Below are 57,221 nucleotides of genomic sequence, written 5' to 3'. Positions count from 1 at the left end.
CCGTACGAAACCGTTCGTGTCGAAGGCGTCCTCGTCGGTCAGCACAGCGGTGTAGTCGACGGTGATCTGCGGCATGAGCACTCCTGTTCTGCGGCGGCTGGGGTTCAGCCTAGTTCGCCAGGCTCAGCGCCAGCAGGGCGACGTCGTCCTCGCGGTCCTGGCCGAAGCTGGCCAGGAGGGTGTCGCACAGGGCCTCCAGGCCGGGCAGGGCGCCGCCGGCGGCTGCGCGGAGGTGTTCCATCGAGACCGAGAGGTCGGTGCCACGGGTCTCGATCAGGCCGTCGGTGACCATGAGGAGCCGGTCGGTGGGGGCGAGGACCAGCTCGGTGGGCGGCGGGTGCGGCAGGCCCACCCCGAGCAGCGGACCGGACGCCTTGACGTACTCGGCGCTGCCGTCGTCGCCGAGTACCAGCGGCGGGATGTGGCCCGCGTTGGCGACGCGGGTGCGTCCGGTCTTCGGGTCGATCAGGGCCAGGCAGACGGTGGCCGTGACATCGGCGTGGTAGTGCTGGAGCAGCCGGTCGAGCCGCTCGGCGAGGGCGGCCGGGTCGCTCTCCGTGAGGCAGTAGGCGCGCAGCGCGTGCCGGAGTTCGACCATGACGGTGGCCGCGTCCAGCGAGTGCCCCACGACGTCCCCGACCGCGGTGAGCACGCCGTCGCCGACCCGCAGCGCGGCATAGAAGTCGCCGCCGATCTCGGTCTCCCGGGAGGCGGGTTCGTAGCGCACCGCTATGTCGACGCCCGGCAGTTCGGGCAGCTGGTGCGGGCGGGGCAGGAAGCTGTGCTGGAGGGTGAGGGCGACATGCCGCTCCACCTGGTACATGAGCAGGGGTTCGGCGGCGAGCGCGGTGGCCTGGGCCAGCTGGGCCAGCAGCGCCTCGCCCTCGGGGCTGACCCGGCGCAGCCCGCGGGTGGGCGTGGCCAGGCAGACCGGTGCCTTGCCGTCCTGGGTGAGGACCAGCGCCAGCCGGGCGTCGTGCTGCACGCCGGGCCGGAAGAACCCGGCGGGCCACAGCGGCGCCGGCACGGTGGTGATCTGCACCCCGGACTGCCCTCGGGTGAGCCGCCGCAGCAGGTCGCGTACGGTCCGGTGGGCGTCCTCGTCGGGCAGCACGAGGGAGGTGCGCTCCCGGTACAGGCCGCGGTACAGCTCGTCGTCCTGGTCGAGGACGAAGACGGCGGCGGGGCAGCCGAGGAGCCGGGCGGCGCCGTCCGCCGCGGCGTCGGCGAGTTCGGGCAGCGAGCGGGCCGCCTGGATGGTGACGATGGTCTCCGACAGCAGCTTCAGCCGCCGTACCAGTGCCTGGTCGTCGGCGCGCAGCCGGGCGGCGCGCACCGCGGACCGGACCGCGGCCTCGATGTCCTCCGGCTCGGCGGGCACCGTCAGATAGGCCTCGGCCCCCGAGTCCAGCCCCGGGCAGCGGTCCTCGGGTACGACGGAGAGCCCGGAGAAGTGCACGACGGGCAGGCCGGCCATGTGCGGCCGCTCCTTGAGCCGGCGGCACAGCTCGAAGCCGCTCATGTCCGGCAGGTGCACGTCGATGAGGGCTACGTCGGGCAGACTGCCCTTGCGCCGCCGTACGTCGAGTTCGCTGAGCGCCTCGCGGCCGCCGGTGACCGCGACGACCTCGTGACCGGCCCGGCGCAGTACGGTGCCGATCGCGTAGCGGCTCGCGGCCGTGGCGTCCACGACGAGCACGGTCGTGTCTGTCAGCTTGCCGTTGACGTCCATTCTCCCAGCCTCTGGACAACACCGGTGGGGCAGAACCCGGTGCCGGGCCTGCCCCACCGTCGTAAGGCCGCGGTCACGTGGTCCGGGAGAACACCGCCACCGTGCGCCCCGGAACCTCGAACGTACCCGTTTCCCGTTCGTACGATGCCGACTTGACGACGGAGTCGGTGCCGGAGGCCTGCACCGGGTGCAGCCGGTAACCGGTTCCGGCCAGTGTGCCCACGCGTTGCTCCTGCCGCTGGGGGCTCGCGTTGAACACGACGACCAGGTTGCCCAGTTCCATGGTGATCACCCCGGGCGTCTCGTCCTTGCCGGACAGCGGGAAGGAGAGCTTCGACTGCACCTGCGCGGCCGTGCCCAGCGAGAACGCCTTCTCGGTCGTCCGGATCTTCAGCAGGTCCTGGTAGGCGGCCGACGCCCCGTCGATCTGCGGGCACCCGACTTTCACCGAGGTCAGCAGCGGCTTGGCGTAGGACCACTTGGACTGGTTGTCGGCGGCGGTCGGCAGTCCGCGGCCGAAGCCGTTGCCGTCGGCGCAGTTCCAGTGGATGGCGTTGAACCAGTCACCGCTGTCGAAGGAGTTGCGGTCCAGGGACTTGGAGCGCAGCAGGTCGGTGCCGGCCTGGGAGAGCGAAGGACCCTGCGAGAGGGCGGCCGTGGCCATCGCCAGGACCTGCATCCGGGCCCGGTCGGACGCGGAGGTGCCGGCCGGCAGTTTGTACGTCAGCGCGTCGAACAACGTCTCGTTGTCGTGCGCGTCGACATAGGCGAGGGCGTCGCCGGGCGCGTCGGCGTATCCGGCGGGCGAGCCGTTGTAGTCGATCCCGGCGCCGGTGACCTCCTTGCCGTCGGTGTCGGTGAACTCGTACTTGGCGAGGTTGCCGGTCAGGCCGACCTTGATCAGGTCCTGGTAGTGCAGGAGACGGGCCTTCTGCTCGGCCTCGGTGCCGTTGGCCGTGGACGAGTTGGGGTCGGTGTACAGGCCGGACGCGAAGCCCTGGATGCCCGGGTCGTCGTCGAAGGGGCTGCCGCCGCGCACGGCGTCCCGGGCCCGGTCGGAGAAGGTCGCGATGCCCGTCCCGGCCATGTTCTGCTGCGTGGCCTGGACGAACCGGGCGTCGTCGGCGACCTCGCCGAAGTTCCAGCCCTCGCCGTACAGGATGATCTTCTTGCCGTCGACGCCGTCCTTCTTCGGGGTCAGCGCGTCGAGCGCCTTGCGGACGGCGAGGATGTTGGCCTTCGGATGGTGGCCCATCAGGTCGAAGCGGAAGCCGTCGACCTTGTACTCCTTCGCCCAGGTGACGATCGAGTCCACCACCAGCTTGCCCATCATGGCGTTCTCGGGCGCGGTGTTGGCACAGCAGGTGCTGTTGGCGACGCTGCCGTCGGCGAGCAGCCGCTGGTAGTAGCCGGGCACGATCTGGTCGAGGACGGAGGTGTCCGCCTCTCCGCTCGCCGCCGTGTGGTTGTAGACGACGTCCATGACGACCCGCAGCCCGTCGTCGTTGAGCGACTTGACCATCTTCCGGAACTGGACCGTACGGGCGGTGCCGTCCGGGTCGGTGGCGTAGGAGCCCTCGGGGACCGTGAAGTGGTACGGGTCGTAACCCCAGTTGTAGGCGTCGGTGGCGGCGGTCTTCGCCACGCACGCCTGCTGCTGGTCGGAGTCGGCCGGGTAGGAGGCGAGATCGCAGTCCGGGCTCGACTGGCCGGTCTTCTTCTCGGGGACGGTGGCGAAGTCGAACGCCGGGAGCAGATGGACGTACGAAGTCCCGGACTTCGCAAGGGCCTTGAGGTGCCTGGAGCCGTCGCTGTCCTTGTCGGTGAACGCGAGGTACGTGCCGCGCTCCGCCGCCGGGACGGTGGAGTCCGCCGCCGAGAAGTCCCGGACGTGCAGCTCCTGGATCTGCGCGTCCTTCATCGGGACGGCCTTGGGCTTGGTGTACGTCGACCAGCCGCCCGGGGCGAGGTCCCGGTCGTCCAGGTCGACGACGAGACTGCGCTCCGAGTCGGCGGTGAGGGCGACCGAGTAGGGGTCGGTGACCTTGTTGGTGACGACCTTCTGGACGCTGGGCGCCCAGACCTTCACGACGTACCGGTAGGGCTTGTTCTTCCAGGACCCGGGGCCGGTGACGGACCAGACGCCGGTGGCGGCGTCGCGGTGCATGGCCACGGTGGAACCGTCGAGTTCGAGGGCGACGGACTGCGCGGTCGGGGCCCAGACGGAGAGGGTCGGCTTGCCGTGGTGGAAGACCGGGCCGAGGTCCGCGGTCGTGGCCTTGGCGTACACGTCGTCGAGCACCCCGGCGATCTGCACGCCGGTCGCGGCCAGCACCGCCCCGTTGGCGGCGCGCTGGGAGGCGACGAGCTGCCCGCCGAGCGCCTGGCGCACCCGGCCCCGGTCGCGCGGGTCGACCGACCAGGCCGTGTAGTCCTTCAGATACGGGAACTTGGCCTGCTGCGCGTCGGTGAGGGTGGTCTTCGTCAGCCGCAGCCACCGCTCGTCGTCGCTCGTCAGGGTCCCGTCCTTGACGGCGATCGAACCGTCGCGGGAGTAGACCAGCTGGGTGGAGACCGCGCCGTCGACGCCGTCCCAGGCGACCGTGTTCCGGTCGATCCAGACCGCCTTGGAGGTGGACAGGTCGAGCGCGGCGGCGCTGCCGGCGGGCTGCGGCAGCAGGTACTTCTCCTGGCCGTTCAGCAGCCACACCTCGTAGCCGCTGGACTTGAGGTCGAGGGACTGGTCGGCGGCGAGGTCCTTCTCGTCGCCCTTGTGGATGATGTAGCTGAGGCTGGTGGCACCCTCCGTGAGCGGCACCTCGAAGACCGCGCCGTAGGCATCGGTCCGCACCGGCTTCAGCGGGCTCGACCAGTCGGTGGGGGTGGCGGCACCCGTCCAGACGTGCAGGCCCCAGCCGTCGTAGTCGCCGTCGGCGCGGTGGTAGTGGATGACCGCCTTGGTGGTGTCCTGCGCGGGGTAGTCGGGCCTTGTCGTGAGTACGTCCGCCTTCCCCTGCTCGATCCAGACCTCGCCCGTCTTCGTGACGTCGATGGAGCGGTCGGCGGAGACGTCCTTGTCGCCGTCCTTGTCGACGACGAGGAAGCCGACGTTCGTGGCGCCGGGCTTCAGTTTGACGTAGGCGAAGGCGCCGTACGCGTCGCGGCCGGTGAAGGGGTGACCGGCCGGCCAGGTGGTCGCCTCGCCGTCGGCGAGGTCGCCCCAGGCGTACAGGCCCCAGTCGGCGTAGTCGCCGTCGGTGCGCTTGTAGTGGACGACCACGTAGTCGCGCGAGGAGGCGGTGGGGGTCTCGGCGGCGGGCGGGGTGCCGCTGGTGCTCGCGGCCAGGGCACTGGAGGTGCGCCCGGCGGAGTCGACGACGACCGCCTTGTAGCGCAGGGCGGTGCCGGCCGGGACGTCCCCGGCGAGGGTCTGGGTGACCTTGTAGGGGGCGTGGTCGGCGGAGCCCAGGGTGGTCCACCTGCCGTTGCCGGCCTGGGCGGCGAAGACGACCCGGTTCAGCTGTCCGCCGGTGACGTCGGCGGTGAGGTCGACGGTGCCGGTGGCACCGGCGGCGGGGGCCTGGAGGGTGATCGTCGGTGCGGTGGCCGGCTCGGCGAGGGGGCCGGTGGCCTTGTAGACGACGGCGGACTCGGCGGGGACGGTGACGGTCACCTGGTCGGCGTCGTCCGAGGTGACGGCGGAGTCGGTGCCGTAGACCGCCCGGTAGCGCATGCCGGCGGACCCGGTGGCGAAGCTCGCGGTCTTCGCCGTGGCCGCGTTGTTGAGGGCGACGACGTACTCCTGGCCGGTCCGGGCGTCCGTCCGGGTGAACGCGTAGACGCCGGCGCCGTCGGCCGCGTAGCGCTCGGTCTGGACGCCGTCGGCGAGGGCGGGGTTGGCCGCGCGCAGCTTGGAGAGAGCACTGATCTGCTTGTAGAGCGGCGCACTCGTGTCGTACGAGTCACTGGCGGCGGTCCGGTCGGTCCCGATCTCGTCGTCGTCCAGGTAGTCGGCGACCTTGGACGCGAACATCGTCTGGCGGGCGTCCTTGTCCCCGCCGGACCCGGTGAAGCCCTGCTCGTCGCCGTAGTAGACGACCGGGTTGCCCCGGCTGAGGAACATCACCTCGTTGGCGAGCCTGTCCTTGGCGAGCAGTTCGGCGTCCGTGGCCTTCGGGTTGTCCTGCTCCAGGAAGTACCCGATCCGGCCCATGTCGTGGTTGCCGAGGAAGGTGACCTGTTCGTAGGCGTTCGCCTTGTCGGTCGTGTACTTGTAGTCGTCGCCGAAGACGCTCGCCAGCTTCTGTGCGCTGCCGCCCTGGGAGGCGTAGGACCGGGCCGCGTCCTGGAAGGGGAAGTCGAGGGTCGCGTCGAGGCGGCCCTGGGTGACGTACGGCGAGGTGACGGAGGTGTCGGCGGAGTACGTCTCGCCGAACATGAAGAAGTTCTCACGGCCGTGCTGCGCCGCGTACTTGTCCAGGGCGGTCGCCCACTGGGTCCAGAACTCCATGTTCACGTTCTTGACGGTGTCGATCCGGAAGCCGTCGATGGCGTAGTCCTTCACCCACCGCTCGTAGATCTTCTCCATGCCGCTGACGACCTCGGGCCGTTCGGTCCACAGGTCGTCGAGCCCCGAGAAGTCGCCGTAGGTCGCGGACTCGCCGGCGAACGTCGAGTCGCCCCGGTTGTGGTACATCGTCGGGTCGTTGAGCCACGACGGCACCTTGCTGTCGCTGGTCACGGTCGGCGTGCGCGGGAAGGAGGCGGTGGAGACGGCCGGGAACCTCTTCTTCCCGTCCGCGTAGTCGGCGTCGTCGAAGGGCTGCCCGTCCTTGGTCAGGTAGGGGAAGGCACCTTTGGAGAGGTAGTCGTACGACTTCTCCTCGTAGTCGACGACGTCGGCGGTGTGGTTGGTGATGACGTCGAAGAAGACCTTCATCCCCTTGGCGTGCGCCTTGGAGATCAGGGTCGCCAGGTCCTTGTTGGTCCCGAAGTGCGGGTCGACCTGGGTGAAGTCGGTGATCCAGTAACCGTGGTAGCCGGCCGAGGCGTTGCTCCCCGTCCCCTGCACGGGCCTGTTCTTGAAGATCGGCGCCATCCAGATGGCGGTGGTGCCGAGCCCCTTGATGTAGTCGAGCCGCTTGGTCAGCCCCTTGAGGTCGCCGCCCTGGTAGAAGCCCTTGTCGGTGGGGTCGTAGCCGGTGGAGAGCCGGGAGCCGGTGAGGCCGCCCTTGTCATTCTTCTTGTCCCCGTTGGCGAAACGGTCCGGCATGACGAAGTAGAACTGTTCCCGGGTGTCGTCGTGCCGGGCGGGCTCGGCGGCGAGCTTCGCGTCGGAGGGCGGGGCGGGCGGGGCCGCGGCATGTGCGGCGAGGGGCTGCACGAGCGCGAGGGCGAGGGCGGCGACGGCGACGGCCGCGACCCGTCTGACATGTATCACCGGCATGAACTCCTAGCGATAGCTGCTCTCTTGGGTCCGACCCCGCGCGACCGTATCGCTAACGAAAGGTTTACAGCAAGAGGCTTGAAACTCACAGCAAGAACTTTCACGAGGCGTATTGACGCGATGTCTCAACTGCCGCACTCTCACGGGTTGTTGAAACCTGCCCCTCTCGCTTCGGAGCCGCACATGACCAGACACCGACCCCCGGGCGTCTTCCGACGCACGGCCGGCGCAGTCGCCGCGGGCGCCCTGGCGCTCGCGGGTGTGATCGCCCTGCCGGCCACCTCCGCACAGGCGGACACCACCGCCAAGGGCGATGTGATCGCCAACCTGTGGGAATGGAACTGGAACTCGGTCGCGTCCGAGTGCACCGACATCCTCGGCCCGGCCGGTTACGGCGCGGTACAGGTCGCCCCGCCCTCCGAGTCCCTCAAGCAGTCCAGCTACTACTGGTGGGACGTCTACCAGCCGTACTCGTACACCCTGAACAGCCGCTTCGGGACGGCGACGCAGTTCGCGTCGATGATCTCCGCCTGCCACGCGGCGGGGGTGAAGGTCTACACGGACGCGGTCATCAACCACACGGCCGCGCAGACGGGCACGGGGTACGACGGCACCACCCTCACCAACAAGTACGACACCCCGGACTGGGATCCGAGCGACTACCACACCTCCGCGGACTGCCCGACCTCCGATCTGACCATCCAGGACTACTCGAATCTCACCCAGGTCCAGAACTGCGAGCTGCTGGGCCTGCCCGACCTCAAGACCGGCGCGGACAACGTCCGTTCGGGTCTCGCGGCCTTCCTCAACAAGCAGATCGCCCTGGGCGTCGACGGCTTCCGCGTCGACTCGGCCAAGCACATCCCGGCCACCGACATGGCGGCCATCGTCGCCAAGCTGAACACCACGACGTCCGGTGCGGCGCCGTACGTCTTCGACGAGGTCTACCCGGGCTCGACCCCGCAGCCCAGTGACTACTACGGCTCCGGCGACGTCCTGGACTTCACCTACGCGAGCAAGATGAAGTCGGCCTTCCAGGGCAATGTCTCGGACCTGGAGTCGCTGTCCTCGTCCGGCATCCTGCCCGCCGCCAACTCCGTGTCCTTCGTGACCAACCACGACACCGAGCGCAACGGCCTGGACATGAGCTACAAGGACGGCGACAGCTACCGGCTCGCCAACCTCTTCCAGCTCGCCTACAAGTGGTCGACGCCGACCGTCTACACCAGCTGGCAGTGGACCCAGAGCGACCAGGCACCGCCGAACTCCGCCGGCTTCGTCACCGACACCGACTGCTCCAGCGGCTGGAACTGCCTCGACCGCGACACCGCCGTCGTCGGCATGGTCGCCTGGCACAACGCGACCGGCAGCGCCGCCGTCTCCGACTGGTCGACCAAGTCGTCCTCCGTCATCGGCTTCGGCCGCAGCGGCGCCGGCTTCTTCGCCGTCAACAACGGCTCGTCGTCGGCCACCTACACCTTCGCGACGGGCATGGCCGACGGCACGTACTCGGACGTCATCGACGGCGGCGGCACCAAGGTCACCGTCTCCGGCGGCAACGCGAGCATCACGATCCCCGCGAAGGACGCCGTCGCCTTCTACAACGCGTCCTACACCTGCACGGTCGGCTGCGACGACGGCGGCAGCGGCGGGGGCTCCACCTCCACGGTGACCGCGACCTTCGACGAGTACGCGCCCACCACGACCGGCACCAACATCTACGTCGTCGGCTCCATCGACGCCCTGGGCTCCTGGGACACCTCGAAGGCGATCCAGCTCTCGTCCTCCGGATACCCGGTCTGGTCGGGTGCGGTGAACGTGCCGATCAACACGTCCTTCACGTACAAATACATAAAGAAGGACAGCTCAGGCAATGTGACCTGGGAGTCCAACGCCAACAGGTCGGCCACGAGCGCGACTTCGGCGCTCTCCCTCGACAACTCCTGGAACGTGGCGGACACCGACGCCACCGACGTCACCTTCAACGAGTACGCCACCACCGACTACGGCACCAACGTCTACGTCGTCGGCTCCATCGCCTCCCTCGGCTCCTGGAACACCAGCGACGCGATCCCGCTGTCGTCGGAGTCGTACCCGACGTGGAGCAGGCTGGCGATCGTCCCGAAGAGCACGGCCTTCACCTACAAGTACATCAAGGAGGACAGCTCAGGGAACGTGACGTGGGAGTCCGGCACGAACCGTTCGTACACGACCGGCACCTCCTCCGGCTACACGACGAGCGACAGCTGGAAGTAGGTCCGGAAGCAGGTCCGGAAAGATTTCGCGGCTCGGCGCGAACAAATCAGCGAAGTCGTGCATCGAACCTCGTGTACAGCACCAGAGGACGGCACGGGGCGCACACCGCGCCCCGTGCCTCAGGACACGAGTGGAGCGCCGTCGCCGTGAACGAAGACCTGAGCACCTACAGCACCGACACCTCCGGTACCGCTGGCAGGCACCGCGCCCGCCGCGGCTTCAGCCGCGCCAAGGTCGCCGGGGCCGCGGCCGCCCTCGCCGGTCTGGGCCTCGTCTGGGCGGGCACCGCCAATGCCGCGACCCCGAGCACCGCCAAGGCCACGCCGACCTGCTCCGCCGCCGCCCTCAAGGCCACCTTCGGCAAGCAGCTCGCCGGCGGGATGAACCACCAGGGCGTCGTCATCAACCTGCGCAACCTCAGCGGCAAGACCTGTGCGCTGCGCGGCTACCCCGGCCTGGGGCTGGAGAACTCCAAGCACAAGGCGATCAAGACCCACACGCACTGGGGCAACACCTGGTACGCCAAGGACCCGGGCAAGAAGACCCTCACCCTCAAGGACGGCGAGAGCGCCGAGGCCGTCGTCGCCTGGACCCACGTCAACACGGGCACCTCGGGCGCGGTGCACGCCTCCTTCCTGGAGATCACGCCGCCGGCCTCCACCCAGCACAAGACGCTGGCCTTCCCGAACTGGGTCGACCACGCCGACCTCTCCGTCACCGCCCTGGCCAAGCACATCAACGTCACGCCGTGACCTGAGCGGGTCCGGCAGCGCCCCGAAGGGGCGCGGGGAACTGCGCGACAAGCCACGACGGCGCCGCAGACGGCATAGTGCGGCACTTCGCGGACCGCTCAGGCCCGGGCGCCGCCGTCCACCCTCAGTACCGTGCCCGTCACGTAGGAGGCGCGGTCGCTGAGGAGCCAGGCGGCGGCCTCGGCGATCTCGTGGGGGTCGGCCGTGCGGCCCAAGGGGGTCGTGGACCTCATGCGGTCGATGACGCCGGGGGTGGCCTCGTCCCAGGCGCGGACCATCTCGGTGAGCGTGCCGCCGGGGGCGATGGCGTTGACGCGGATGCCCTCGGGGCCGTAGGTGACGGCGGCCGACTCGGTGAGGCTGTTGACGGCCCGTTTCAGGGCGCCGTAGACCGGCAGGACGGGGTTGGCGCCCAGGCTGCCGACGGACGAGTTGTTGACGATCGCGCCGGTGCCGGCGGTGGCCCGGATGGCGGCGATCTCGGCGGTCATGGCGAGCCAGACGCTCTTGAGGTCGACGTTGGTGATGTGGTCGAAGTCGGCCTCGGGAAGTTCGTCCATGGGGCCGGGGTGCTGGGCGACCGCTCCGTTGTTGAAGGCGAGGTCCAGGCGGCCGTGGACCTCCACCGTGCGGTCCACCGCGGCGCGGACGCTCGCCGGGTCGGCCAGGTCGCAGACCGTGTAGTCCGCGGTGCCACCTGCCGCGCGGATCTCCTCGGTGACCGTCTTGAGCTGGTCCTCCGTGCGGGCCGCCAGCAGTACCCGGGCGCCCTCGCGGGCGAATAGCCGGGCGGCCGCCGCGCCGATCCCGCGCCCGGCTCCGCTGATGAACGCGACCTTGCCGGTCAGCAGACCGGGATTCACTGTGTTCTCCATGCCTTCGAGCCTGCGTCCGGGCGCCCGGCCTCATCCAGGCACCGGCGGTACCTGGATGGGGTCGGGCGCCCGGCACACACTGGAGGGGTGGACAGGCAAGAACTGGCGGCTTTCCTGCGCAGCCGACGTGAGCGGATCTCCCCTGCCGAGGTCGGGCTGCCGCACGGTCCGCGCCGCCGGACGCCGGGGCTGCGGCGCGAGGAGGTGGCGCAGCTGGCGTTCATCTCGGCGGAGTACTACACGCGGCTGGAGCAGGCCCGGGGGCCGCGCCCGTCGCGTGAGGTGCTGGGCGGGCTGGCGCGGGCGCTGCGGCTGTCCGACGCCGAGCGTGGGCATCTCCACCATCTCGCCGGAGCGCCGCCGGGCCCGCCGCCCGGGCCCTCCCGCGAGGTACGGCAGAGCCTGCTCGACCTGCTGCACCGGCTTCCGCAGGCCGCCGCCTTCGTGACCTCCGCGACCTTCGAGGTGCTGGCCTGGAACGATCTGGCGGCCGCCCTCATGGAGGACTTCTCCGCGCTGACCCCGCGCGATCGCAATCTCATGCGCCGCGCCTTCCTCACCCCGCGCCCGGCGGGCACCAGGCTGTACGGGGTGTCGGACGTGGACGCCTTCGCCCGGCTCTCGGCGCAGCGCCTGCGGGCCGCGGCGGGCCGTTACCCCGACTCGCCCGAGGTGACCGGGCTGGTGGCCGAACTCCTCGCCGGGAGCGAGGAGTTCAGGCGGCTGTGGGAGTCGCACGACGTGTCCGCCGAGCCCACCCTGTGCAAGACCTTCCAGCACCCGGTGGTGGGCCCGGTCACCGTCAACTGCGACGCCCTCGACATCACCGACCGGGACCAGCAGGTCGTGATCTACACCGCGACCCCCGGCTCACCGTCCGAGGAGGCGCTGCGGCTGCTGTCGGTGATCGGCACCCAGCGCATGGACCCTCAGCAGGTGGACTTCCCGACGTAGATCGCGAGGGCGGTGTTGCTGCCGAGGGTGGCGGTGAACTGCCCGGAGCCGTTCACGGTCACGCTCGTGTTGTTCTGCACGTTGCAGTACGTCCCCGCCGGCAGTGACGTCTGGTACGTCCGCGACAGCGAACCCGACTCGTGGTTGATGGCGACATAGCCCTTCGCACCCCGCCCGAAGGCGATCGCGTCGGCGCCGTCGTCCCACCAGTTCGTCATCGACTCGCCGTGCACCGCGTTGCGGAAGGCGACCATGCGGATGATCTCCGGCCAGGCGTGCTGGCACTTCCAGCCGTCCTGCCAGCAGGCATTGACGACACCGTTGTCGGGCGGCCCGGCATCGGCGTCCGACCATTCGTAACCGGAGTTGATGTCCGGGGCACCGTACGGGTAGGCGAGCATGAAGACGTTGGCCAGGGTGTAGTTGGCGCCGTCCTTGTAGTTGAGCGTGCTGCCGTTGCGCTCGGTGTCGTGGTTGTCGACGAAGACCCCGGCGACCGAGCTGCTCAGGTACCCCCAGCCCTCCCCGTAGTTCTTCAGGTAGGCGAGGTTCTCGTCGTTGAAGACACGCTTGAGGTCGTAGGCGTAACGGAACTCCTGGACGTCGCCGTTGCCGGTGTACTCGGTGGGCTGGACGGCCTCGCCGGCGCCGTAGATGACCTCCTGCTTCCAGTACACGGACGGGTTGGTCAGCCGGGTCTTGATGTTGGCGAGGTCCTCGGCGGGGATGTGCTTGGCCGCGTCGATGCGGAAACCGTCGACGCCGAGGCTGAGCAGGTCGTTCATATAGCCCGCGATGGTCTTGCGGACGTACTCCTCACCCGTGTCCAGGTCGGCGAGACCGACGAGTTCGCAGTGCTGGACGTTCCAGCGGTCGGCGTAGTTGGAGACGAGGGAGGTGCAGTCGTCGAAGTCGTAGGAGGAGTACAGCCCTGGATAGTCGTACTTCGTGTACGACGAGCCGCCGGTGCCGGTGCCGCTGCCCGCCGACATGTGGTTGATGACGGTGTCGACGACCACCTTCACACCGGCCGAGTGGCAGGTGTTCACCATGTTCTGGAAGGACGTGCGGTCGCCGAGCCGGCCCGCGATCTTGTACGACACCGGTTGGTACGACGTCCACCACTGCGAGCCCTGTATGTGCTCGGCGGGCGGGGAGACCTGGACGTATCCGTAGCCGGCGGGGCCGAGGGTGTTGGTGCACTCCTTGGCGACCGAGCCGTAGTTCCACTCGAAGAGGACGGCGGTGACGTCCTTGGTGCCCGGCGGGGAGGCCGACGCGACGGACGGGGTCATGACAAGGGCGACCGCCGCGAGAGCGACGGCCCCGGAGAGGGCTCTGCGGGCCATGTGGGGGCTCCTTCACCGTTGAAGGCGCTTGCTGAAATATTGCAGCAAACTTGCGGTGACGCAGATGTTAAAGGCCCGCTGCCTGAAATGGCAGCGGGCCGTGTGAAGTTGATGCAAGAACTTTCAGCCGGGCGTCAGGCCGTCGTGAACCACACGGTCGTGTCGGCCGGCACCTTGGTCTCGCCGTCCGCCTCGGTCACCTCACCGCTGCCGAGCAGCACCCGGCCGTACGCCGGCGTGGTGACGGACTCGCCGTTCGTGTTCGCGACGCACACGAACTCCCCGCGCCGGAAGGCGAGTACGCCCTCCGGTGCGCGCAGCCACTCGACCGCGTCCCCGGCGCCCAGGTCGGGCTGCGCCCGGCGGATGCCCAGCGCGGTGCGGTACAGCTCCAGCGTCGAACCGGCCACCCCGGTCTGCGCCTCCACGCTCAACTCGCCCCAGTCCGCGGGCTGCGGCAGCCAACTGTCCCCGCCGCCGAAGCCGTACGACGACCCCTCCCGCGTCCACGGGATCGGCACCCGGCAGCCGTCGCGGAAACCGTCCTGGCCGGCGCCGCGGAAGTACGCGGGGTCCTGGCGGACCTCGTCGGGCAGGTCCACGACGTCCGGGAGGCCCAGCTCCTCGCCCTGGTAGATGTACGCGGAGCCGGGCAGCGCGAGCATGAGGAGGGTGGCCGCCCTGGCCCGGCGCAGGCCGAGCGCCCGGTCCCCCGCCGTGCGGATCTGGGTCCCCAGTCCCGGCGGGTTGGCGAAGCGGGTGGCGTGCCGGGTGACGTCGTGGTTGGACAGCACCCAGGTGGCGGGGGCGCCGACCGGACGCATCGCCTCCAGGGTGCGGTCGATGACCACGCGGAGCTCGGCGGCGTCCCATTCCGTGCTCAGGTACTGGAAGTTGAACGCCTGGTGGAGCTCGTCCGGGCGGACGTAGTTCGCGGTGCGCTCGACCGTCGGGGTCCAGGCCTCGGCGACGAAGATGCGCTCACCGGCGTACTCGTCGAGGACGTGCCGCCACTGCCGGTAGACCTCGTGGACGCCGTCCTGGTCGAAGAACGGCATGACATCGTTGCCCAGCAGCTTCAGCTGGTCGCCGCCGCCCAGGTCCGGCAGCCCCTCCGCCTTCACCAGCCCGTGGGCGACGTCGATACGGAAGCCGTCCACGCCCATGTCCAGCCAGAACCGCAGGATCGAGCGGAACTCGTCGCCCACGGCCGGATGTTCCCAGTTGAAGTCGGGCTGCTCGGGGGCGAAGAGGTGCAGGTACCACTCGCCGTCCGCCACCCGGGTCCAGGCCGGTCCGCCGAAGATGGACTCCCAGTCGTTGGGCGGGAGTTCGCCGTTCTCGCCCTTGCCCGGACGGAAGTGGTAGCGGTCGCGCGACGGCGAGCCGGGGCCCTCGGCCAGCGCCCGCTTGAACCACTCGTGCTGGTCGGAGGAGTGGTTGGGCACCAGGTCGACGATGATCCGCAGCCCCAGCCCGTGCGCGTCACGGATCAGCGCGTCCGCGTCCAGCAGGTTGCCGAACATGGGGTCCACGGCCCGGTAGTCGGCGACGTCGTAGCCGGCGTCGGCCTGCGGCGAGGCGTAGAACGGGCTGAGCCACACGGCGTCGACACCGAGGTCACGCAGGTACGGGAGTCTGGCCCGCACACCCTCCAGATCACCCATCCCGTCGCCGTTGCTGTCGGCGAAGCTGCGCGGATAGACCTGGTAGATCACCGCGTCCCGCCACCAGTCGCGGCGACGGGCGACGGTGGCGATGGCGGGGGCCGGTGCGGCGGATTGCTGCTGGCTCATGGCGTCCTTGATGCGTCGTAACAGGGTCATCGGGTCGGAGGTGGGTGTTGAGGCGGCCGTGGTCACAGCGGGGTCGGATGGGGACCACGGCCGCCAACCCGCGCGTTCGGGCGCACGGGAGTCATAGCGCCCCGTAAGGGGCGCGGGGAACTGCGCGACCAGCCACGACGAAGCCGCAGACGAACGACGGCCCATCGGTTCGGCCTCCCAGCGAAGCGTTACCCCTTGGTCCCACCGGCGGTGAGGCCGGTCACCAGGTTCTTCTGCACGAGGTAGAAGAACACAGCCACCGGTATCGCGATCAGCACCGCCGTCGCGGTCATCAGGTTGCGCTGCGCGTCATGCTCACTGATGAAGCTCTGCAGCCCCACGGCGAACGTGTACTTGTCGTCGCTCAGCATGAACGTGGAGGCGAACGCGACCTCGCCGAAGGCGGTGAGGAAGTTGTAGAACGCGGCGACCGCGAGGCCGGGCTTGGCGAGCGGCAGGATCAGCCGGGCGAACGTGCCGAAGGGCGAGAGCCCGTCGACGCGGCCGGCCTCGTCGATCTCGAAGGGAATCGTGTCGAAGTAGCCCTTGAGCAGCCAGCCCGTGTACGGCACCACCGTCGTGCAGTAGACGAGGATCAGGCCGAGGTAGCTGTCGATGAGGCCGAGCCGCGACAGGATCTGGTACATCGGCACGATCAGCACGGCGATCGGGAACATCTGGGTGAGCAGCAGCAGCCACATGAACTTCCGGTAGCCGGGGAAGCGCATCCGGGAGACCGCGTAGCCGGTGGTGGAGGCGAGGATCAGACCGATGATCGTGGTGCCGCCGACGACGATCATCGTCGTCTCGAACCAGTTCCAGAAGCCGGTGTGCTGGAGGACGAAGGAGTAGTTGTCCAGCGTCATCTTGTGCCAGATGCCGCTCGGGTGCAGGTAGTCGTCCTTGTCCGGGCCGAGGGACAGGAAGATCAGCCAGCCGACCGGGAAGAAGGCGATCAGGCTCGCGATGCCGAGGACACCGTGGATGACGGCGCTGCCGAGCGGGCCGCGCTCGCCCCGGCCGCGGACTCGGGGGGTGGTCGTCACGGGGGCCTCCTCGGCGACCTGGGCGGAGGTCTGGACAGTGGTCGTGCTCATGGGAACTCCTGCCTCAGATCGCGAGCTGCTGGTCGTTGCGGTTGAGCCAGCGGCGGTAGAAGGAGGTGAAGACGATCAGGATGGCCAGCAGCAGCATGCCGTAGGCGGCGGACTGGGCGAAGTCACGCGGCTGCTGTCCGAAGCCGAGGTAGTAGGCCCAGGTGACCAGGATCTGCGCGTCGGGAGCGGTATCGCCGAAGAGCAGGAAGATGACGGCGAACTGGTTGAACGTCCAGATGATGCCGAGGAGTACGACGGTGGAGCTGACGGACCTCAGCCCCGGCACGGTGACGTACCGGAAGCGCTGCCAGGCGCTCGCGCCGTCCACCTCGGCGGCCTCGTACAGCGTGCCGTCGATGGCCTGGAGGCCGCCGAGCAGCGAGAGCATCATGAACGGCACACCGCACCAGGTGTTGACGAGGATCGCGGCGGCCCGCTGCCAGAACGTGTCCTCCAGCCACTGCGGTTGGGGCAGATGGAGGAAGTGCAGGGTCGCGTTGATGATGCCGCCGTCGGCGAGCATGAACCGCCAGCCGAAGACGGTGACGAAGGTCGGGACCGCCCAGGGCAGCACCAGGACCATGCGGTAGAAGGTGCGGCCGCGGAACTTCTCGTTGAGCAGCAGGGCGAGGCCGAGACCGATGGTGTAGTGCAGGGTGACGCAGAGCGCGGTCCAGACGATCGTCCAGAGGAAGTGGGACCAGAAGCGGTCGTAGGACGTCGGGCCGAACAGGATGTCCTTGTAGTTGTCCAGGCCGATGAACTTGTAGGTGGCGTCGATGTGGTTGACGCCGATGGTGCGGGCGGTGTTGAGGCTGTTGGCGTTCGTCAGCGTCAGGTAGAAGCCGTACACCAACGGGTAGATGACCAGCGCCCCGAGGACGACGGCCACGGGGGCGATCATCGCGTAGGCGTACCAGTACTTCTGGTAGCCGTTCTTCAGCCGCCGGCCAAGCCCGGGGCGGGGCGCGCGGTCACCGTGGCGCTGGCCGGTCGCGCGGTCGATGGCGACTGTCATGGGTTCGACACCTTCTGGTTCTTCCGGCCGGTTCTTCCGGGGCCGGGCTGGGCGGCTGGCACAGGCCGGTGGCCGCCGGAGCGCTCCCCCCTGAACAGAGGGCGCTCCGGCGGCCGCCGAGGGCTTACTTGCTGAAGTCGGGGACGAGCTTCTCGATCCCGAGTTCGGCGGTGCTCAGGCCCTTGTCCAGGGACTCCTTGCCACCGGCGATCTTGGTCAGCTCGGTGCCGACCGGACCCCACAGGGAGGAGTACTCGGCGAGCGCCGGGCGCGGCTGGGCGGAGGAGAGGACGGCCTGGTAGCCGGCGATGCCCGGGTCGGCCTTGACCTCGGCGGTGTAGGCGTCGGAGCGGGTCGGCAGGGTCGAGTTCTTCAGGGCGATCTCCGTCTGGGACTTCGCGGAGGTCATGAAGGCGACGAACTTCTCGGCCGCGGCCTGGTGGGCCTTGTCGATGCCGGCGTAGATGGAGAGGTTGTGGCCGCCGGTCGGGGCGCCCGCCTTGCCGGCGGAGCCGGCCGGGACGACGGCGATGCCGAGGTTGGACTTGTCGCCGAACGCGGAGCCCTTGTAGAAGTTGGTGATCTCCCAGGGGCCCTCGATGGTCATGGCGACCTTGCCGTTGACGAAGGCGTCCTGGCGGTGGGCGTAGGCGTCGGCGGTGACGTCCGCCTTGTGCAGGCCCTTGCCGGAGTAGAGGTCCAGCCAGGTCCGGTAGCCCTTCTTGGCCGCCGCCGAGGTGATGGTGATCTTCTTGGCGGAGGCGTCGACCATGTCGGTGCCCTCGCCGTAGAGGAACGGCTGGGTGTAGTACGCGGCCTCGGGACCCCAGTAGCCGGTGGTCTTGGTCTTGTCCTGGATCTTGGCGGCGTCGGCCTTCACCTCGTCCCAGGTGGTGGGCGCCGCGGTGATGCCGGCCTTCTTCAGCAGGGCCTTGTTGTATACGAGGGCGAGGGTGTCGGTGACCAGCGGGACGCCGTAGGTCTTGCCCTCGTACTGGGCCTGGGTGATCAGGCTGGACTGGAACTTGTCCTTGTCGGCGAGGGCGGCGGTGCCGTCCAGCGGCACGAAGTAGCCGGCCTTGGCGAAGGCGGGGGTCCAGCCGACCTCGGAGCGCAGTACGTCGGGGGCGCCCTTGCCGGACTGGGCGGCCGTGTCGAACTTGTTCTGCGCCTGGTCGAACTGGACGTCGACGTAGTTGACCTTGATGTCCTTGTTCGCGGCCTCGAACTCCTTGACCAAGGCCTGGTACGTCGGTGCCTCATTGGTGGCGTTGGAGGTGTCCCACCAGGTGATGGTGACCGGGCCGTCCGACTTGCTGTCGCTGCCGCTCCCGCCGCACGCCGTCGCCGTGAGGGCGAGGGACGCCACCAGCGCGGAGGCCGCTATGCCACGCCGCATGAGTTCTCCTTGAGGGTGAAAGCCCGTTGTGCTGCCGACGCGCCGTTGCCGTGGCCGGGCGTCAGGGAACGTAACAGCGATGTAAGCCTTGCGAAAGACCTTGCAGAAAAAAAGTGCAAGAGGCTGCGGACGTTATGCCGTCGTGACCGTCCGTCGATCGCCGCGAGACCCTTGTTGCACTGGGCTGAGCGGGGCATGTCCCGGTTGTGCAAGACTCTGCAAGCTCTTGCCATCCGTCTCCGGCACGGGAATCATCCCCTTGCGGGACCAGGAGCGCCGACCAGAACAGAGGGACCGCGATGACGATACGGCCGGTACAGTCCGGTGCCGTGACCACACGGCTTGCCGACATCGCAGCGCAGGCGGGGGTGAGCGAGGCGACGGTGAGCCGGGTCCTGAACGGGAAGCCGGGCGTCGCGGCCACCACCCGCCAGTCCGTGCTCGCGGCCCTGGACGTCCTCGGCTACGAGCGTCCGGTACGGCTGCGGCAGCGCAGCGAGGGCCTGGTGGGGCTGATCACCCCCGAGCTGGAGAACCCGATATTCCCGGCCCTGGCACAGGTCATCGGGCAGGCGCTGACCCGGCAGGGCTACACCCCCGTGCTCGCCACCCAGACCCCCGGCGGGTCCACCGAGGACGAGCTGACCGAGATGCTGGTGGACCGGGGGGTCGCCGGGATCATCTACGTCTCCGGGCTGCACGCGGACACCACCGCCGACATGCAGCGCTACGAGCGGCTGCGGGCGCAGGGCGTGCCGTACGTCCTCGTGGACGGTTTCTCGCCGAAGGTGCAGGCGCCGTTCATCTCCCCCGACGACCGGGCCGCGATGACGCTGGCCGTCACCCACCTCGTCTCCCTGGGCCACACCCGGATCGGGCTGGCCCTCGGCCCCAAGCGCTTCGTCCCCGTGCAGCGCAAGATCGAGGGGTTCGTGCGGGCGATGCAGGACCAGTTGGGCCTCACTGCGGACGCGGTCGAGACGCAGCTCGTGCAGCACTCCCTGTACACCCTGGAGGGCGGCCAGGCGGCCACCACGTCGCTCATGGACCGCGACTGCACGGCGATCGTGTGCGCCAGCGACATGATGGCCCTCGGTGCGATACGGGCCGTACGGCAGCGCGGCCTCGACGTCCCCCGGGACGTCTCGGTGGTCGGCTTCGACGACTCCCCCCTCATCGCCTTCACCGACCCGCCCCTCACCACCATCCGCAAGCCGGTCCCGGCGATGGGCCAGGCCGCGGTGCGCACCCTGCTGGAGGAGATCGGCGGTACGCCGGCCCCGCACAGCGAGTTCGTTTTCATGCCGGAGTTGGTGGTACGCGGATCCACGGCGGCAGTACCCGGGAAGTAGTCGCCGCGTCGTACAACATGCACCGTGAACCCAACCTTGGGATGATCTGTCGAAGACGTCTTTTCTGGCAGACTCTGTGCCTATGAGTGACTCGACCGTGACAGAGCCGGAAGGTCGCGCACAACAGACCCTTCCGCGGACCGTCACGGGCGAGCAAGGACAGGGTTTCCTCGGCCGGCTGCGCACGCCGCGACGGCCCCGGCTCTGGTTCGAGATCCTGCTCATCGCGGTGAGTTACTGGACGTACTCGCTCGTCCGCAACGCGGTCCCGGAGCAGAAGGCGCAGGCGCTGCGCAACGCGGACTGGATCTGGAGGACCGAGCACCAGCTGGGGATCGCCGTCGAGGAGTCGGTCAACCACGCCGTGAACTCGGTGACTTGGCTGATCATCGGGATGAACTACTACTACGCGACGCTGCACTTCGTGGTGACGCTGGGTGTACTGGTGTGGCTCTACCGCAGCCATCCCGGCCGCTACGCGGCGGCCCGCCTCGCCCTCTTCGCCACGACCGGCGTCGCCCTCCTCGGCTACTACCTGTTCCCGCTCGCCCCGCCCCGCCTGATGAACGGCGGCGGCTTCGTGGACACCGTGACCGTCCACCACACCTGGGGCTCGATGGCCTCCGGCGACCTCAAGCACATGTCCAACCAGTACGCCGCGATGCCGTCCATGCACATCGGCTGGTCCCTGTGGTGCGGCCTGACGGTCTTCGCCCTGGCATCGGTCCCGTGGGCCCGGCTCCTCGGCCTCCTCTACCCCACGGCGACCCTCCTCGTCATCGTCGCCACGGCCAACCACTTCTGGCTGGACGCGGTGGGCGGCGCCCTCTGCCTGACCTTCGGCATCACCGTGGCCCGCCTGTGGTACGGAGCCCTGCCGTACGCCCTGCCGAGAACCGCGCCCCGATAGGGGCGCGGGGCTGTGTCGGTATGCGGCTCCGCCGCGTGGGCGCGACCAGCCACGACGTCGCGGCAGACGAACGACGACGGCACTCCCCGCTAGCGGCTGGCGCACCCCGTACCGCCGCCCCGCCACCAGCAGCGCGATCACGCGCCTGTCGGTGGCCGGCGTCGCGGTGACGGGCGTGGGCCGGGACTGCTGAACGGTCATCGGGACCCCCTCGGCAGCGGGAGTTCGGGCGTCGGGTCGCCCAGGGCGTGGAACAGCGAGGTCGCCAGGACCAGCCCTCGCGGGCGATCGGGGCGAGCAGGTGCTCGTCGGGGGCGTGCTGGCGGCACCCCGGGTAGGAGTGCGGCAGCCACAGCGCGGGCAGGCCGAGGACGTCCGTGAAGACGGCGTGCGGGAGGGAGCCACCGATGTTGGGCAGGACCGCCACGGGCCGCCCGGCCGCCCGCTCCAGGACGGCCTTCGCCCAGACCGCCCAGGGGTCGTCCGGCGGGGTCCGGCCGGCCGCGAACGTCTGCGAGACGTTCACGTCGATCATGGGGTAGCCCTCCCGGGCGAGGTGCTCCGCGACGACCTCGCCGACGCGGCTCACGTCGGTGTCCACGACGTACCGGAGCTGGAGCACCGCACGGGCCCGGCCGGGGATCGCGTTGACCGGGCGGTCCACATCGCCCGCGCCCAGCGACAGCACCTCCAGGGTGTTCCACGCGTAGAGGCGTTCGGCGGCGGAGAGCGAGGGTTCGTCCCAGCCCTTGTCGGGGGTGGAGTGCGCCGCGGTCATCTCGGTGCCAGCCTGCGCGAACTCTTCGACATCGGCGTCCGGCTGGAGGGCCTCAGCGTGCGCCCGGCCCTGGTCTGCGACACGATCGCCACCCAGTACGAGTTCGTACGCGCCGGAGGCGGCATCGCCCTGGTGGGCGACCTCGGCGACCTGGACGAGGGCGCCGCGGCGGACGGTGTCGTGTACGTCCGCGTCGACCACCCGGTGTTCCGGCAGCGCGAGGCGCAGGTCCAGACCATGCCGGGCCGCCGGCTCCCCTGGGCCGGCCAACCAGTTCACCGAACTGCTGGTGTCACGGCTGTCCGGCGGCAGGCCGGGGCCTCGGGACGCGGGGACCTAAGCAGCAGCGCCCCAAAGGGGCGCGGGGCCGTATCCGATATGCGGCTACCGCCGCGCGGGCGCGACCAGCCACGACGGCGCCGCAGTCGACTGACGGCATATCGCGGCACTTCCAGATATCGCGGCACTTTCAGCGGAGCTGGGACGCTGGGGCTAGGCCCCGTAGAAGAGCTCCTCCACCACGGCCCGGGCCCTCCGCGCCGTACGCCGGTACGCGTCGAGCATGTCCCCGGCGTGTCCGTCCCCGTACCCGAGGTACCGTCCCACCGCCGCCAGCTCCCGGCTCACGGTGGGAAACGTGTCGCCGGCCCGTCCCCGTACCAGCATCACGGCGTTCCGCACCCGGGTGGCCAGCACCCAGGCCTCGTCCAGTATCGCCGCCTCCTCGGTCCCCAGCAGATCGGCCGCCTGTGCCGCGGCCAGCGCCTCCCGGGTCCGGGTGGTGCGCAGTCCCGGCTCGGCCCAGCCGTGCCGCAGCTGCAGCAGCTGCACGGTCCACTCGACGTCGGACAGCCCGCCCGGCCCCAGCTTCGTGTGCAGCTTCGGGTCGGCGCCGCGCGGCAGCCGCTCGGACTCCATCCGGGCCTTCAGCCGCCGGATCTCGCGCACCGCGTCCTCGCCGAGCCCCTCCGCCGGATACCGCAGCGGGTCGACCAGCTCGATGAACCGGCGCCCCAGCTCCTCGTCCCCGGCGACCGGTTCGGCCCGCAGCAGGGCCTGCGACTCCCAGACCAGCGACCACCGGCGGTAGTACGCCTCGTAGGACTTGAGCGTGCGCACCAGCGGCCCGGACTTGCCCTCGGGGCGCAGGTCGGCGTCGATCAGCAACGGCGGGTCGGCGCTCGGGATCTGGAGCAGCCGGCGCATCTCGGCGACCACCTTGTTGGCCGCGTCGGCGGCCTCCCGTTCGGGCACGCCCTCCCGCGGCTCGTGCACGAACAGGACGTCGGCGTCGGAGCCGTAGCCCAGTTCGTGGCCCCCGAAGCGGCCCATGCCGATCATGGTGAACCGGGTGGGCAGGGTCTCGCCCCAGCCGTCCCGGACCACCGCGCGCAGGGTCCCCGCCAGCGTCGCCGCCGTCAGGTCGGAGACGGCGGCGCCGACCCGGTCGACCAGGGCGCCCTGGTCGGCCTCGGCGGGCTTGGTCTCGGTGCCGTAGGAGTCCACGATGTCGGCGGCGGCCGTCCGGAACAGCTCGCGGCGGCGCACGCCGCGGGCCGCCCGTACCCCGTCCTCGGCGTTGTCGGCGCGGCCGGCGGCGGCGAGGATCTCCTGCTCCAGCTGGGCGCGGCCACGCGGCTCCAGGCCGCCCCCGTCGCCGTCGCCCAGCAGGGCCACCGCCTCCGGGGCGCGCATCAGCAGGTCGGGGGCGAGACGGCCGGCGGACAGCACGCGTGCGAGGTTCTCGGCGGCGGCGCCCTCGTCCCTGAGCAGCCGTAGATACCAAGGGGTCTTGCCCAGTGCGTCGGAGACCTTGCGGAAGTTCAGCAGGCCCGCGTCCGGGTCGGCGGAGTCGGCGAACCAGCCCAGCAGGACGGGCAGCAGGGTGCGCTGGATGGCGGCCTTGCGGGTGACGCCGGAGGCGAGGGCCTCCAGGTGGCGCAGGGCGGCGGCGGGGTCGGCGTAGCCGAGCGCCTCAAGGCGTTCCCGGGCGGCTTCCGCACTCAACCGGGCTTCGCCGGGGGCGAGTTGGGCGACGGCATCGAGCAGCGGGCGGTAGAAGAGCTTCTCGTGCAGGCGCCGTACGACACCGGTGTGCTGCTTCCACTCGCGGATCAGCTCGGTCACCGGTTCGGTGCGCAGGCCGAGCGAGCGGCCGAGGCGGCGCAGGTCGGCCTCGTCCTCGGGGACCAGGTGGGTGCGGCGCAGCCGGTAGAGCTGGATGCGGTGCTCCATGGAGCGCAGGAACCGGTAGGCGTCGTCGAGCTGGACGGCGTCGGCGCGGCCCACGTAGCCGCCGACGGCGAGGGCCTGGAGGGCGTCGAGGGTGGTGCCGGAGCGCAGCGAGGCGTCGGCGCGGCCGTGCACCAATTGGAGGAGCTGGACGGCGAATTCGACGTCGCGCAGACCGCCGGGGCCGAGCTTCAGCTCGCGGTCGAGCTCGGCGACGGGGATATTCTCCACCACGCGGCGGCGCATCTTCTGCACGTCGGTGACGAAGTTCTCGCGTTCGGCGGCCTTCCAGACCAGGGGTTCGAGGGCGGCGACGTACTCCTGCCCCAGGTCGAGGTCGCCGGCGACCGGGCGGGCCTTGAGCAGGGCCTGGAACTCCCAGGTCTTGGCCCAGCGCTGGTAGTAGGCGAGGTGGCTGCTGAGGGTGCGGACGAGGGGGCCGTTGCGGCCCTCGGGGCGGAGGTTGGCGTCGACGGGCCAGATCGACCCCTCCACCGTGGTCTCGGAGCAGATCCGCATCATGTGCGAGGCGAGCTTGGTGGCGGACCGCAGCGCCTTGGCCTCGTCGGCTCCTTCGGCGGCCTCGCCGACGAAGATCACGTCGACGTCGGAGACGTAGTTCAGCTCGTGGCCGCCGCACTTGCCCATGGCGATCACCGCGAGCCGGCAGCGGGCCGCGTCCTCGGGCGCGGCGGTCTCGGCGAGGGCGAGGGCGGCGCGCAGGGTGGCGGTGGCCAGGTCGGCGAGTTCGGCGGCGGTCTGGGCGACGTCGGTCGTCCCGCACACGTCCCGGGCCGCGATGGACAGCAGGCAGCGCCGGTAGGCGACGCGCAGCGAGACCGGGTCGTCGGCCTCGGCGAGCCCGCGTTCGAACTCCGTGACGCCGGGGTGCAGGTCGCGGGGCTCGTAGGTGACCAGGGCCTCCCAGTCGCGCGGGTGCCGGGCGAGGTGGTCGGCGAGGGCGGCGGAGGCGCCGAGGACGCCCAGCAGGCGGTCCCGCAGCGGCTTGGCCGCTATCAGGGTGTCGAGCAGTTCACGGCGGGCGGTGGGGCCGGGCTGGGCCTCCAGGAGCCGTACCAGGCCATGCAGGGCGAGGTCGGGGTCGGCGGTGGCGCCCAGGGCTTCGAGGAGTACCGGATCGTCGCGTACGGCGGCCAGCTCGGCGCTGTCGAGCAGCCGCTCGGCGGCCGAGGCATCGGTGAAGCCGTGCCGCAGCAGTCGCGTGAAGGTACTGCTCCTGCGCCCCGGCGTCATCCGCGGCCTCCCTCCGGATCAAGGTCGTCCCCGCCCGAGCCTAACCGGAGTCCCCGTCACGAGCGCCGATGAGTTCCGGGCGGGATCACGGTCTGCACCGGTGAGGAACTCGAGGAGGCATCATGCGCGAGCCCGAGGGCGTGCTGGACGCCCGCTACAGCAGCGAGGGCACCACCGCCCACGACTGGTCCGAGGCGGAGAAGGTCCTGACGGAGTCCGAGCTGTTCTGGATCTCGACGGTACGCCCGGACGGGCGCCCCCACGTCACCCCGCTGCTGGCGGTGTGGCACGACGGCGCCCTGCACTTCGGCACCGGTCCCGGCGAGCGGAAGGCCGCGAACCTCGCCGGGAACCCGCACGTCGTGCTGACGACCGGCACCAACAGCTGGACCGAGGGGTACGACGTGACGGTCGAGGGCGAGGCGGTGCGGGTCACCGACGACGGCCGGCTGCGCGGGCTGGCGGCGGCCTGGGAGGCGAAGTACGGCCCGTTCTGGCACTACGAGGTGGCGGACGGGTACTTCCACCACGGGCCGGGACGGGCCCTGGTCTTCGCGGTGCGGCCGCGCAGGGTCCTCGGCTTCGGCAAGGGGGAGCCGTTCAGCCAGACGAAGTGGGAGCACCGGGTCCAGTAGTTCATCCGGTCTTCATCTGTCTGGCCGGAAGCCGGGGGAGCGAGGATTATTGGCGTGTGCATGCTCAGTCCGCACCGCCACCCGACCCCCTCCCTTCCCCAGCACCGGAGGTTGATGTGTCCGGCAGTTCCGCACGTTCGACGACACTGCGCCGTGCCCGTACGGCGGTGGCCTCCGCCACGGCCCTCACCGCGGCCGCGGTCGGCCTGTGGACCGGGCTCGGCGGCACGTCCGCGCAGGCCGCGAGCGCCGTACCGACCCCGGACCACGTGATCGTCGTGGTCCTCGAGAACCACGCCTACAGCCAGGTCATCGGCTCCTCCAGCGCCCCCTACATCAACTCGCTGGCGTCCGGCGGCGCCAACCTGACCCAGATGTACGCCGAGACCCACCCCAGCCAGCCGAACTACTTCGCCCTGTTCTCCGGCTCCACCCAGGGCATCACGAGCGACAGCTGCTACACGCCCGGCTTCTCCTCGGCGGCGAACCTGGCCTCCGAGCAGCTCGCGGCCGGCCGCACCTGGGCCAGCTACAACGAGACCCTGCCCAGCCAGGGCTCGACCACGTGCAGCAGCGGCAACTACGCGCGCAAGCACAACCCCTGGTTCGGCTTCAGCAACGTCCCGACGTCGACCGCGAAGACGTTCGCCCAGTTCCCGACCGACTACACCACCCTCCCCCAGCTGTCCTTCGTGACCCCCAACCTGTGCAGCGACATGCACGACTGCTCGGTGTCCACCGGTGACACCTGGCTGAAGAACAACCTGGGCGCGTACGCCACCTGGGCGAAGACCCACAACAGCCTCCTCGTCGTCACCATGGACGAGGACAACCTGCTCTCCGGCAACCGCATCCCGACCGTCCTGTACGGCCAGCCGGTCGCCGCGGGCTCGACCTCGTCCACCACGTACGACCACTACGACCTGCTGCGCACCCTGGAGGACGGCCAGGGCCTGAGCGCGCACGCGGGCAACGCGGCGTCCGCGTCCGACATCACCGGGATCTGGGCGTCCTGACGTGTACGTAGCGGACAGCCGCGCGAGCACCGCGACGACGGCGTCCGTGGCAGGTACCGCCCGGCCCGCGACGGCCGGGCGGTACCGCACCACGATCGCGCCCACCGTCCTCGCCCTCGGCACGGTCAGCCTGGTCACCGACGTGTCCTCCGAGATGGTCACGGCGGTCCTCCCGCTGTACCTGGTGGCGGGCCTGGGCCTGTCCCCGCTGGGCTTCGGCCTCCTGGACGGCGTCTACAACGGCTTCTCGGCGGTCGTACGCCTGGTCGGCGGCCACCTGGCCGACCGCGGCGGCGGCCGCCACAAGTGGGTGGCCGGCGCGGGCTACGCCCTCTCGGCGATCTGCAAACCCCTGCTGCTGGTGGCGCATTCGCTGACGCCCATCGGCCTGATCCTGGCGGCGGACCGCACCGGCAAGGGCCTGCGCACGGCGCCGCGCGACGCCCTGATCTCGCTCTCCAGCACCCCGGAGACCCGGGGCCGCGCCTTCGGCGTCCACCGCGCCATGGACACGGCGGGCGCCCTGCTCGGCCCCCTGGCCGCGTTCCTCATCCTCCGGGCGACGGTGGACGGCTACGACGCGGTGTTCACGGTGAGCTTCTGCGTGGCGGTGCTCGGCGTACTGGTCCTGGTCCTGTTCGTACCCGGCGGCGCACGTGCCGAGACGGCCGCTCCCGCCGCGAGCCCCGCACCGCACCGCGCCGCGCGCCCCGCGCCGCACCCCGCCGCGAGCCCCGCACCGCGCCCCACCCTGCGCGCGGCTCTCGGCCTCCTGACCGACCGCGACCTGCGCCGCATCACCGTCTGCGCCCTGCTCCTGGGCCTGGCGACGGTGAGCGACTCCTTCGTCTACCTGCTGCTGCAACGCCGGCTCGGCGTCCCGGACCGCTGGTTCGCCCTCCTCCCCCTCGGCACGGCGGCCGCGTTCCTCCTCCTCGCCGTCCCCCTGGGCCGCCTGGCCGACCGCTGGGGCCGCTGGCACGTCTTCCTGACCGGTCACGCGGCCCTGCTGCTCGGCTACGCGCTGCTGCTGACGTCCTGGCACGGCACCGCCCTCCCCTACGCGGTGCTGGCCCTGCACGGCACCTTCTACGCGGCGACCGACGGCGTCCTGATGGCGGCCGCGTCCGACAGCGTCCCCGAGGCGCTGCGCTCGTCGGGCCTGGCGCTGGTCCAGACGGGTCAGGCGGCGGCGCGTTTCGCCTGCTCACTGGGGTTCGGGGCGGCGTGGACGCTGTGGGGCGACCGTACGGCGCTGAGCGTGTCGGCGGTGGCCCTGGCGGTGTGCGCGGCGTACGCCCTCACCCTGCGCCCCCTCCGGAAGGCCGCCGCATGACCGTCCGTTCCCGCCTCCTGATCCTCCTCTCGGCGCTCGCTGTCCTGACGGCGATAGCCCTGGCCTCCGTGCTGCACGCCTCCGCCCGGGCGGAGCGCCGTGACCACACCCGGGCGGGCGGCCCGAAGGTCACCGCGGGAACGGTGACCCTGACGGCCCCCGGCCGCATGGTCTTCCGCAACATGGCCTGGGGCCCGCACCGCGACGAGCTGACCACGGTCCCCGCCTCCGCCCCGTCCGCCCCCCGCACCGCCTCCGGGGTGAAATGCCTCCGCTTCTACGCGGCCGCGGGCACCGGCGTCTGCCTCCAGGCCGTCCACGGCCCGGTCTCGGACACCTACCGCGCCCTGATCCTGGACGCGCACCTGCACGCCACCGCCCACTACGACGTCCCCGGCATCCCGTCCCGCGCCCGGGTCTCCCCCACCGGCCACTACGCGGCATGGACGGCGTTCGTGGGCGGCGACTCGTACGCCGGCACGAACTTCTCGACCCGCACGGCGATAGCCGACACCCGCACCGGCACCCTGATCCCGTCCCTGGAGACGTTCCGGATCATCAAGGACGGCCGCCCCTACCGATCCCCCGACGTCAACTTCTGGGGCGTGACCTTCGCGCCGGACGACCGCACCTTCTACGCCACCCTGGCGACGAAGGGCACGACGTACCTGGTCCGCGGCGACCTCTCCACCCGCACGGTCACCACCCTCCACACCAACGTCGAATGCCCGTCCCTCTCCCCCGACGGCACCCGCATCGCGTACAAGAAACGCGTGCAGGGCCTGCCGAAGGACGCGCCGTGGCATCTCTACGTCCTCGACCTGCGGACGATGCGCGAAACCCCGCTCGCGGAGACCCGCAGCGTCGACGACCAGGCGGTCTGGAAGGACACCCGCACGATCGTCTACGCCCTGCCGGGCGACTACGGCGCCGACCTGTACACGGTCCCGGCGGACGGCACGGGGAAACCGCGGCGCATCAGCGTCTCGGCGGTCTCCCCGGCCTATGTCCGCTGACCCGGGTCTCAGACCGTGTTCAGCGCCTTGACCATCTCGCGTCCGGCGGGCACACCGAAGCCGGTGTTCGCGTCGTAGCCGGGCCGGACCTTGTAGCCCCGGCCCGGGAGGGGGAACGAGGCGTTGTCGTGGCCGGCGGCGATGTCCCGGCAGACGTGTACGCCGAGCGGCTTGCTGTTGGTACCGGTGCCGTACAGCAGCGGGGTGAGGAACCGGTGCTGCTTGGCGTGCGGCAGCAGCTCGTAGACACGGGCGATGAGGGCGGCCCACAGCGGCGCCGAGGCGCTGGTCCCGCCGTTGGGGGCGGGGTGCCCCACGAAGATCAGGTCGTAGAAGGGCGGCCCCGCCAGCGCCGAGACGTCCGGGACCACCCGGCCGTCGATGGCACCCGGGTTGAGAGAGGTGACCTGGACGGTCTGCCAGTCCGGCCGGTCCCATAGGACGCTGACGCCGCCGCCGGTCGCTCCGCCGCCGCCGTTGCGGTCGCCGGGCGCGACCCACCAGGGCTTCTCCACGTCACCGCGGACGATCTCGGTGCCGCCCACGCTGAGCACATGCGGACTGGACGCCGGGAAGTCCACATGGCACCGGTCGTCGCCCATCTGGTCGCCCGAGCCGTCGTCGCCCGAGGAGACGCAGATGGTGATGCCCTTGTCCGCCGCCGCGGCGAGGCGCTTGTTGATCTCGTGGATGCCCAGCAGCGACCAGTCGGGGTGGTCCTCGGCCAGGCCGTAGCTGATCGAGACCGCGTCGGGATCGGCGAGGATGACCTGGTCGAGGAGGTCGATCCAGCCCTTCTGGTCCCAGTCGGCGAAGAGGACCGAGACGTCCGCCTCGGGGGCCAGGCCGACGATGATCTGCACGTCCATCATGACCTCGCCGGCCACCTCGAACGCGAAGTCCCGCTCCTGCTTGGGGAGCTGCCTGAGCTCTTCCAGGGTGCGCGGCGGCGTGTAGCCGACAGGCACGATGCTCACCGCGGGCGGAGTCAGCCCGTGGTTCCGGCAGAAGATGTCGGTGTCCTCGTCGAAGTAGCATCCGTTGAACTCAAGGACGATGATCTTCTGGTTCCGGCCGGTGGATTCGGGGAACTGGTACTGCTCCTCCAGGTCCTGCGGCGTGAACGAGCCGTGGTCGCCGTGTCCGGGAAACACCCTGCGCCGGGCCACTCGCCGCTTGTCCAGCCCGAACACACCGGCGACGACGCCGTCGAGGTCGGCGGGGATCCCGAGCTCGCCCTCCCGTCCCCGGAACACGCCCTGCCGCTCGCCGTGGTAGAGCTTCAGCTCGGTCTGGAAGGCGCGGTTGAGGTCCTTCGCCTTCCCCGTCATCTCGATGCTGCCGACCTCGAGGCGCTCGTCCGTCACCCTGAGGCCGTACCGGCCGAGGGATTCCTTCACCTTCTCCGCGTCCGCGCGGCGCTGCTCCGGGTTGTCGTTCTTTCCCGCGTCACGCAGGGAAACGGTGACCGCGATCTCCTCGTTCGGGTCGACCGGCTCCGCGATGGCCACGGACTTCGCGGGGTGCGGCCGCTCGCTTCCGGCGAGGCGTACGTGCTGTTCGGGCATGGGGGACCACCTTCTGCTGGGGAACAACAGCCAGGTGAATAAATGTGCGAATGTTCGCACTTTCACACGATTTACCCGACAGAATCATCAGAACGGCGGCACCTCAGTGCCGCGCCTCTCGCCCCTTCGAAAAGCACTGAAGCACAGGATGCCGATGTCACCGCCGTCTGACCTCAGAGGCCACTTGGACAGGAAAAACGCAACTTCGACATGGCCCGCAGAGGCAGCTACCTTCACCTGGCCTTCGGGCTGAGCCACCCGCCACAGGCAACACCGACCAGGGAGAGACGCGTGCCCCGTCTTGCGCTGTACACATTCGGCGTCCTGAAGTCACCTCTCGCCGAGGCCGCACCTCTCACGCACGAGTTCTACGACATGGGTGAGGCCGTCTACCGGAAGATCAGCCGGCACCCCGGGTACCTCGCTCACGCTGAAGCGGCAGACGGCATCCGGGGCATGCTCTTCGACGCGGACTGGGGTCCGTGGGGCGAGTTCGCCGTACCGACCTGGTACGACAAGGGCCGTACGGTGGACACCACCGCCCTGGCCGCGACCCTCTCACTCTGGACCGGCCTGCGCCCCGCCTTCGACGCCGTCTACACCGGTCCGCACCGTGAGGCGCTGAACAGGCGCAGCGACTGGTTCGAGAGGACAGGACACCCGGCTCACGTGTTCTGGTGGGTCTCCGACGACGCGATACCCACCTGGCAGGACGGGGTCTCCAGGCTGGAGCACCTCCACGCCCACGGCCCCGCGCCGCACGCCTTCACCTTCCACCGCTCGTTCGCCCCGGACGGAACTCACCTCGATTGAACGACGGCGAGCAGACCGCTCACTGAACGCAGGGCCGACGGTCCACGACCCTCGGCCCTGCATCGTTGCGCCGGCTCAGACCTCTCCGGCCTGCGCCTACAGCACCGGCAGGTTCTTCCGCAGCTCGAAGGCCGTGACCTCGCTGCGGTACTCCTCCCACTCCTGGCGCTTGTTGCGCAGGAAGAAGTCGAAGACGTGTTCGCCCAGGGTGTCGGCGACCAGGTCGCTGTTCTCCATCAGGGTGAGGGCCTCGCCGAGGTTCTGCGGGAGGGGTTCGATGCCCATGGCGCGGCGCTCGGCGTTGGAGAGGGCCCAGACGTCGTCCTCGGCGCCCGGCGGGAGCTCGTAGCCCTCCTCGATGCCCTTGAGGCCGGCGGCGAGAAGGACGGCGTAGGCCAGGTACGGGTTGGCGCCGGAGTCGATGGAGCGGACCTCGACGCGCGCCGAGCCGGTCTTGCCGGGCTTGTACATCGGGACGCGGACCAGGGCGCTGCGGTTGTTGTGGCCCCAGCAGATGTAGGACGGGGCCTCGCCGCCGGCGCCCGCCGTGCGCTCGGAGCCGCCCCAGATGCGCTTGTAGGAGTTCACCCACTGGTTGGTGACCGCCGCGATCTCCGCCGCGTGCTTGAGCAGGCCCGCGATGAAGGAGCGGCCGACCTTGGAGAGCTGGAACTCCGCGCCCGACTCGTAGAACGCGTTGCGGTCGCCCTCGAAGAGGGAGAGGTGGGTGTGCATACCGGAGCCGGGGTGCTCGGAGAACGGCTTCGGCATGAAGGTCGCCTGCACCCCCTGCTCCAGCGCCACCTGCTTCATGACCAGCCGGAACGTCATGATGTTGTCGGCCGTGGAGAGCGCGTCGGCGTAGCGCAGGTCGATCTCCTGCTGGCCGGGGGCGCCCTCGTGGTGGGAGAACTCGACCGAGATGCCCATCGACTCCAGCATGGTGATCGCCTGGCGGCGGAAGTCCATGCCGACGTTGGTGGGCGTGTGGTCGAAGTAGCCCGAGTTGTCGGCCGGGGTGGGGCGGGAGCCGTCCAGCGGGCGGTCCTTCAGCAGGAAGAACTCGATCTCCGGGTGGGTGTAGAAGGTGAAGCCGAGGTCGGAGGTGCGGGCCAGGGCACGCTTCAGGACGTACCGCGGGTCCGCGAAGGACGGGGAGCCGTCCGGCATGAGGATGTCGCAGAACATGCGGGCCGTGCCGGGGGTCTCCGCGCGCCACGGGAGGACCTGGAAGGTGGACGGGTCCGGCTTGGCGATCATGTCGGACTCGTAGACCCGGGCGAAGCCCTCGATGGCGGAGCCGTCGAAGCCGATGCCCTCGTCGAAGGCCTGTTCAAGCTCGGCCGGGGCCACGGCGACGGACTTGAGGAAGCCCAGCACGTCCGTGAACCACAGGCGTACGAACCGGATGTCGCGCTCCTCCAAGGTCCGGAGCACGAACTCCTGCTGCTTGTCCATCTTCCGCTTCCCCATCCTTGCTGGTCAGGCCGCCTGACTCCCTGTCCCGCGGGAGGCGGTCGGGCACCTGAGCATCACACCACAACAGCATTTCATGCGCGTTGCGCACCTTGATCGCCCGAGCGACCTCGGCCTGAACGGCTCTCGTACGGCAGATGTCCTGCCCTGCCGCCCATCTTGCCTGCTCGCACCGACATCCGTAATGGCCGGTTCGGTTTCCCCGGCGTCGGTCAGGTACCGGACCCACGGTGACGGACACCACGCAGCCTAAATTTGAATCCCAGATGCAAGTTTTAATAGCGTGCGGGACAACGAGCCGTTCGGCCGAGCCGAGCCACTAGGAGCCCCGATGCTGTCCGAGACCTCCGCCGCCACCGTCCGCGCCACCCTGCCCGCCGTCGGCGCGGCACTCGGCGAGATCACCGAGCGTTTCTACGCCCGTCTCTTCGCCGCCCACCCCGAGCTGCTGCGCGACCTCTTCAACCGCGGCAACCAGGCCGCCGGCATCCAGCGCCAGGCCCTGGCCGGGGCCGTCGCCGCGTTCGCCACGCACCTGCTGGACCACCCGGACCAGCGACCCGACGCGATGCTCGGGCGCGTCGCCCACAAGCACGCCTCCCTCGGGGTCGCCCCCGAGCAGTACGCCGTCGTCCACGAGCACCTCTTCGCCGCGATCGCCGAGGTGCTCGGCGAGGCCGTCACCCCGGACGTCGCGGCGGCCTGGGACGAGGTCTACTGGCTGATGGCGAACGCGCTCGTCGCGATCGAGAAGCGGCTCTACGAGGAGAGCGGCGGCGTCCAGGGGCTGCGGCCGTGGGAGGTCGTCGGGCGGGTCGCGGAGACCGCCGACGTCGTGACCTTCCGGGTGCGGCCCGCGGCCGGCGGGACGGCGGTGCGCGGCTTCCGGGCCGGGCAGTACGTCTCGGTGGGCGTCACCCTCCCCGACGGCGCCCGCCAGATACGCCAGTACAGCCTCTCCGGCGCGCCGGGCGAGTCGGTCCGCCAGTTCAGCGTCAAGCGCGACGGCGAGGTCTCCCGCCACCTGCACGCGCGCGTGCGCGAGGGCGACCTGCTCGAACTGTCGGAGCCGTACGGGGACCTCGTGCTCGACGGAGACGGCGCCGACGGCCGGCCCCTGCTGCTCGCCTCCGCGGGCATCGGGGTGACCCCCATGGTGGCGATGCTGGCCGTGCTCGCGGCCGACGGCCACCGCGCCCCGGTGACCGTCGTACACGGCGACCGCTCCCCCGCCGACCACGCCCTGCGCGCCGACCACACGGCCTACGCGGCCAAGCTCCCGGACGCCTCCGTCCACCTCTTCTACGAGCGGGACGGGCAACCGGGCACCCGCAACGGCCTGGTCGACCTCACCGACGTCCCGGTACACCCCGGCACGCGCGCGTACCTGTGCGGCCCCCTCCCCTTCATGCGCGCGGTCCGCACCCAGCTGCTCGCCAAGGGCGTCTCGCCGGCCGACGTCCACTACGAGGTCTTCGGACCGGACCTGTGGCTGGCGGCGGCTGCGGCCGGGGCCTGATCCCCGCGGTGGGCCGGCGGCATGCGGCACGTGTGAGCGAGCGGCGTCCCGAGAGGGAAGCCGAGGGAAGCCGGGCGGGAACCGAGAGGGGCCGGCCACTCCCGTAGGAAGGAGACCGGCCCCTGCGTCGGGCGGACGGGATCAGCTCAGGCCGAGGTTCGACAGCGCGGTCGTCCAGTCCGTGACGATCGCGTCCTGGGCGTCGGCGAGGGTGACGGTGCCGGCGCAGACGGCCTTCTTGAGCTTGTTCTCGACGGTGTCCTTGTTGGCGGCGGTCGTGGTGCCGTACTCCGGCTCGGGCCAGAGGTTGAGCTCACTCTTGGGGGCGCCGCCGAGCTCAAGGGGGACGAAGTGGTCCTCCTCGTAGTCCGAGGTACTGGTGTCCGTGTAGCCGTACTCGACGATCTGCTTTTTCTTCAGCGCGGTCGTGTAGGAGCTGGAGGGCCGGACGGTCGCGGTCCACCCGGAGACACAGATGGTGGAGTCGATGGTGGACTGGGTGACGTCCGGGTTGAAATCGCCGGGCTGGCAACTGGGGTCGGGGAGGGGCAGGTAGTCCTGGCTGCAGCTCTGCGCGTGCGCGGTGCCGGCGGCGACCGTGAGGCCTGCGGCGGCGAGGGCGAGGGAGGAGAGGGCGGTGACCAGGGAGCGGGATATTCGGGGCATGGGGGGATCTCCCGGAGCGGTGCCCGGCAGGAATTCCGGGCGGTCGTGAGCATGACAGCACCGGGATCATCTATGCGGGTAGAGCCCTTTGTCGGTCACGAAGATCCCTTTGTTGAATGTTTGAATACGCCGGGACTTACGGAGGGCAAGTCATGGCCCGCGCTTGGTTGTCGGCATCACGCGCAGGCCGCGGCCCCACCGGCCTCCAACCGGTGCAGGAGGCAGGCTTGGAGGCGCCCGACCCCAGCGGGATGCGCCGCCGACCCGGTGTACCCGACTTCCCCACGAAGGCGGCCGCGTCCCGGCGGCCGGGCGGACGGACGGACGGACCCACTGGCCACGGGGTCCGGGTGGTAGCGGAAGAAGGGCAGGCCGGCGGCGACGGTGGCCCCCTCCCCACCCCCCGGCCGACCGAGAGCACTTGCCAGGGGCGCGGGGCCCTGTCGCGCTAAGCCACCCCCGGCCCCTTGGAAATACCGAGCAGCAACGCCCCCGTCGGCTCCGCCACGATGTCCGACACCGTCACCGGGTCCAGCGAAGCGAAGAACGCCTCCTGGGCCCGGCGCAGCGCGCTCCGCAGGCGGCACCCGGAGTTCAGCGGGCAGGGCGTCGCCCCCTCGCAGTCGACGACGTCCCCGTCGCCCTCGAAGGCACGCACCAGCGCCCCCACCGAAGCGGTACGGCCGCTCTCCGTCAGCGTGAGCCCGCCGCCCCGGCCGCGCCGGGCGTCGACAAGCCCGAGGTGCTGGAGTTCGGCGACCACCTTCGCGGCGTGCGTGTACGGCACGTCCATGTCCGCCGCGACCTCCCGGGTCGTGGGGCTGGACCCGTCCGCGACGGCGAGCCGCATCAGGAGGCGTAGAGCCAGGTCGGTGGAGCGCAGCAGCCGCATACCGGCCAGCGTATGTAATACGCATCCGCCATTCAAATTATCGGTTTCCTGTCGAATCGCGGGTCTTTACAGATCTTTCCTGTGCCCTGCCTACGTCTCGCCCCAGCTCCCCCATTACGATCAGCGGGCCCCATCCTCCACGTCGCCTTTCCCCCAAGAAGGACACGGCCCATGGCTACCGCGAAGAAGAGCAACAACGCAGCGCGCAAGGCACGCATAGAGGAGATGCGGCGTGCCGAGCAGGCGCGTGAGCGGCGCAACCGGATCCTGGTGATCGGCGCGAGCGTCGTGGTCGTCGCCGGCCTCGTGGCCGGCGCAGTGGTGCTCGTGAACTCGCAGTCGGGCAAGAGCGACAGCGCGAGCGACGCGAAGGGCGGCTCCGGGGACTCGGGGCACTTCGTCACCGGCAGCGACGGTGTGCGGACCTGGACGGGCAAGCTGTCCCGGACCCACGTCACCGGGACCATCAAGTACCCGATGCACCCGCCGGTCGGCGGCAACCACAACCCGGTGTGGCTCAACTGCAACGGCAACGTCTACACCAAGGCCGTGAAGGACGAGAACGCCGTGCACGCCCTGGAGCACGGCGCGGTCTGGGTGACGTACACCGACAAGGCGAAGAAGTCCGACGTGGACACGCTGGCGGCGAAGGTGAAGCAGACGCCGTACTCGCTGATGAGCCCGTACCCGGACCAGACCTCCCCGATCGAGCTCTCGGCGTGGGGCCACCAGTTGAGCGTGACGAGCGCGAACGACCCGAAGGTCGGCAAGTTCTTCGAGACGTACGTGCAGGGCAAGCAGACCCCGGAGCCGGGGGCCTCCTGCACCGGCGGGACGATGTGACATGAAGCGGCACATCGGTTGGATCGCCGGGACCGCGGCGGCGCTGCTCGTCGCCGCCGGCGCGATCACCTACGCGGTCGCCGAGGACGGCGACGGTGGTGGCGGGCCGAGCGTCCCGAGCGCGGACGGGGCGGACGCGGGGTTCGCGCGGGACATGGCGGTCCATCACCAGCAGGCCGTGGAGATGTCGTACATCGTCCGCGACCGCACGAAGAACGTGGAAGTGCGGCGGCTCGCCTACGACATCGCGCAGACGCAGGCCAACCAGCGGGGCATGCTGCTGGGCTGGCTGGACCTGTGGGACCTGCCGAAGGTGTCGGCGAAGCCGCCGATGTCCTGGATGGGCATGGGTGACATGCCCGAGCGCGGGGACGGTTCACTGATGCCGGGCATGGCGACCGACACCGAGCTGAAGAAGCTGGGGACGCTGAACGGCAAGCAGGCCGAGATCTTCTACCTCCAGCTGATGACGGACCACCACAAGGGCGGCATCCACATGGCCGAGGGGTGCGTGGCCAAGTGCACCGTGCCGGTGGAGAAGAGCCTCGCCCAGGGCATGGTGGACGCGCAGCAGTCGGAACTCACCACGATGAAACAGATGTTGAAAGAACGGGGCGCGAAACCACGTAATTGAACGGACGGGCAAAACAAATGACTTAATGGGCAGCCCGGCGGATTTGTCGATTAAGCAGCGCCGTCAGAGTTCCGTAACATTCCTTGCACCACCAAAACCGACTCAAAGGGCTCCAATAAACACCCACTTGGGCCCCCTTTACGCTTTCATTCCCCTGGCTTGAGCAGTTCGCGGAGAGAGTGACGTCCACCGCGTGATCAATTACCTGGGCCGTTCCGCCGGCCTTGGTGATCACGTGCGACCCGATCACTCCATGCGACGAACCGCAGAGCAAGGGACAGCATGAAATCGAACCGTGCCAAGGTGCGGGCCAGCGTGAGCATGGCAGCAACGCTGCCGATGATCGCCGGCGCGCTCGCACTCGGCATACCCGCGGCGCACGCCGCGGACAGCCCGGCCCGTGACAGCCTGAAGGGCACCAAACCCACCTGGGCCACGGCCAAAGCGGACAAGGGCGCCACCTCCGACAGCACGCAGCTCAACGCCCGGGTCTACCTGGCCGGCCAGGACGCCAAGGGCCTCGCGGCCTACGCGAAGGCGGTGTCCGACCCGAGCTCGCCGCTCTACGGCAAGTACCTCACCGCCAAGCAGGTCCAGGCCCGCTACGGCGCCACCGCGGCCCAGGTGAAGGCCGTCAAGTCCTGGCTGACCGCAGCCGGCCTGAAGGTCACCGAAGTGACCCAGCACTACATCGCCGTCTCCGGCGACGTGTCCGCCGCCGAGAAGGCGTTCGGCACGCAGCTGCACAACTACACCAAGGGCTCCAAGACCTACCGCGCCCCGACGACGACGGCGACCGTGCCGGGCTCCGTCAGCGACGCCGTCCTGACCGTCACCGGTCTGGACAACGCGCCGCACACGGCGACCCACGACGACACGCTGCCGGCCCCGGCCACCGTGTTCAAGAACGCCGGGCCGTTCTCCTCGTACTACGGCTCCAACACTGCAACCACTCTGCCGGACGCGTACGGCTCGAAGATCCCGTACGCCGTCGAGGGCTACACCGGCGAGCAGCTGCGGGCCGCCTACGGCGCCGGCAAGTACACCGGCAAGGGCGCCAAGGTCGCCATCATCGACGCGTACGCCTCGCCGACCATCGCCTACGACGCCGGCACCTACGCCAAGAACCACGGCGACGCGGCCTGGAAGACCAGCCAGCTGAACCAGGTGCTGCCCTCCGAGTACACGCACGTCGACGACCCCATCTGCGCCGCCTCCAGCTGGTACGGCGAGGAGAGCCTCGACGTCGAGGCCGTGCACGCGGTCGCGCCCGCCGCGGACGTGACGTACGTGGGCGCCGCGTCCTGCTACGACGACGACCTGCTGGACGCGCTCAGCAAGGTCGTCGACCACCACCTCGCCGACATCGTCTCCAACTCCTGGGGCGGCCTCGAGGACGGCGAGACCACGGATGACGCGGCGGCCCTGGACCAGGTGTTCCAGCTGGGCGCGGTGCAGGGCATCGGCTTCTACTTCGCCACCGGCGACTCCGGCGACTTCGCCGCCGCCACCGGTACGAAGCAGGTCGTTTCTCCGGGCAACTCCGCCTGGGTGACGGCGGTCGGCGGTACCTCGCTGGCCGTCGGCAAGGGCGACAAGTACCTGTGGGAGACCGGCTGGGGCACCGAGAAGGCCACGCTGTCGGCCGACGGCAACAGCTGGACCGGCTTCCCCGGCGCGTTCACCTCGGGCGCGGGCGGCGGCACCAGCAAGACGGTGTCCGAGCCCTACTACCAGAAGGGCGTCGTCCCCGACTCGCTCGCCAAGGCCAACAACGCCACCGGCAACCGCGTCCTCCCGGACATCTCCGCCATCGCCGACCCCAACACCGGATTCAAGGTCGGCCAGACCCAGACCCAGGTGGACGGCACCCAGGCGTACAGCGAGTACCGCATCGGCGGCACCTCGCTGGCCACGCCGGTCATCGCCGCCGTCCAGGCCCTCGCCCAGGAGGCGCGCGGCGGCAAGGCGATCGGCTTCGCCAACCCGTCGATCTACGCCAAGTACGGCAAGGCGGGCGTCTTCCACGACGTCACCGACAAGCCGACCGGCAAGGACCTCGCGGTCGCCCGCGTCGACTTCGCCAACGGCTACGACGCCACCGGCGGCCTGCTGACCTCGGTCCGCAGCCTCGGCAAGGACAGCTCCCTGTCCGCGGTCAAGGGCTACGACGACGTCACCGGCGTCGGCACCCCGGCGAACGGCTACGTCGAGTCGTACCGTCGTCGCTGACCGGCTGAAGCACAAAGGGGCGTGGGGTCCTGGCGGACCTCACGCCCCTTTGCCGATTCCGAACCAGAACCTCGCTCGAACCGAGCCGGCCGTGAAAGGGTGCGCCGCGTAATTGCGCGGGAGAACTCGGGCAGCGGATCGCCGACGAGTCGGGCGATATTCCGTGCGGAATTTTCTACATTGACCGGCCGGGCTTCGCGGGCGGGAGGGCGCGCGGGGAGGCAGGAACAGGCAAGCAACTTGGGCGATTTGTCGACTTAACGGCATGGCAAGCGCTAACAGGCAATCGCAATCGATTCGTTACATCAAAAGTGCAGTCGAAAATGTGTCAAAAGCCTCTAAGTGCCCCCCCTTTGGGCATTCCTTGACCCTTTCATTCCTCTGGCATGAACAGTTCATCGAGAGAGTGACGTCCACCGTGTGATCCATTCACGGGCCGTTCCGCCGCAGGCCGCCTGGTGATCACGGACGACCGACCACTCCATGCGTCGAACCGCATAGCAGGGGGCAGTATGAGATCCAACCGTGCCAAGGTGCGGGCCAGCGTGAGCATGGCAGCGACACTGCCGATGATCGCCGGCGCGCTCGCACTCGGCATACCCGCGGCGCACGCTGCGGACAGCCCGGCCCGTGACAGCCTGAAGGGCACCAAGCCCACCTGGGCCACGGCCAAGGCGGACAAGGGCGCCACCTCCGACAGCGCCCAGGTCAAGGCCCGGGTCTACCTGGCCGGCCAGGACGCCAAGGGCCTCGCGGCCTACGCGAAGGCGGTGTCCGACCCGAGCTCGCCGCTCTACGGCAAGTACCTCACCGCCAAGCAGGTCCAGGCCCGCTACGGCGCCACCGCGGCCCAGGTGAAGGCCGTCAAGTCCTGGCTGACCGCGTCCGGCCTGAAGGTCACCGAGGTCACCCAGCACTACATCGGCGTCTCCGGCGAGGTGTCCGCCGTCGAGCAGGCCTTCGGCACCCAGCTGCACAACTACGCCAAGGGCTCGAAGACCTACCGCGCCCCGACGCAGACCGCGTCGGTGCCGGCGGCCGTGAGCAGCGCCATCCTCACCGTCACCGGTCTGGACAACGCGCCGCACACGGCGACCCACGACGACACGCTGCCGCCCCCGGACGCCGTGTTCAAGAACGCCGGGCCGTTCTCCTCGTACTACGGCTCGAAGACCGCGTCCACGCTGCCGGACGCGTACGGCAGCAAGATCCCGTACGCGATCAAGGGCTACACCGGCGAGCAGCTGCGGGCCGCCTACGGCGCCGGCAAGTACACCGGCAAGCACGTGCGCGTCGCGATCACCGACGCGTACGCCTCGCCGACCATCGCCTTCGACGCCGGCACCTACGCCAAGAAGAACGGCGACGCGGCCTGGAAGACCAGCCAGCTGCACCAGGTGCTGCCGGACACCTACACCAAGACCGACGAGTGCCAGGCCGCCGGCTGGTACGGCGAGGAGACCCTGGACGTCGAGGCCGTGCACGCGGTCGCGCCGGACGCCGACGTCACCTACGTGGGCGCCGCGTCCTGCTACGACGACGATCTGCTGGACTCGCTCAGCAAGGTGGTGGACAACCACCTCGCCGACATCGTCTCCAACTCGTGGGGCGACATCGAGGCCAACCAGACCCCGGACCTCGCGGCCGCCTACGACCAGGTGTTCCAGCTGGGCGCGGTGCAGGGCATCGGCTTCTACTTCTCCTCCGGTGACAACGGCGACGAGGTCGCCAACACCAAGACGAAGCAGGTCGACACCCCGGCCAACTCCGCCTGGGTGACGGCGGTCGGCGGTACCTCGCTGGCCGTCGGCAAGGGCGACAAGTACCTGTGGGAGACCGGCTGGGGCACCGAGAAGGCCACGCTGTCGGCCGACGGCAAGAGCTGGACGAACTTCCCGGGTGCGTTCACCTCCGGTGCGGGCGGCGGCACCAGCAAGACGGTGTCCGAGCCCTACTACCAGAAGGGTGTCGTCCCGGACTCGCTCGCCAAGGCCAACAGCGCCTCCGGCAACCGCGTGGTCCCGGACATCTCGGCGATCGCCGACCCGAACACCGGCTTCCTCGTCGGCCAGACGCAGACCCAGGCGGACGGCACCCAGGCGTACAGCGAGTACCGCATCGGCGGCACCTCGCTGGCCGCGCCGACCATCGCGGCGGTCCAGGCGCTCGCCCAGGAGGCGGCCGGCGGCAAGGCGATCGGCTTCGCCAACCCGTCGATCTACGCCAAGTACGGCAAGGCGGGCGTCTTCCACGACGTCACCGACAAGCCGACCGGCAAGGACCTCGCGGTCGCCCGCGTCGACTTCGCCAACGGCTACGACGCCACCGGCGGCCTGCTGACCTCGGTCCGCAGCCTCGGCAAGGACAGCTCCCTGTCCGCGGTCAAGGGCTACGACGACGTCACCGGCGTCGGCTCGCCGGCGGCCGGCTACGTGGAGTCGTACAAGGCACAGGCGCACCGCAAGCACTGATCCGCTGCGCGGCTCGGCCGACAAAGGGGCGTGGGGTCTCCAGGGACCTCGCGCCCCTTTGTGCTGCGGTCGGGCAGCCGTGGCCTCGCACGCCACATGAGCGGCCCTCTTACCTTGATCTCATGCGGATCACATCCGGAGCAGAGGGGTTTGAGACGGCCGCTCGAAAGCCTGACGAGCATGAATTCGCATCCTCAGTCCGCGGCCCTGCGCGGGCTCGCCAAGGTGCCGGAAGCCACCGCGCTGTTCTGGGTCACCAAGCTCCTCACCACCGGCTTCGGTGAGGCGGGCGGCGACTGGTTCTCCGGTGTCTTCCGCAGCGCCGGCGGCCCGCACGGGCCCGGCCGCGGCCCGGGGCAGGCGGGCGTCTCCGCCGACCAGCTGGTCCCGCTCGGGGTGTCCGCCGCGATCCTCGCGGTCACCCTCGTCATCCAGTTCGCCGTCCGCCGGTACCTCCCGTGGGCGTACTGGCTCAACGTCGTGGCGGTCAGCGTCTTCGGCACCGTCGGCGCGGATGTCCTGCACCAGGCCACCGGCTGGTCCACGGCACTGACGACGGCGCTGTTCACGGCGGTGCTCCTCGTCATCTTCGCGGCCTGGTTCGGCACCGAGCGGACCCTGTCCGTCCACAGCATCACCACCCGTCGCCGCGAGGCCTTCTACTGGCTCGCCGTCGTCTGCACCTTCGCCCTCGGCACCGCCGCCGGCGACTGGGCCACCGACTCGCTCGGCATGGACAACCTCCAGGCCGGCTTCGCCTTCGCGGGTGTCATCCTGCTCTCCGGAGCGGTCTTCTGGCGGTTCCGCAGCCCGGCGGTCGCGATCGGCACGTTCTGGTTCGCCTACGTCTTCACCCGCCCGGTGGGCGCGTCCTTCGCCGACTGGGCCCAGTACCGCGGGCTCGGCTGGGGCAACGCGAACACCGCGCTGGTCTCCGGAGCGGCGATCGTCCTGCTCGTCGCCTGGCAGGGCGTGCAGCACGGCCGGACGGCCTACAACCGGCCCCGGGTGGCCGTCGAACACGCCTGACGCAACGGGTACGGCTCCCTTCGGGCTGCGCCTACTTGAGGGAGGCCACGAAGGGGGCCCAGGCGGTGCCGGGGAAGAGGAGGGTGGGGCCGTGGGGGGGCCGTTTTCGAGTCGCGGACGGGGACGAGGCCGGGCACTCCGTGGGCGACCTCGACGCAGTTGCCACCGTCACCGTTGCTGTAGCTCGACTTGCGCCAGAGGGCGGCGCCGGGGAAGTCAGCGGCGACCTCGACGCATTCGCCGCCGTCACCGTTGCTGTAGCTGCTCCTGAACCAGAGCGCGTCACTCAAGTCGATCCGGCTGCTTGCCATTTCGGTATTCCCCTGCCGCCGCCTCGATCATGGCCAGGGACGCCTCCGTGTAGACCAGCGGCGGCGCCTCGGGGAACGTCATGACCATGATGGATGCCGCCATCAGGGGATACGCCCCGGTCTTCCGCAGCACGATCTGCGGAACGATCCGGCGGCGCTGGGCCAACTCCACCACCCGGTCGAGCTGTTCGGCCATCTCCTGCGGAGGCAGGACCGCATCGACCAGCAGCGACTCATGCAGGATCGCCCAGTACTCCGGGAGAGTGGTCCTCGTCGAACAGCCGGGCGCGGGCGAGACGGGCCCGCACCTTCTCCTCCACCCACTCGTCGACGGCGGCCGGATGAGCCGACCAGACCAACGCCCGTGCGTACGGGGCGGTCTGGAGCAGCCCAGGGAAGATGCTGGGGGACCACAACTCGATGGACTCTGCATGCCTTTCCGCCTCCAGCGCCTTCTCGAAGTACGCCGCATGCGGGCCCCTCCGCGCCCTCCGCACATCCTCGCAATGCCGCTCGAAGTACCCGTCCGTCCCCAGCACCCGGTCCACATGCCGGGCCAGCTCCAACGGCATCCGGCGCTCACCACGCTCGATGTCGCTGAGGTGGGACTTGCCGTAGAAGCTGCCTGCGACGAGCTTCTCCAGGGACAGCCCGGCCGCCTCCCTCCCCGATCCACGGACGCCGCCCACCCTGCTGCCGGCCACGGAGACGGAGGAGTCGGGCCGCGGCCTGGCCGTCCTCGACGCGCTGGCCCACCGGTGGGGCGTGGACCGGGGTTCCGACCGCAAGACGGTCTGGTGCGAGATCAGCCGTCCTCGGTCAGGGTTGTCGCGTTGCTGTCCGGGGTCTCAGTCCGCCGCCATGGCCTGATGCGCCTGCCCGGCCCCGAGTGGCGGCTCCGGGAGTGGGTGCGCGGCCGCGGTGCGGAAGCCGTCCAGGAGGAGTGCGAGGTGCCGGCGCCAGAGTCGGGGGGCGCTGTCTCCGGTCATGTCGACGGTCCGCGAGATGCCCCAGACGACAAAGGCGAGATCCTCGATGGCCGCGTCCGCGCGCAGCGCGCCGGCCTGCTGGGCGCGGGTGAAGACATCGCCGAGCGCGGCCGTGGCCCTCGCCTGAAGCCGCTGAGCGGCCGGGGAGGTCAGACCGCGGGTGACCGCTTCGTTGTAGCCGCGGTCGGCGGCCTGCAACTCGCAGATGCCGGTCACGTAGTCGACGAACCCCTGCCAGGGATCGTCGGCGGCCCGCGCCCGTTCGGCGAGTTCGACGTTCCTCTCCAGGCGGTCGAGGAACACCGCGTCGATCAGCTCCTGCCTGGTCGGGAAGCGGTTGTAGAGCGTTCCGTTGCTCACCCCGGCGCGGCGGGCGATATCCGCCATCGCCACATCGACGCCCCGCTCGGCGAACATCGCGCGGGCCGCGTCCAGCAGCAGTTCGCGGTTGCGTCGCGCGTCGCCGCGCAGCGGGCGTGGTGGACGTGGCGGGTCGGTGGGTGGGGCCATGCGCCCATTCTACGAACTTGACGACATCGTCATGTTATCCCTAACCTCCAGCAACATGACGACACCGTCAAGTTAACCCGTGGAGGCGCTGCAATGCCCAGGACAATCGCCGTGTTCGGGGCCGGCCCCGGCCTCGGCCGCTCCGTCGCCCGCCGCTTCGGCCGGGAAGGGTTCCGGGTCGCCCTCGTGGCCCGCACCGCGGCACGGCTGAACGCCCTGACCGAGGAACTGGCCGAAGAAGGGATCGAGGCAGCCGGTTTCGCCGTCGACCTCGCCGACCGGAGCACGCTGCCCGGCGTCATCGAGGCCATCACCTCACGCTTCGGCCCCATCGATGTGCTGGAGTACGCGCCCGCCGGACCGGACTGGCTCCCCCGGCAGACCCCGATCCGCGATGCGGACGTCGAAGCCTTCGACTTCCCTCTCGACCTCCTGCTCCGCACCCCGGTGACCCTGGTCCGCCACCTTCTGCCCGGCATGATCGAGCGCGGCCGTGGAGCGGTGCTGTTCGGACTGCCGGTCGCCGCCGGCACGCCCATCCCCCAGATCGGCAACATGGCCGTCGCGGCCTCAGCTGCGCGCGCCTACCTGCACAATCTTCACACCGACCTGACCGGCACCGGGGTGTACGCGGGCCTGCTCCAGGTCGCGGGCATGGTCGGCGGGAGCGACTCGGCCAGGTATGTCGCCGAACACTGGGATCCGAGCGTCCTCCCGGAGCCGATCGATCCGGCCGACCTCGCCGAGGCCTGCTGGGGCCTCTACCTCAAGCGGGACAGGTTCGAAACCGTCGTGGCCACACCGGAGAGGTGACCGTCGGCATCCTCTGGACGCGAACGTCGCGCCGTCAGAAAATCCCCGTCTTCCGCCCGGCACGCGGAGATAGCCTCGGCGCTGTGATCGTCCGACGGGGAGGGGCTGGCGTATGCCGGGGCAGGACTGGATCGAACGTTCGGGTGAGTTGTTCGAAGCGGCGATGTTCGGCGGGGACGTGTCCGCGCTGGACCGGTCCGACGACGTGCTGGACGCGGTCGAGGCGCCGCTCTCCATGGCGCGGGGCAAGGTACTGCACGTCCGCTTCCTGAACGACCGCGAGGAGGACGGCAGGGAACTGGTGCTGTTCGAGCGTGCGGCCGAGTTGTACGGGCGGCTGGGGGACGCGTCGGGTGAGGCGGACGCGTTGTTCTGGGTGGGCTGCTGGCATCAGGTGGTCAAGGGCGACGGCGCGACCGGCAGGCCGTACTTCGAGCGGTCGTACGCGCTGGCGACGTCCGTCGACGACCGGATGACCATGTCGTATGCGATCCGCCACCTGGGCTTCGCCGACAAGGACGCGGGCCGCTTCGAGGAGGCCCGCGGGAAGCTGACCGAATCGGTGGCCCTGCGCCGCGAGATCGGTTTCCGGCCCGGGGAAGCGGCCGGCCTGGTGGCGCTGGCCTACCTCGCGGCCGAGACCGGCGATCCGTCGGCGGCGTTCCGCCACCTCGACGAGGCCCGGTCGGTAGCCGAGAGTTGCGGTGCCCAGGCCGTGTCGGGGTGGATCGAGCAGGCCCGCACACTCATCCGCTCCTCGTAGCGGACGGCGACCCGGAGGACCTCAATGCCCGCACTGCGTCAGGCCACTGTCTCCGACCACGGCACGCTCGTCGGGTGTGTGCAGCGGTGGTGGGGGGACTCACGCACCCCCGAGCAGGCCCGCGAGCTGTCCCTGCTGCTGCCCAGGCTGTTCCTGCAGTTCTTCGCCGGCACCAGCCTGGTCCTGGAGGAGGGCCCGGAGATCCGTGCCTTCCTCATCGGCTTCCACGCCGCCGACAACGGCACCGAGGCGTACATCCACTTCGTGGGCGTGGACCCGGAGTCGCGCGGCCAGGGCCTGGCCCGGCGCCTCTACACGGCGTTCTCCCGGCACGCCGCCGAGGAGGGCCGCACCGAGATCCGCGCGATCACCTCGCCCGGCAACACGGGGTCCATCGCCTTCCACCGTGCCATGGGGTTCTCCGTGGAGAGCGGCGACAGGGAGATCGACGGGGTGTCCGTCCACACCGACTACGACGGTCCGGGGCAGGACCGGGTGTGCTTCCGGAAGGAGATCGCTCCCTGAGCGGTGCCGTCGGTCCACCGCGCACACCACACTCGCGACGCCCAGGCCCAGGCCGGCCAGGACCGCGGCCGGCCGCCTCGATGCGGCCGGGCCGCAAGACGTTCTGGTACGAGCTCAGGAAGGTCGCGAGGTACTCCACCGTGCCGCCGACGGAGCCGATGTCCAGGTAGACGGGCAGGGTCTGGTCGCCGGCCTTCGCGGTCAGCCGGAGACCGAGGGCGCTCTGGGCGCTCAACACCGGCCCGGATCGTTCCCCCACGTCTGTTCATCAACGCCCGGATTCGACTCGTCATGGGGAAATCCCTGATTCCGCCCTGCTGCTCTAATGCGCGGATGGAGAACATCCCGAACGAGGAAGCCTCACTCCCCGACCCATGGCTCGCGTACTTCGCCGACCGCGGGCACACGAGTGTCCGCCGTATCGGCGCTGGTGTGGAGGGCGTCGTTTACAGACTGGGCGAGGGCCGGGCCGCCAAGGTGTGGAGCGGTCGGCCGCCGGCCGACTTCGATCTCACCCGCCAGGTATACGCGGACATCGCGCAGCACCCGCTGCCGTTCTCCACCCCGGAGATCTTCGACGTTGAGGACCACGAGGGCGTCCTGGTGACGTACGAACGTGAGTTGCCCGGAGCCCCGATGCGGGTCGACTCCGCGCACGCGAACTATGAGCGCGAGCTGCCTACCCAATACAGCGACGCGCTACTTGCCGTTCTGCGTGGTCTGGCCTCCGTGCCGGGCACCGACGCCATGCGCCGGTTGACCGTCCAGGGCGACGACCGTCCGCTGTGGCGGGACCACGACTGTTTCCGCGACGCGCTCGCGGCCCTGGTCGCCCGGGCCGCAGCCCGGCACGGTGCTGCCCTGGCTGCTTGCGTGTCGGACTTCGAGGCGGGAGTCGAACGCACGCGGAAGGCACTGCGTTCGCTCCCCGACGCCCCGGTGACAGCGATCCACGGCGATCTCGTCCCGCCCAACATCCACGTCGACGCGGTCGGCAGGCCCCTCGCGGTGCTCGACTTCGGCTTCTACACGACCGCGGGCGACCCGGCCTTCGAGGCCGCCGTCACCGCTGCCGTCTGGGACATGTACGGCCCGCACGCCGAGGAACATGCTGCGGAACTCACCGGGCTCTTCGCCCATGAGCTCGGTTACGCGCCGGCGACCCTCTCCACCTATCAGGCCGCCTACGCCCTCACGACCTACGACCTTTTCGGCCTGGACGTCCGCGACGGGCACTTCCGGTGGTGCGCAGAACAGCTACGCAACAACGTCGTGTTCAGCGCCTGAAACGGACGTCCGCCACAACCACTCGTTGACGGCAGCGACGAGGACGGTCGCCTCGTAGCGGACCGCCAGCTTGTCGTATCTGGTGGCGACGGCGCGGTGCCTCTCGAGGCGGTTGATACCGCACTCGACCGCGTGGCGCTCGCGGTAGTCGGCCCGGCCGATCAAGTCCTATGTCTGGCCGGCTCGTCTCGCGAGATCCCTTTCCATCTGGAGCTTCTAGGACAGTGAGTGACCTGGAAGGCGTCTAGCGTCATCACCGCGTTGAGGCACTCGCACTCCAGGAGGCAGTCAGATGTCCGTCAAGCCGGTTCCCCAGGGCTACAGCACCGTGACGCCGTGGATCATCTCGCGCGACACGGTACAGCTCATCGACTACATGAAGAGGGCTTTCGGCGCAGAGGAGCTCGCGTGCCTTGCGGGCAAGGACGGGGCCATCGAGCATGCGGAGGTACGGATCGGCGACTCGGTGGTGATGATGTTCGACGCACGGCCGGAGTGGCCGCCGACTCCTGGCTTCCTCCGCCTTTACGTCGAGGACGCCGACGCCGTGCACCGTCAGGCCGTTGCGGCCGGCGGCATCTCGGTCACCGAGGTCACCCACCTGTTCTTCGGAGACCGGGTCGGGCGGGTACGCGATCCACTGGGCAACCTGTACTGGATCCAGACCCGTGTGGAGGACCTGAGCCCGCAGGAAATGGAACACCGCCTCGACGACCCGGAGTTCACCAAGGCTATGGAGTACGTCCAGAGCGCCGACTTCTTCCCCGACCGAGAAGCCACTCTCGGCTGACGTCCAGGAGGCGGTCGCACAGGCTCTGGTCGGCTTGAGCTCCAAGGCCATGTTCGAAGCGCAGGGGCACGTCGCTTCTCAAGTCGGTGCGTCAGCTGATCGGGTCTGCAACGACGCGGCCCCGGCGGACTACGACTCCGGCGACCACGTCAACCTGACCGCGGACGGCTACAGCAGCATCAGCAACGCCTTCGACCTGGCCTCGCTGGGCCCGGGTCTGTGAAGCGCGGCGGCGCCCCCGGTCGGGGGCGCCGTCGGTCAGGAGTGGATCGGTGCTGCGGGTTCTGGGATGTGGGACGCGACCACGCGTTCACGGACGCCCGCCGTCGGGAGTTCCCGGCGCCGGTCCACCGCGTACGCCACGCTCGCGACGCCCAGGCCCAGGACGGCCAGGGCCGCGCCCGCCAGTGCCGGGGAGGTGACGCCGAAGCCCGCCGCCAGGGCCACGCCGCCGATCCAGGCGCCGCCGGCGTTGGCGAGGTTGAAGGCCGCCTGGTTGGCGGAGGAGGCCAGGGAGGGGCCCGCGGCCGCGCGTTCCATGACCATCAGCTGGAGCGGGGAGCCGGTGATGAAGGCTGCCACGCCCAGCAGGACGACCGCCAGGGCCGCGCTCCACTCCGTGCGCATCAGGACCGGGAAGAGGAGCAGCACCGCGACCATCGACACCAGGCCGCCGAACAGCGTGCCGCGCATCGCGTGGTCGGCGAGGCGGCCGCCGACCAGGTTGCCGATCGTGGCACCGACGCCGAAGAGGGCGAGGAGCAGGGTGACGTTCGAATCGGCGTAACCGGCGGCGCCCGTCAGCATCGGCGTGATGTAGCTGTACGCGGAGAAGAGGGCGCCGAAGCCGACGACCGTGGTGGCGAGGGCCAGCCAGACGGGGAGGGAGCGCAGGGCGGTGAGTTCGCCGCGCAGGCCGGTGGCGGGGGCCGGGGTGCGGGTGGGGTGGATCAGGAGGAACACGGCGGCCATCGCGGCGACGCCGATCAGGCTCACGCCCAGGAAGGTCGCCCGCCAGCCCAGGTGCTGGCCCATGAGGGTGGCGACCGGGACGCCCGCGATGTTGGCGACGGTCAGGCCCATGAACATCAGGGAGACCGAGCGGGCCCTGCGCTCCGGCGCGACCATGCCGGTGGCGACGACCGCGCCGACGCCGAAGAAGGCGCCGTGCGGGAGGCCGCTGAGGAAGCGGGCGGCCAGCAGCCAGTCGTAGCCGGGGGCCAGCGCCGAGAGCGCGTTGCCAGCCACGAACAGGGCCATCAGGGAGACGAGGACCGTGCGGCGGGGCAAGCGGGCGGTGAGCGCGGCCAGGAGCGGGGCGCCGATGACGACACCGAGCGCGTACGCCGAGACCAGGTGGCCGGCGGTGGGGATCGAGATGTGCAGGTCGTCGGCGACGTCGGGCAGCAGGCCCATCATCACGAATTCGGTGGTGCCGAGACCAAAAGCGCCGACGGCCAGAGCGAGCAGGGCCAGAGGCATGAAGGGCTTTGCCTTTCGGGGAGCAGGGTTCCGTGCGTTCTAAGTTCAGCTACGGAACAAAGTCTCCCAGGCCCAGTATTCCACCAGGTTACGGCGCGGCGTCCGATTGTCCTTACAAAAGCGACGGCACCGCGCCGACCAGGGGTTTTTACTCTCCCGATGTGGTCAGGTTCACACGCGCGGCGATCGGCAGGTGGTCGCTGCCGGTCCGCGGGAGGGTCCAGGAGCTCTCCGGCTCCACGCCCTTGACCATGATCTGGTCGATGCGGGCCATCGGGAACGCGGCCGGCCAGCTGAACCCGAACCCGCTGCCCGCCGCACCCTGCGTGGAGCGCATCTGCGAGGTGACGGCGTTCAGGGAACGGTCGTTCATCGTGCCGTTGAGGTCACCGAGGAGGATCACCCGGGGCAGGGTCTCGTCGGCGATGGCCTCGCCCAGCGCGTCCGCGCTCGTGTCGCGCTGCCGGGCGGTGAAGCCGGCGTTCATCTTGACGCGTACGGAGGGAAGATGGGCCACGTAGACGGCGAGGGGGCCGTCCGGGGTGGCGACCGTGGCGCGCATGGCCCGTACCCAGCCCAGTTTGATGTCGACGGCCTTCACCCCGGTGAGGCGGTACTTGCTCCACAGGCCGACGGTGCCCTCGACCGCGTGGTACTTGTACGTCGGCTTCAGCGCCTTCTCGTACGTCGGCACGGCCGTCGCGGTCAGCTCCTCCAGGGCCAGCACCTCGGCGCCGGAGGAGGCGAGCCGGGCGGCCGTACCGGTCGGGTCGGGGTTTTCGGCGTTGACGTTGTGGGTGGCCACTATGAAGTCGCCGCCGGTGTTCTGCTTGTCGGTCAGCAGTCCGCCGAACAGGTTCAGCCAGACGATCCCCGGGAGCAGTACGGCGATCAGCGCCGTCGCCGACCTGCGCAGGATGCCGACCAGCAGCAGTACCGGGATCAGCAGGCCCAGCCAGGGCAGGAACGTCTCGGTCAGACTGCCGAGGTTGCCGACGGCGTTGGGGATGCGGGAGTGCAGCAGCATCACCCCGGCGAGCAGCAGCGCCACCACGGCGGTGACGATGCCCCGGCGCCAGATCCGCGGATCGTCGCGCCAGCCGGACAGCAAGCGGTTCACCAGGCGTCGGAGCCGGTCTCCCCGGTGCTCGGGTCCCGAGCCGCCGTTGTCCGTCTCCGTCACGTACGCCTGCTGCGCCATACCGCCTGCCTCACAACCTGCCGTGCACACCGTCGTCCCCCGAATACGACCCTAGGGGATGATCGGCTCCTCTCCCGCCGTCACATGACGGCCGTACGGAAGACGAGGACGAACAAGCCGCGTGGAGGAGTTCCGGTTGCCGCCGGATCGGCGGGGACTGTGACGAAACGCGAACACTCGGGCGGCCCGCCCGCAGCACCGGCTCCGGCTACCCCTTCGGCTGCGGCTACCGCTCCGGCTCCGGCTCCGGCTCCGGTGAGGTGGCGGGTCTCAGACCTGCCAGCACCTCGTCGACGATCTGTTCGGCCAGGCCTTCGGGGAGGTCCGCGTCCGGGCGCAGGACGGCCCTGACCAGCATCGGGCCGGTGAACATGTCGTTGGCCAGTTCGAGGTCGATGTCGGCGCGGAGTTCGCCGTTGCGCTGGCCCCGGCGCAGCACTTCCTTGCCGAGTTCGCGCCGGGGGTTGATGACATTGGCGTGGTAGGCGTTCCAGATGCGGGGGCTGCTCTTCATCTGGGCGTAGACGTTGTGCAGGATCGCCGACGAACGGTTCATCAGTCCGCGCTGCCGCAGCGCCTCCAGCAGGACGATGAGGTCGTCGCGCATGGAGGTGCCGGGGAGTTCGGGGTCGGGGGGCTCGGCGGCGCGCATGACGTCGACGAAGAGCTCGTCCTTGCCGTTCCAGCGGCGGTAGATGGTGGCCTTGCCGACGCCTGCGGTCCGGGCGATCCGCTCGATGGACAGCTCGGCGAGCGGAACGCCGTCCTCCAGGAGCTTCATCACGCCTTCCAGGATGGCGGTCTCCGCCGCCTCGCTGCGGGGACGGCCCCGGGCCGGAGCCATGGACCGCGGTGCGCTGTCGGCAAGCGTCACGTCATACCGTCCTCTCGCTGGTTACGGGAATTCTCGCGCAGCCGAAGCCTTCCCGGTGGCCGCCCACGCGGTCTCCCCGTGATTCCTGCCGGTGCCGGCCGGCCCGTCGCGCCGGCCGGCCCGCTTCGGTCGTTCACTCCGCCGCTACGACCAACTCCTGCTCCCGGTCGCCCTGCTGACCCGCCGGCGGCTTGCCCGGCAGGAAGAAGGCCACGACCACGGCGCCGATCAGCGCGACGCCCGCGCCGCACAGGGCGGTGGTGTGCATGGCGTGCAGGAAGGCGTCGTTGGCGGGGGTGACCAGGGCCTTGCCCTGCGCCCCGAGCTTCGAGGCGACGCCGAGCGTGGCCTCGATGGACTCGCCGGCGGTCTCGCGCAGCCCGGGCGGCAGCGCGCCGAGCTTGCCCTCGATGCCGTTGCGGTACGACGTCGACAGCACCGAGCCGAGCACGGCGATGCCGAGGGCGCCGCCGACCTGGCGGAAGGTGTTGCTGAGCGCGGAGGCGGAACCGGCCTTCTCGCGGGGCAGGGCCTGCATGATGACGACCGAGGTCGGCGTCATGATGTGCGCCATGCCGGTGCCCATCAGGAAGAAGACGACCTCCAGGATCCAGATCGGCGTGTCGGCCTCGAAGCTGGCGAACGCGGCCAGGGTCGCCGCGAGCAGCACCAGAGCCGCGGTGGTCGTGGCCTTGTTGCCGAACCGGTCCACCAGCAGCCGGGCGCGCGGCGCGAAGATCAGCTGGGCGGCGGCCAGCGGGAGCAGCAGCACACCGGACTGCAGCGGCGAGTAGCCGCGCACGCTCTGGGTGTAGAAGACGGAGAAGAAGGTCACGCCCATCAGCGCGAAGAAGACCAGCGCGACGGCGGCCATGGCGGCCGAGAAGACCTTGTTCTTGAAGTAGGTGACGTCCAGCGACGGGTGGTCGCTGCGCATCTCGTAGATCACGAAGCCGGCGAGCACGGCGAGGCCCGCGGCGATGGTGGCGAGCACCTTGGCGTCGGTGAAGTCGGCGAGTTCGCCGCCCTTGATGATGCCGTAGACGAGGAGGACCAGGCCCACGACGGACAGGGCCACTCCGACCGGGTCGAGACGGCCGGGGCGCGGGTCGCGCGAGTCGGGCACCAGCCAGACCATCAGGGCGAGCGCGATGATCACGATCGGTACGTTGATGAGGAAGACCGATCCCCACCAGAAGTGGTCGAGCAGCACACCGCCGGTGATCGGGCCGATGGCGATGGCGAGGCCGACGCCGCCGGCCCAGATGCCGATCGCCTTGGGCTGTTCCTGACGCTCGAAGACGTTCATCAGGACGGCGAGGGTGGCGGGCATCACGAAGGCGGCGCCGCAGGCCATCAGGGCGCGGAAGGCGATCAGCTGGTCCGGGGAGCCGGACTCGGCGGCGAGGGCGGAGCCGATGCCGAAGACCAGGAGGCCGCCGACGAGCACCTTCTTGCGGCCGAGGCGGTCGCCGACCAGGCCGGAGGTGAAGAGCAGGCCGGCGAAGACGAGGGTGTAGGCGTTGATCGCCCACTCCAGCTGGCTCTGGGTGGCGCCGAGGCCGACCGGGGCCGGGGTGGAGATGGTCTTGACGGCGACGTTCAGGATCGAGTTGTCGAGCACCACGATCAGCAGGCTCAGCATGAGCACGCCGAGAATGGCCCAGCGGCGCCGGTGCACCGCCTCGGGTATGCGCGAGCCGGGCGGAGCGTGGTCGGCAGGTGTTGTCATGCCGACGAGATTAGGTCCATTTCAATACGACACCGTCTCGTATCTTAATTCCTTTACTTGGGATTTACATATCGCGACAGGGCGGGGCCCGGCGGTGGTCGCGGGCGGTGGACGGCGGGCGGTGGGTGGTAGACGGCGGGCGTCGGGCGGTGCCCGATGGATCACATGGGGGGCCTCTGGCCGAGGGCGGCACGAAGTGCCACCATGGGAGGGATCCGGGGACACCGTGAGGGTGCCTCGAGATGACTGAAGGAGCCGTTGTCATGACGCAGCTTTCGGCTGCCCAGACTGTGCAGAACAGCCCCTCCGACGGCAGCAAGGCGCTGTACGGGGGGAAGGGCACTCGACGCATCACGGTCCGCGACATCGCCCTCGCCAAGGAACGCGGCGAGAAGTGGCCCATGCTCACCGCGTACGACGCGATGACCGCTTCTGTCTTCGACGAGTCCGGCATCCCGGTGCTCCTGGTCGGCGACTCGGCCGGCAACTGCCACCTCGGCTACGAGTCGACGGTGCCCGTCACCCTGGACGAGATGACGATGCTGTCGGCGGCCGTGGTCCGCGGCACCCGGCGCGCCCTGATCGTCGGCGACCTCCCCTTCGGCTCCTACCAGGAGGGCCCCGTGCAGGCCCTGCGCTCGGCGACCCGGCTGGTGAAGGACGCGGGCGTGGGCGCGGTCAAGCTGGAGGGCGGCGAGAGGTCGTACGAACAGATCCGGCTCCTGGTCGAGTCCGGCATTCCGGTGATGGCGCACATCGGCCTGACCCCGCAGTCCGTCAACGCGATGGGCTACCGCGTGCAGGGCCGCGGCGAGGAGGCGGCCCAGCAGCTGCTGCGCGACGCCAAGTCGGTCCAGGACGCGGGCGCGTTCGCGGTCGTCCTGGAGCTGGTCCCGGCGGAGCTCGCGGCCGAGGTGACCCGGGTGCTGCACATCCCGACGGTCGGCATCGGCGCCGGTCCCGAGACCGACGCGCAGGTGCTGGTCTGGACGGACATGCTCGGCCTGACCTCGGGCCGGGTCCCGAAGTTCGTGAAGAAGTACGCGGACCTGCGCGAGGTCATGGGCAACGCGGCCCGGGCCTACGCCGAGGACGTCGTCGGCGGAACGTTCCCGCTGGAGGAGCACTCCGTCCACTAGGCAACACCGCGCCCAGCACGAAGGCGCCCACCAGAGCCACTGCGGAAACACCAAGGACAGCCCGCCGATCTTCCCCCGTCGGCGGGCTGTCCCCTTGTCGGCGGGCTGTCCCCTTGTGGACAACGCCGGGCCCGGCGAAGAGAATGGCCGCCCACAACACGTCAAGACTTCTGCCCGGTGACGGAGTCGGCGCGGGGCGCGTGTCCCCTCCCCGCGCCAGCACTGGACGGTTCCGGACGGAGACCACGGGTCGGTACATCAGGGCACCGACGACCCACGTGGACCGTCCCGCCGGCAGCGAACAGGACTCGCCGTGCCCTCGGCGAACTACCGTGCCCTGCTGCGTACCCCGGGAGCCGCGGCCTTCTTCCTGCCGGCCTCGATCGGACGCGTCGGCATCGCGATGACCGGCATCGGCATCGTCTGGCTCGTACACGGCCACACCGGCACCTTCACCTCGGCCGGCCTGGTCGGCGGCTGTTTCGCGGTGGCCGAAGCACTCGGCGCGCCACAAGTGGCCCGGCTCGTGGACCGGTTCGGGCAGACCCGGGTGCTGCCGCCCGTCCTGCTCGCCCACGCCCTCGCGGTGGCCCTCCTGGTGTCGCTGGTCGCGGCCGGCGCTCCCGACCCCCTCCTGGCCCTGGGCGGTGCGCTGGCCGGCGCCGGTGTTCCCCAGCTCGGCGCGATGTCCGCGGCCCGCTGGGCGGCGCTGCTGCGCACCGGCCGGGCGGCGGAACTGCCCACCGCCTTCGCCCTGGAGTCGGTCAGCAACGAGGCGGGCTACCTGCTGGGCCCGGTGCTGGTCAGCGCCCTCGCCGCGGCCGGGCATCCGGTGGCCGGCACGGTGCTGGCCACCTCCCTGTCGGTGGCCGGCGGGCTGGTCCTGGCGGCGCAGCGCGGCACCGCGCCCCCGCCCGCCGCCGACGGCCCGGCGCACACCCGCGCGGACCGGTGGTCGCTGCGCGGCGAGGTCCTCCTGCTGATGGGGCTCAACCTCGCCATCGGGGTGTTCTTCGGCGCCATGCAGGTGTCGGTGCCCGCCTTCGCCGTGGCGCACGGCGCACCGGGCGCCGCGACCCCGGTCCTCGCCGTCGCCGGTTGCAGCGGGCTGCTGGCCGGATGGCTGTACGGGCTGCGCCGGTGGCACACCGAACCCCGGCTGCAACTGCCGATGGCGAGCGGTGCGCTGATGCTCGGCACCCTGCTGCTCCTCACGGTCGGCTCGCCGGCCGGGCTCGGACTGGTCGTGGTCCTGACCGGTGCCACGGTCCCGCCCCTGCTGGTGCTCTTCTCCGTGCTCGCCCGGGCGGCCGTCCCCCGGTCCGTGCTGACCCAGGCGTTGGGGCCGCAGGGTTAGGCGTGCGCGGGGGGCGGGGGCGGCGGGGCGGGGGGCTGCGGCCGGGGGGTAGCGCCGCGGGGGGCGCGGGGT

General features: G+C 70.2%; 44 protein-coding genes and 3 pseudogenes (1 of these 47 cut by a window edge). 24 read left to right on the top strand and 23 right to left on the bottom strand.

The genetic code is table 11. The features are described 5' to 3' along the window. The 3 genes from ACWGKQ_RS08965 to pulA all read right to left on the bottom strand — a co-directional run. Nucleotides 1-75, bottom strand: partial view of a 5-carboxymethyl-2-hydroxymuconate Delta-isomerase gene (locus ACWGKQ_RS08965; protein ID WP_453291198.1) — the 5' end (the start) only. Its footprint begins 291 nt before the window's first position; the window shows 75 of its 366 coding nt (coding positions 1-75); it begins with the start codon at nt 73-75; the stop codon falls past the left edge of the window. Nucleotides 76-109: 34 nt separating this feature from the next. Next, entirely contained in the window at nt 110-1,732 is a 1,623-nt protein-coding gene (locus ACWGKQ_RS08960) for a SpoIIE family protein phosphatase (protein ID WP_453291197.1), read from the bottom strand. 73 nt (nt 1,733-1,805) lie between these two features. Next, nucleotides 1,806-7,172: a pullulanase-type alpha-1,6-glucosidase gene (pulA, locus tag ACWGKQ_RS08955; RefSeq protein ID WP_453291196.1), complete on the bottom strand. Its 5,367-nt coding sequence runs from the start codon at nt 7,170-7,172 to the stop codon at nt 1,806-1,808. A gap of 189 nt (nt 7,173-7,361) precedes the next feature. On the opposite strand from pulA, the gene ACWGKQ_RS08950 reads away from it, so the two are divergent. Together ACWGKQ_RS08950 and ACWGKQ_RS08945 are read left to right on the top strand one after the other, a co-directional pair. Beyond that, nucleotides 7,362-9,434, top strand: a complete 2,073-nt coding sequence (locus ACWGKQ_RS08950; RefSeq protein WP_453291195.1) for a carbohydrate-binding module family 20 domain-containing protein — start codon at nt 7,362-7,364, stop codon at nt 9,432-9,434. 146 nt (nt 9,435-9,580) lie between these two features. Then, the gene (locus ACWGKQ_RS08945; protein ID WP_453291194.1) at nt 9,581-10,186 is read left to right on the top strand and encodes a DUF4232 domain-containing protein; all 606 of its coding nucleotides are present in this window, start codon (nt 9,581-9,583) and stop codon (nt 10,184-10,186) included. 98 nt (nt 10,187-10,284) lie between these two features. Here ACWGKQ_RS08945 and ACWGKQ_RS08940 read toward each other — a convergent pair whose 3' ends face one another. Continuing rightward, nucleotides 10,285-11,061 (bottom strand): SDR family NAD(P)-dependent oxidoreductase, encoded by a 777-nt coding sequence (locus ACWGKQ_RS08940; protein WP_453291193.1) that lies wholly within the window; start codon nt 11,059-11,061, stop codon nt 10,285-10,287. An 87-nt stretch (nt 11,062-11,148) separates the two neighbouring features. Here ACWGKQ_RS08940 and ACWGKQ_RS08935 point away from each other — a divergent pair, with 87 nt between their 5' ends. Continuing rightward, nucleotides 11,149-12,015 carry a helix-turn-helix transcriptional regulator gene (locus ACWGKQ_RS08935; protein WP_453291192.1) on the top strand — a complete coding sequence of 289 codons (867 nt, stop codon included), beginning with the start codon at nt 11,149-11,151 and terminating at the stop codon, nt 12,013-12,015. Here ACWGKQ_RS08935 and ACWGKQ_RS08930 read toward each other — a convergent pair. The 5 genes from ACWGKQ_RS08930 to ACWGKQ_RS08910 all read right to left on the bottom strand — a co-directional run bounded on the left by ACWGKQ_RS08930 (nt 11,991) and on the right by ACWGKQ_RS08910 (nt 18,704). Further along, the gene (locus ACWGKQ_RS08930) at nt 11,991-13,364 is read right to left on the bottom strand and encodes an alpha-amylase (protein ID WP_453291191.1); all 1,374 of its coding nucleotides are present in this window, start codon (nt 13,362-13,364) and stop codon (nt 11,991-11,993) included. The genes ACWGKQ_RS08935 and ACWGKQ_RS08930 overlap by 25 nt on opposite strands. A gap of 134 nt (nt 13,365-13,498) precedes the next feature. Beyond that, nucleotides 13,499-15,160, bottom strand: coding sequence for a glycoside hydrolase family 13 protein (locus tag ACWGKQ_RS08925; RefSeq protein WP_453291190.1), 1,662 nt, complete (start codon nt 15,158-15,160; stop codon nt 13,499-13,501). Nucleotides 15,161-15,378: 218 nt separating this feature from the next. Further along, nucleotides 15,379-16,287, bottom strand: coding sequence for a sugar ABC transporter permease (locus ACWGKQ_RS08920; RefSeq protein ID WP_453291189.1), 909 nt, complete (start codon nt 16,285-16,287; stop codon nt 15,379-15,381). Between the two features lie 13 nt (nt 16,288-16,300). After that, complete coding sequence (locus tag ACWGKQ_RS08915; RefSeq protein WP_453291188.1) at nt 16,301-17,305, bottom strand: carbohydrate ABC transporter permease; 1,005 nt, start codon at nt 17,303-17,305, stop codon at nt 16,301-16,303. A gap of 124 nt (nt 17,306-17,429) precedes the next feature. After that, nucleotides 17,430-18,704 carry an extracellular solute-binding protein gene (locus tag ACWGKQ_RS08910; protein ID WP_453291187.1) on the bottom strand — a complete coding sequence of 425 codons (1,275 nt, stop codon included), beginning with the start codon at nt 18,702-18,704 and terminating at the stop codon, nt 17,430-17,432. A 329-nt stretch (nt 18,705-19,033) separates the two neighbouring features. Here ACWGKQ_RS08910 and ACWGKQ_RS08905 point away from each other — a divergent pair, with 329 nt between their 5' ends. Together ACWGKQ_RS08905 and ACWGKQ_RS08900 are read left to right on the top strand one after the other, a co-directional pair. After that, nucleotides 19,034-20,056 (top strand): LacI family DNA-binding transcriptional regulator, encoded by a 1,023-nt coding sequence (locus ACWGKQ_RS08905; RefSeq protein WP_453291186.1) that lies wholly within the window; start codon nt 19,034-19,036, stop codon nt 20,054-20,056. An 82-nt stretch (nt 20,057-20,138) separates the two neighbouring features. Beyond that, entirely contained in the window at nt 20,139-20,966 is an 828-nt protein-coding gene (locus tag ACWGKQ_RS08900; RefSeq protein WP_453291185.1) for a phosphatase PAP2 family protein, read from the top strand. On the opposite strand, the gene ACWGKQ_RS08895 is transcribed toward ACWGKQ_RS08900, so the two are convergent. Then, a complete protein-coding gene (locus ACWGKQ_RS08895; protein WP_453291184.1) occupies nt 20,902-22,023 on the bottom strand; it encodes a hypothetical protein in 1,122 nt (373 codons plus the stop codon). The genes ACWGKQ_RS08900 and ACWGKQ_RS08895 overlap by 65 nt on opposite strands. A gap of 213 nt (nt 22,024-22,236) precedes the next feature. Then, complete coding sequence (locus tag ACWGKQ_RS08890; RefSeq protein ID WP_453291183.1) at nt 22,237-25,230, bottom strand: bifunctional [glutamine synthetase] adenylyltransferase/[glutamine synthetase]-adenylyl-L-tyrosine phosphorylase; 2,994 nt, start codon at nt 25,228-25,230, stop codon at nt 22,237-22,239. A gap of 122 nt (nt 25,231-25,352) precedes the next feature. Between ACWGKQ_RS08890 and ACWGKQ_RS08885 the strand changes: the two genes are divergently transcribed. From ACWGKQ_RS08885 to ACWGKQ_RS08870, 4 genes are all read left to right on the top strand, one after another. After that, a complete protein-coding gene (locus tag ACWGKQ_RS08885) occupies nt 25,353-25,865 on the top strand; it encodes a pyridoxamine 5'-phosphate oxidase family protein (RefSeq protein WP_453291182.1) in 513 nt (170 codons plus the stop codon). Between the two features lie 116 nt (nt 25,866-25,981). After that, nucleotides 25,982-26,881: an alkaline phosphatase family protein gene (locus tag ACWGKQ_RS08880; RefSeq protein ID WP_453291181.1), complete on the top strand. Its 900-nt coding sequence runs from the start codon at nt 25,982-25,984 to the stop codon at nt 26,879-26,881. Nucleotide 26,882: 1 nt separating this feature from the next. After that, nucleotides 26,883-28,217, top strand: a complete 1,335-nt coding sequence (locus ACWGKQ_RS08875; RefSeq protein ID WP_453291180.1) for an MFS transporter — start codon at nt 26,883-26,885, stop codon at nt 28,215-28,217. Continuing rightward, on the top strand, nt 28,214-29,233 hold the full coding sequence (locus tag ACWGKQ_RS08870; RefSeq protein WP_453291179.1) for a TolB family protein: 1,020 nt from the start codon (nt 28,214-28,216) through the stop codon (nt 29,231-29,233). The genes ACWGKQ_RS08875 and ACWGKQ_RS08870 overlap by 4 nt, the downstream gene beginning before the upstream one ends. A gap of 8 nt (nt 29,234-29,241) precedes the next feature. On the opposite strand, the gene ACWGKQ_RS08865 is transcribed toward ACWGKQ_RS08870, so the two are convergent. Beyond that, complete coding sequence (locus ACWGKQ_RS08865) at nt 29,242-30,801, bottom strand: S53 family peptidase (RefSeq protein WP_453291178.1); 1,560 nt, start codon at nt 30,799-30,801, stop codon at nt 29,242-29,244. Between the two features lie 291 nt (nt 30,802-31,092). Between ACWGKQ_RS08865 and ACWGKQ_RS08860 the strand changes: the two genes are divergently transcribed. Further along, nucleotides 31,093-31,614, top strand: coding sequence for a DUF3291 domain-containing protein (locus ACWGKQ_RS08860; RefSeq protein ID WP_453291177.1), 522 nt, complete (start codon nt 31,093-31,095; stop codon nt 31,612-31,614). 96 nt (nt 31,615-31,710) lie between these two features. On the opposite strand, the gene glnA is transcribed toward ACWGKQ_RS08860, so the two are convergent. Beyond that, nucleotides 31,711-33,072, bottom strand: a complete 1,362-nt coding sequence (glnA, locus tag ACWGKQ_RS08855) for a type I glutamate--ammonia ligase (RefSeq protein WP_089101251.1) — start codon at nt 33,070-33,072, stop codon at nt 31,711-31,713. Nucleotides 33,073-33,421: 349 nt separating this feature from the next. On the opposite strand from glnA, the gene ACWGKQ_RS08850 reads away from it, so the two are divergent. Further along, the gene (locus tag ACWGKQ_RS08850) at nt 33,422-34,609 is read left to right on the top strand and encodes a globin domain-containing protein (protein WP_453291176.1); all 1,188 of its coding nucleotides are present in this window, start codon (nt 33,422-33,424) and stop codon (nt 34,607-34,609) included. Between the two features lie 141 nt (nt 34,610-34,750). On the opposite strand, the gene ACWGKQ_RS08845 is transcribed toward ACWGKQ_RS08850, so the two are convergent. Continuing rightward, nucleotides 34,751-35,275 carry a hypothetical protein gene (locus tag ACWGKQ_RS08845; RefSeq protein ID WP_453291175.1) on the bottom strand — a complete coding sequence of 175 codons (525 nt, stop codon included), beginning with the start codon at nt 35,273-35,275 and terminating at the stop codon, nt 34,751-34,753. 448 nt (nt 35,276-35,723) lie between these two features. Beyond that, nucleotides 35,724-36,167, bottom strand: a complete 444-nt coding sequence (locus ACWGKQ_RS08840; protein ID WP_453291174.1) for an Rrf2 family transcriptional regulator — start codon at nt 36,165-36,167, stop codon at nt 35,724-35,726. A gap of 171 nt (nt 36,168-36,338) precedes the next feature. Between ACWGKQ_RS08840 and ACWGKQ_RS08835 the strand changes: the two genes are divergently transcribed. The 5 genes from ACWGKQ_RS08835 to ACWGKQ_RS08815 all read left to right on the top strand — a co-directional run bounded on the left by ACWGKQ_RS08835 (nt 36,339) and on the right by ACWGKQ_RS08815 (nt 43,376). Continuing rightward, the gene (locus ACWGKQ_RS08835) at nt 36,339-37,010 is read left to right on the top strand and encodes a DUF3105 domain-containing protein (protein WP_453291173.1); all 672 of its coding nucleotides are present in this window, start codon (nt 36,339-36,341) and stop codon (nt 37,008-37,010) included. 1 nt (nt 37,011) lies between these two features. After that, nucleotides 37,012-37,644, top strand: a complete 633-nt coding sequence (locus ACWGKQ_RS08830; protein WP_453291172.1) for a DUF305 domain-containing protein — start codon at nt 37,012-37,014, stop codon at nt 37,642-37,644. A gap of 282 nt (nt 37,645-37,926) precedes the next feature. Beyond that, nucleotides 37,927-39,876: a S53 family peptidase gene (locus tag ACWGKQ_RS08825; protein WP_453291171.1), complete on the top strand. Its 1,950-nt coding sequence runs from the start codon at nt 37,927-37,929 to the stop codon at nt 39,874-39,876. A 512-nt stretch (nt 39,877-40,388) separates the two neighbouring features. Beyond that, nucleotides 40,389-42,347, top strand: coding sequence for a S53 family peptidase (locus tag ACWGKQ_RS08820; protein WP_453291170.1), 1,959 nt, complete (start codon nt 40,389-40,391; stop codon nt 42,345-42,347). A 180-nt stretch (nt 42,348-42,527) separates the two neighbouring features. Beyond that, the gene (locus ACWGKQ_RS08815) at nt 42,528-43,376 is read left to right on the top strand and encodes a COG4705 family protein (protein WP_453291169.1); all 849 of its coding nucleotides are present in this window, start codon (nt 42,528-42,530) and stop codon (nt 43,374-43,376) included. A 31-nt stretch (nt 43,377-43,407) separates the two neighbouring features. Here ACWGKQ_RS08815 and ACWGKQ_RS08810 read toward each other — a convergent pair. The 3 genes and pseudogenes from ACWGKQ_RS08810 to ACWGKQ_RS08800 all read right to left on the bottom strand — a co-directional run bounded on the left by ACWGKQ_RS08810 (nt 43,408) and on the right by ACWGKQ_RS08800 (nt 45,186). Beyond that, nucleotides 43,408-43,687 (bottom strand): annotated as a pseudogene (locus ACWGKQ_RS08810) (DUF397 domain-containing protein). After that, nucleotides 43,659-44,391 (bottom strand): annotated as a pseudogene (locus ACWGKQ_RS08805) (helix-turn-helix domain-containing protein). The pseudogenes ACWGKQ_RS08810 and ACWGKQ_RS08805 overlap by 29 nt, the downstream one beginning before the upstream one ends. Nucleotides 44,392-44,535: 144 nt before the next feature. Continuing rightward, nucleotides 44,536-45,186, bottom strand: a complete 651-nt coding sequence (locus tag ACWGKQ_RS08800; RefSeq protein WP_453291168.1) for a TetR/AcrR family transcriptional regulator — start codon at nt 45,184-45,186, stop codon at nt 44,536-44,538. 93 nt (nt 45,187-45,279) lie between these two features. Between ACWGKQ_RS08800 and ACWGKQ_RS08795 the strand changes: the two genes are divergently transcribed. The 4 genes from ACWGKQ_RS08795 to ACWGKQ_RS08780 all read left to right on the top strand — a co-directional run bounded on the left by ACWGKQ_RS08795 (nt 45,280) and on the right by ACWGKQ_RS08780 (nt 48,574). Next, on the top strand, nt 45,280-45,999 hold the full coding sequence (locus tag ACWGKQ_RS08795) for an SDR family NAD(P)-dependent oxidoreductase (protein WP_453291167.1): 720 nt from the start codon (nt 45,280-45,282) through the stop codon (nt 45,997-45,999). 112 nt (nt 46,000-46,111) lie between these two features. Further along, nucleotides 46,112-46,762: a tetratricopeptide repeat protein gene (locus ACWGKQ_RS08790; RefSeq protein ID WP_453291166.1), complete on the top strand. Its 651-nt coding sequence runs from the start codon at nt 46,112-46,114 to the stop codon at nt 46,760-46,762. 24 nt (nt 46,763-46,786) lie between these two features. Then, on the top strand, nt 46,787-47,287 hold the full coding sequence (locus ACWGKQ_RS08785; protein WP_453291165.1) for an N-acetyltransferase family protein: 501 nt from the start codon (nt 46,787-46,789) through the stop codon (nt 47,285-47,287). Between the two features lie 333 nt (nt 47,288-47,620). After that, complete coding sequence (locus ACWGKQ_RS08780; protein ID WP_453291164.1) at nt 47,621-48,574, top strand: phosphotransferase family protein; 954 nt, start codon at nt 47,621-47,623, stop codon at nt 48,572-48,574. Here ACWGKQ_RS08780 and ACWGKQ_RS08775 read toward each other — a convergent pair. Then, nucleotides 48,545-48,727 (bottom strand): annotated as a pseudogene (locus ACWGKQ_RS08775) (hypothetical protein); the annotation flags it as partial. The gene ACWGKQ_RS08780 and the pseudogene ACWGKQ_RS08775 overlap by 30 nt on opposite strands. Nucleotides 48,728-48,866: 139 nt before the next feature. Between ACWGKQ_RS08775 and ACWGKQ_RS08770 the strand changes: the two are divergent. Next, complete coding sequence (locus ACWGKQ_RS08770; RefSeq protein ID WP_453291163.1) at nt 48,867-49,364, top strand: VOC family protein; 498 nt, start codon at nt 48,867-48,869, stop codon at nt 49,362-49,364. Between the two features lie 49 nt (nt 49,365-49,413). After that, nucleotides 49,414-49,587 (top strand): hypothetical protein, encoded by a 174-nt coding sequence (locus ACWGKQ_RS08765; protein WP_453291162.1) that lies wholly within the window; start codon nt 49,414-49,416, stop codon nt 49,585-49,587. A gap of 35 nt (nt 49,588-49,622) precedes the next feature. On the opposite strand, the gene ACWGKQ_RS08760 is transcribed toward ACWGKQ_RS08765, so the two are convergent. The 4 genes from ACWGKQ_RS08760 to ACWGKQ_RS08745 all read right to left on the bottom strand — a co-directional run bounded on the left by ACWGKQ_RS08760 (nt 49,623) and on the right by ACWGKQ_RS08745 (nt 54,653). Beyond that, nucleotides 49,623-50,846, bottom strand: coding sequence for an MFS transporter (locus tag ACWGKQ_RS08760; RefSeq protein WP_453291161.1), 1,224 nt, complete (start codon nt 50,844-50,846; stop codon nt 49,623-49,625). 148 nt (nt 50,847-50,994) lie between these two features. Then, a complete protein-coding gene (locus ACWGKQ_RS08755) occupies nt 50,995-52,047 on the bottom strand; it encodes an endonuclease/exonuclease/phosphatase family protein (protein ID WP_453291160.1) in 1,053 nt (350 codons plus the stop codon). Nucleotides 52,048-52,273: 226 nt separating this feature from the next. Next, complete coding sequence (locus ACWGKQ_RS08750) at nt 52,274-52,921, bottom strand: TetR/AcrR family transcriptional regulator (protein ID WP_453291159.1); 648 nt, start codon at nt 52,919-52,921, stop codon at nt 52,274-52,276. A 133-nt stretch (nt 52,922-53,054) separates the two neighbouring features. Further along, nucleotides 53,055-54,653, bottom strand: a complete 1,599-nt coding sequence (locus ACWGKQ_RS08745; protein ID WP_453291158.1) for an MFS transporter — start codon at nt 54,651-54,653, stop codon at nt 53,055-53,057. A 263-nt stretch (nt 54,654-54,916) separates the two neighbouring features. Between ACWGKQ_RS08745 and panB the strand changes: the two genes are divergently transcribed. Together panB and ACWGKQ_RS08735 are read left to right on the top strand one after the other, a co-directional pair. After that, on the top strand, nt 54,917-55,792 hold the full coding sequence (panB, locus tag ACWGKQ_RS08740) for a 3-methyl-2-oxobutanoate hydroxymethyltransferase (protein ID WP_453291157.1): 876 nt from the start codon (nt 54,917-54,919) through the stop codon (nt 55,790-55,792). 313 nt (nt 55,793-56,105) lie between these two features. Then, nucleotides 56,106-57,149: an MFS transporter gene (locus ACWGKQ_RS08735; protein WP_453291156.1), complete on the top strand. Its 1,044-nt coding sequence runs from the start codon at nt 56,106-56,108 to the stop codon at nt 57,147-57,149. Nucleotides 57,150-57,221 lie beyond the last annotated feature (72 nt).

This window comes from Streptomyces sp. NPDC054770, assembly GCF_053611985.1.
The sequence above is the reverse complement of the archived record's forward strand: the minus strand, read 5'-3'. Positions and strand labels throughout refer to the sequence as shown.

Excerpts from the sequence above, each read along its gene's own strand:
- ACWGKQ_RS08870 (WP_453291179.1), top strand. The coding sequence starts at position 28,214 with ATGACCGTCCGTTCCCGCCTCCTGATCCTCCTCTCGGCGCTCGCTGTC.
- ACWGKQ_RS08920 (WP_453291189.1), bottom strand. The coding sequence starts at position 16,287 with ATGAGCACGACCACTGTCCAGACCTCCGCCCAGGTCGCCGAGGAGGCC.
- ACWGKQ_RS08840 (WP_453291174.1), bottom strand. The coding sequence starts at position 36,167 with ATGCGGCTGCTGCGCTCCACCGACCTGGCTCTACGCCTCCTGATGCGG.
- ACWGKQ_RS08785 (WP_453291165.1), top strand. The coding sequence starts at position 46,787 with ATGCCCGCACTGCGTCAGGCCACTGTCTCCGACCACGGCACGCTCGTC.
- ACWGKQ_RS08835 (WP_453291173.1), top strand. The coding sequence starts at position 36,339 with ATGGCTACCGCGAAGAAGAGCAACAACGCAGCGCGCAAGGCACGCATA.
- ACWGKQ_RS08940 (WP_453291193.1), bottom strand. The coding sequence starts at position 11,061 with ATGGAGAACACAGTGAATCCCGGTCTGCTGACCGGCAAGGTCGCGTTC.
- ACWGKQ_RS08745 (WP_453291158.1), bottom strand. The coding sequence starts at position 54,653 with ATGACAACACCTGCCGACCACGCTCCGCCCGGCTCGCGCATACCCGAG.
- ACWGKQ_RS08815 (WP_453291169.1), top strand. The coding sequence starts at position 42,528 with ATGAATTCGCATCCTCAGTCCGCGGCCCTGCGCGGGCTCGCCAAGGTG.
- ACWGKQ_RS08820 (WP_453291170.1), top strand. The coding sequence starts at position 40,389 with ATGAGATCCAACCGTGCCAAGGTGCGGGCCAGCGTGAGCATGGCAGCG.
- ACWGKQ_RS08780 (WP_453291164.1), top strand. The coding sequence starts at position 47,621 with ATGGAGAACATCCCGAACGAGGAAGCCTCACTCCCCGACCCATGGCTC.
- ACWGKQ_RS08885 (WP_453291182.1), top strand. The coding sequence starts at position 25,353 with ATGCGCGAGCCCGAGGGCGTGCTGGACGCCCGCTACAGCAGCGAGGGC.
- ACWGKQ_RS08790 (WP_453291166.1), top strand. The coding sequence starts at position 46,112 with ATGCCGGGGCAGGACTGGATCGAACGTTCGGGTGAGTTGTTCGAAGCG.
- ACWGKQ_RS08800 (WP_453291168.1), bottom strand. The coding sequence starts at position 45,186 with ATGGCCCCACCCACCGACCCGCCACGTCCACCACGCCCGCTGCGCGGC.
- ACWGKQ_RS08825 (WP_453291171.1), top strand. The coding sequence starts at position 37,927 with ATGAAATCGAACCGTGCCAAGGTGCGGGCCAGCGTGAGCATGGCAGCA.
- ACWGKQ_RS08755 (WP_453291160.1), bottom strand. The coding sequence starts at position 52,047 with ATGGCGCAGCAGGCGTACGTGACGGAGACGGACAACGGCGGCTCGGGA.
- ACWGKQ_RS08830 (WP_453291172.1), top strand. The coding sequence starts at position 37,012 with ATGAAGCGGCACATCGGTTGGATCGCCGGGACCGCGGCGGCGCTGCTC.
- ACWGKQ_RS08890 (WP_453291183.1), bottom strand. The coding sequence starts at position 25,230 with ATGACGCCGGGGCGCAGGAGCAGTACCTTCACGCGACTGCTGCGGCAC.
- ACWGKQ_RS08845 (WP_453291175.1), bottom strand. The coding sequence starts at position 35,275 with ATGCCCCGAATATCCCGCTCCCTGGTCACCGCCCTCTCCTCCCTCGCC.
- ACWGKQ_RS08910 (WP_453291187.1), bottom strand. The coding sequence starts at position 18,704 with ATGCGGCGTGGCATAGCGGCCTCCGCGCTGGTGGCGTCCCTCGCCCTC.
- ACWGKQ_RS08930 (WP_453291191.1), bottom strand. The coding sequence starts at position 13,364 with ATGGCCCGCAGAGCCCTCTCCGGGGCCGTCGCTCTCGCGGCGGTCGCC.
- ACWGKQ_RS08900 (WP_453291185.1), top strand. The coding sequence starts at position 20,139 with ATGAGTGACTCGACCGTGACAGAGCCGGAAGGTCGCGCACAACAGACC.
- ACWGKQ_RS08865 (WP_453291178.1), bottom strand. The coding sequence starts at position 30,801 with ATGCCCGAACAGCACGTACGCCTCGCCGGAAGCGAGCGGCCGCACCCC.
- ACWGKQ_RS08915 (WP_453291188.1), bottom strand. The coding sequence starts at position 17,305 with ATGACAGTCGCCATCGACCGCGCGACCGGCCAGCGCCACGGTGACCGC.
- ACWGKQ_RS08925 (WP_453291190.1), bottom strand. The coding sequence starts at position 15,160 with ATGAGCCAGCAGCAATCCGCCGCACCGGCCCCCGCCATCGCCACCGTC.
- ACWGKQ_RS08960 (WP_453291197.1), bottom strand. The coding sequence starts at position 1,732 with ATGGACGTCAACGGCAAGCTGACAGACACGACCGTGCTCGTCGTGGAC.
- ACWGKQ_RS08765 (WP_453291162.1), top strand. The coding sequence starts at position 49,414 with ATGTTCGAAGCGCAGGGGCACGTCGCTTCTCAAGTCGGTGCGTCAGCT.
- panB (WP_453291157.1), top strand. The coding sequence starts at position 54,917 with ATGACGCAGCTTTCGGCTGCCCAGACTGTGCAGAACAGCCCCTCCGAC.
- ACWGKQ_RS08850 (WP_453291176.1), top strand. The coding sequence starts at position 33,422 with ATGCTGTCCGAGACCTCCGCCGCCACCGTCCGCGCCACCCTGCCCGCC.
- ACWGKQ_RS08760 (WP_453291161.1), bottom strand. The coding sequence starts at position 50,846 with ATGCCTCTGGCCCTGCTCGCTCTGGCCGTCGGCGCTTTTGGTCTCGGC.
- ACWGKQ_RS08770 (WP_453291163.1), top strand. The coding sequence starts at position 48,867 with ATGTCCGTCAAGCCGGTTCCCCAGGGCTACAGCACCGTGACGCCGTGG.
- ACWGKQ_RS08795 (WP_453291167.1), top strand. The coding sequence starts at position 45,280 with ATGCCCAGGACAATCGCCGTGTTCGGGGCCGGCCCCGGCCTCGGCCGC.
- glnA (WP_089101251.1), bottom strand. The coding sequence starts at position 33,072 with ATGGACAAGCAGCAGGAGTTCGTGCTCCGGACCTTGGAGGAGCGCGAC.
- ACWGKQ_RS08950 (WP_453291195.1), top strand. The coding sequence starts at position 7,362 with ATGACCAGACACCGACCCCCGGGCGTCTTCCGACGCACGGCCGGCGCA.